General features: G+C 60.8%; 45 protein-coding genes and 1 pseudogene (1 of these 46 running past the window's edge). 23 read left to right on the top strand and 23 right to left on the bottom strand.

What is annotated here, in order from left to right:
* The 3 genes in view from KHO31_RS02930 to imuA are tightly spaced (at most 6 nt apart) and all read right to left on the bottom strand, a layout consistent with a single transcriptional unit that may run on beyond the window.
* On the bottom strand, positions 1-17 hold the 5' end (the start) of the coding sequence (locus KHO31_RS02930) for an error-prone DNA polymerase (protein ID WP_211622682.1). 3133 nt of this gene lie to the left of the window's left edge; the window shows 17 of its 3150 coding nt (coding positions 1-17); it begins with the start codon at positions 15-17; its stop codon lies off the left edge, out of view.
* Positions 18-23: 6 nt separating this feature from the next.
* A complete protein-coding gene (locus tag KHO31_RS02925) occupies positions 24-1493 on the bottom strand; it encodes a Y-family DNA polymerase (RefSeq protein WP_211622680.1) in 1470 nt (489 codons plus the stop codon).
* Positions 1423-2130: a translesion DNA synthesis-associated protein ImuA gene (imuA, locus tag KHO31_RS02920; protein WP_211622678.1), complete on the bottom strand. Its 708-nt coding sequence runs from the start codon at positions 2128-2130 to the stop codon at positions 1423-1425. The genes KHO31_RS02925 and imuA overlap by 71 nt, the downstream gene beginning before the upstream one ends.
* Positions 2131-2218: 88 nt before the next feature.
* Here imuA and KHO31_RS02915 point away from each other — a divergent pair, with 88 nt between their 5' ends.
* From KHO31_RS02915 to KHO31_RS02905, 3 genes are all read left to right on the top strand, one after another.
* Complete coding sequence (locus KHO31_RS02915; protein ID WP_211622676.1) at positions 2219-2533, top strand: hypothetical protein; 315 nt, start codon at positions 2219-2221, stop codon at positions 2531-2533.
* A 346-nt stretch (positions 2534-2879) separates the two neighbouring features.
* Positions 2880-3098, top strand: a complete 219-nt coding sequence (locus KHO31_RS02910; RefSeq protein ID WP_211622674.1) for a hypothetical protein — start codon at positions 2880-2882, stop codon at positions 3096-3098.
* A gap of 123 nt (positions 3099-3221) precedes the next feature.
* Entirely contained in the window at positions 3222-5936 is a 2715-nt protein-coding gene (locus tag KHO31_RS02905; RefSeq protein WP_211622672.1) for a P-loop NTPase fold protein, read from the top strand.
* Positions 5937-6414: 478 nt separating this feature from the next.
* Here the strand turns inward: KHO31_RS02905 and KHO31_RS02900 are convergent, their stop codons facing one another.
* Positions 6415-7860 carry a hypothetical protein gene (locus KHO31_RS02900; RefSeq protein WP_211622670.1) on the bottom strand — a complete coding sequence of 482 codons (1446 nt, stop codon included), beginning with the start codon at positions 7858-7860 and terminating at the stop codon, positions 6415-6417.
* 399 nt (positions 7861-8259) lie between these two features.
* Positions 8260-8346 (bottom strand): annotated as a pseudogene (locus tag KHO31_RS39095) (MFS transporter); the annotation flags it as partial.
* 922 nt (positions 8347-9268) lie between these two features.
* Between KHO31_RS39095 and KHO31_RS02895 the strand changes: the two are divergent.
* Positions 9269-10429: a hypothetical protein gene (locus KHO31_RS02895; RefSeq protein WP_211622668.1), complete on the top strand. Its 1161-nt coding sequence runs from the start codon at positions 9269-9271 to the stop codon at positions 10427-10429.
* Between the two features lie 715 nt (positions 10430-11144).
* Here KHO31_RS02895 and KHO31_RS02890 read toward each other — a convergent pair.
* The 3 genes from KHO31_RS02890 to KHO31_RS39090 all read right to left on the bottom strand — a co-directional run bounded on the left by KHO31_RS02890 (position 11145) and on the right by KHO31_RS39090 (position 13024).
* Entirely contained in the window at positions 11145-11594 is a 450-nt protein-coding gene (locus tag KHO31_RS02890) for a hypothetical protein (protein ID WP_211622667.1), read from the bottom strand.
* A 168-nt stretch (positions 11595-11762) separates the two neighbouring features.
* Positions 11763-12638: an HAD domain-containing protein gene (locus tag KHO31_RS02885; RefSeq protein ID WP_236071055.1), complete on the bottom strand. Its 876-nt coding sequence runs from the start codon at positions 12636-12638 to the stop codon at positions 11763-11765.
* Positions 12639-12883: 245 nt separating this feature from the next.
* A complete protein-coding gene (locus KHO31_RS39090) occupies positions 12884-13024 on the bottom strand; it encodes a hypothetical protein (RefSeq protein WP_236071053.1) in 141 nt (46 codons plus the stop codon).
* Between the two features lie 906 nt (positions 13025-13930).
* Here KHO31_RS39090 and KHO31_RS02875 point away from each other — a divergent pair.
* Positions 13931-14230 (top strand): helix-turn-helix domain-containing protein, encoded by a 300-nt coding sequence (locus KHO31_RS02875; protein WP_236071051.1) that lies wholly within the window; start codon positions 13931-13933, stop codon positions 14228-14230.
* A gap of 807 nt (positions 14231-15037) precedes the next feature.
* Here the strand turns inward: KHO31_RS02875 and KHO31_RS02870 are convergent.
* The 3 genes from KHO31_RS02870 to KHO31_RS02860 form a co-directional block, all read right to left on the bottom strand.
* Positions 15038-16795 (bottom strand): retron Ec67 family RNA-directed DNA polymerase/endonuclease, encoded by a 1758-nt coding sequence (locus KHO31_RS02870; RefSeq protein ID WP_111934882.1) that lies wholly within the window; start codon positions 16793-16795, stop codon positions 15038-15040.
* 642 nt (positions 16796-17437) lie between these two features.
* The gene (locus KHO31_RS02865; RefSeq protein WP_211622665.1) at positions 17438-17821 is read right to left on the bottom strand and encodes a DUF427 domain-containing protein; all 384 of its coding nucleotides are present in this window, start codon (positions 17819-17821) and stop codon (positions 17438-17440) included.
* Positions 17822-18153: 332 nt separating this feature from the next.
* Positions 18154-19734, bottom strand: a complete 1581-nt coding sequence (locus KHO31_RS02860; RefSeq protein ID WP_201084597.1) for an acid phosphatase — start codon at positions 19732-19734, stop codon at positions 18154-18156.
* Between the two features lie 215 nt (positions 19735-19949).
* On the opposite strand from KHO31_RS02860, the gene KHO31_RS02855 reads away from it, so the two are divergent.
* Positions 19950-21443, top strand: coding sequence for a cytochrome-c peroxidase (locus KHO31_RS02855; RefSeq protein WP_211622663.1), 1494 nt, complete (start codon positions 19950-19952; stop codon positions 21441-21443).
* Between the two features lie 56 nt (positions 21444-21499).
* Here KHO31_RS02855 and KHO31_RS02850 read toward each other — a convergent pair whose 3' ends face one another.
* A complete protein-coding gene (locus tag KHO31_RS02850) occupies positions 21500-21739 on the bottom strand; it encodes a hypothetical protein (RefSeq protein WP_201069983.1) in 240 nt (79 codons plus the stop codon).
* 280 nt (positions 21740-22019) lie between these two features.
* On the opposite strand from KHO31_RS02850, the gene KHO31_RS02845 reads away from it, so the two are divergent.
* Together KHO31_RS02845 and KHO31_RS02840 are read left to right on the top strand one after the other, a co-directional pair.
* Entirely contained in the window at positions 22020-22409 is a 390-nt protein-coding gene (locus KHO31_RS02845) for an RT0821/Lpp0805 family surface protein (protein WP_201069980.1), read from the top strand.
* 82 nt (positions 22410-22491) lie between these two features.
* Positions 22492-22941: an NUDIX hydrolase gene (locus tag KHO31_RS02840; RefSeq protein ID WP_201069977.1), complete on the top strand. Its 450-nt coding sequence runs from the start codon at positions 22492-22494 to the stop codon at positions 22939-22941.
* A gap of 45 nt (positions 22942-22986) precedes the next feature.
* Here KHO31_RS02840 and KHO31_RS02835 read toward each other — a convergent pair whose 3' ends face one another.
* Together KHO31_RS02835 and KHO31_RS02830 are read right to left on the bottom strand one after the other, a co-directional pair.
* A complete protein-coding gene (locus tag KHO31_RS02835) occupies positions 22987-23994 on the bottom strand; it encodes a transporter substrate-binding domain-containing protein (RefSeq protein ID WP_407945916.1) in 1008 nt (335 codons plus the stop codon).
* Positions 23995-24136: 142 nt separating this feature from the next.
* A complete protein-coding gene (locus KHO31_RS02830) occupies positions 24137-25846 on the bottom strand; it encodes a glutamine--tRNA ligase/YqeY domain fusion protein (RefSeq protein ID WP_201069973.1) in 1710 nt (569 codons plus the stop codon).
* A 491-nt stretch (positions 25847-26337) separates the two neighbouring features.
* Between KHO31_RS02830 and ggt the strand changes: the two genes are divergently transcribed.
* Together ggt and KHO31_RS02820 are read left to right on the top strand one after the other, a co-directional pair.
* Positions 26338-28092, top strand: a complete 1755-nt coding sequence (ggt, locus tag KHO31_RS02825; RefSeq protein WP_211622661.1) for a gamma-glutamyltransferase — start codon at positions 26338-26340, stop codon at positions 28090-28092.
* A 143-nt stretch (positions 28093-28235) separates the two neighbouring features.
* A complete protein-coding gene (locus KHO31_RS02820; RefSeq protein ID WP_211622659.1) occupies positions 28236-28790 on the top strand; it encodes an RBBP9/YdeN family alpha/beta hydrolase in 555 nt (184 codons plus the stop codon).
* Between the two features lie 50 nt (positions 28791-28840).
* Here KHO31_RS02820 and KHO31_RS02815 read toward each other — a convergent pair whose 3' ends face one another.
* Complete coding sequence (locus tag KHO31_RS02815) at positions 28841-30061, bottom strand: CaiB/BaiF CoA transferase family protein (RefSeq protein WP_211622657.1); 1221 nt, start codon at positions 30059-30061, stop codon at positions 28841-28843.
* A 418-nt stretch (positions 30062-30479) separates the two neighbouring features.
* Here KHO31_RS02815 and alaS point away from each other — a divergent pair, with 418 nt between their 5' ends.
* Entirely contained in the window at positions 30480-33104 is a 2625-nt protein-coding gene (alaS, locus tag KHO31_RS02810; protein WP_201069961.1) for an alanine--tRNA ligase, read from the top strand.
* A 124-nt stretch (positions 33105-33228) separates the two neighbouring features.
* Here the strand turns inward: alaS and KHO31_RS02805 are convergent, their stop codons facing one another.
* Complete coding sequence (locus KHO31_RS02805) at positions 33229-34137, bottom strand: LysR family transcriptional regulator (protein ID WP_201069958.1); 909 nt, start codon at positions 34135-34137, stop codon at positions 33229-33231.
* 118 nt (positions 34138-34255) lie between these two features.
* Between KHO31_RS02805 and KHO31_RS02800 the strand changes: the two genes are divergently transcribed.
* The 9 genes from KHO31_RS02800 to KHO31_RS02760 all read left to right on the top strand — a co-directional run bounded on the left by KHO31_RS02800 (position 34256) and on the right by KHO31_RS02760 (position 44611).
* Positions 34256-35641 carry a YbfB/YjiJ family MFS transporter gene (locus KHO31_RS02800; protein ID WP_201069955.1) on the top strand — a complete coding sequence of 462 codons (1386 nt, stop codon included), beginning with the start codon at positions 34256-34258 and terminating at the stop codon, positions 35639-35641.
* A gap of 81 nt (positions 35642-35722) precedes the next feature.
* Complete coding sequence (locus KHO31_RS02795) at positions 35723-36754, top strand: threonine aldolase family protein (protein ID WP_201069953.1); 1032 nt, start codon at positions 35723-35725, stop codon at positions 36752-36754.
* A 166-nt stretch (positions 36755-36920) separates the two neighbouring features.
* Positions 36921-37451, top strand: coding sequence for an NUDIX domain-containing protein (locus KHO31_RS02790; RefSeq protein ID WP_201069951.1), 531 nt, complete (start codon positions 36921-36923; stop codon positions 37449-37451).
* Between the two features lie 90 nt (positions 37452-37541).
* The gene (locus tag KHO31_RS02785) at positions 37542-37991 is read left to right on the top strand and encodes an acyl-CoA thioesterase (RefSeq protein ID WP_201069949.1); all 450 of its coding nucleotides are present in this window, start codon (positions 37542-37544) and stop codon (positions 37989-37991) included.
* A gap of 4 nt (positions 37992-37995) precedes the next feature.
* A complete protein-coding gene (locus tag KHO31_RS02780; RefSeq protein WP_201069947.1) occupies positions 37996-38934 on the top strand; it encodes a branched-chain amino acid ABC transporter permease in 939 nt (312 codons plus the stop codon).
* Positions 38927-40213: a branched-chain amino acid ABC transporter permease gene (locus KHO31_RS02775; RefSeq protein ID WP_201069945.1), complete on the top strand. Its 1287-nt coding sequence runs from the start codon at positions 38927-38929 to the stop codon at positions 40211-40213. Before KHO31_RS02780 ends, KHO31_RS02775 begins: the two co-directional genes overlap by 8 nt.
* Positions 40210-40962 (top strand): ABC transporter ATP-binding protein, encoded by a 753-nt coding sequence (locus KHO31_RS02770; RefSeq protein WP_201069943.1) that lies wholly within the window; start codon positions 40210-40212, stop codon positions 40960-40962. The genes KHO31_RS02775 and KHO31_RS02770 overlap by 4 nt, the downstream gene beginning before the upstream one ends.
* On the top strand, positions 40959-41672 hold the full coding sequence (locus KHO31_RS02765; RefSeq protein WP_201069940.1) for an ABC transporter ATP-binding protein: 714 nt from the start codon (positions 40959-40961) through the stop codon (positions 41670-41672). Before KHO31_RS02770 ends, KHO31_RS02765 begins: the two co-directional genes overlap by 4 nt.
* Positions 41673-42337: 665 nt before the next feature.
* Entirely contained in the window at positions 42338-44611 is a 2274-nt protein-coding gene (locus KHO31_RS02760; RefSeq protein ID WP_211622834.1) for a hypothetical protein, read from the top strand.
* 687 nt (positions 44612-45298) lie between these two features.
* Here KHO31_RS02760 and iolB read toward each other — a convergent pair.
* From iolB to KHO31_RS02725, 7 genes are all read right to left on the bottom strand, one after another.
* Positions 45299-46099, bottom strand: a complete 801-nt coding sequence (gene iolB, locus KHO31_RS02755; protein WP_211622655.1) for a 5-deoxy-glucuronate isomerase — start codon at positions 46097-46099, stop codon at positions 45299-45301.
* The gene (iolE, locus tag KHO31_RS02750; RefSeq protein ID WP_211622653.1) at positions 46096-47022 is read right to left on the bottom strand and encodes a myo-inosose-2 dehydratase; all 927 of its coding nucleotides are present in this window, start codon (positions 47020-47022) and stop codon (positions 46096-46098) included. Before iolE ends, iolB begins: the two co-directional genes overlap by 4 nt.
* A 24-nt stretch (positions 47023-47046) precedes the next feature.
* Positions 47047-49020 carry a 3D-(3,5/4)-trihydroxycyclohexane-1,2-dione acylhydrolase (decyclizing) gene (gene iolD / locus KHO31_RS02745; protein WP_201069931.1) on the bottom strand — a complete coding sequence of 658 codons (1974 nt, stop codon included), beginning with the start codon at positions 49018-49020 and terminating at the stop codon, positions 47047-47049.
* Entirely contained in the window at positions 49017-51083 is a 2067-nt protein-coding gene (locus tag KHO31_RS02740) for a bifunctional 5-dehydro-2-deoxygluconokinase/5-dehydro-2-deoxyphosphogluconate aldolase (protein ID WP_211622651.1), read from the bottom strand. Before KHO31_RS02740 ends, iolD begins: the two co-directional genes overlap by 4 nt.
* 65 nt (positions 51084-51148) lie before the next feature.
* Positions 51149-51973: an ATP-binding cassette domain-containing protein gene (locus tag KHO31_RS02735; protein WP_201069925.1), complete on the bottom strand. Its 825-nt coding sequence runs from the start codon at positions 51971-51973 to the stop codon at positions 51149-51151.
* A 13-nt stretch (positions 51974-51986) separates the two neighbouring features.
* Entirely contained in the window at positions 51987-53168 is a 1182-nt protein-coding gene (locus tag KHO31_RS02730) for an ABC transporter permease (RefSeq protein WP_201069922.1), read from the bottom strand.
* A gap of 190 nt (positions 53169-53358) precedes the next feature.
* Positions 53359-54405 (bottom strand): sugar ABC transporter substrate-binding protein, encoded by a 1047-nt coding sequence (locus KHO31_RS02725; protein ID WP_211622650.1) that lies wholly within the window; start codon positions 54403-54405, stop codon positions 53359-53361.
* A 277-nt stretch (positions 54406-54682) separates the two neighbouring features.
* On the opposite strand from KHO31_RS02725, the gene KHO31_RS02720 reads away from it, so the two are divergent.
* From KHO31_RS02720 to KHO31_RS02710, 3 genes are read left to right on the top strand one after another with little or no spacing between them, the layout of a single operon-like run.
* Positions 54683-55564 carry a MurR/RpiR family transcriptional regulator gene (locus KHO31_RS02720; RefSeq protein ID WP_201069916.1) on the top strand — a complete coding sequence of 294 codons (882 nt, stop codon included), beginning with the start codon at positions 54683-54685 and terminating at the stop codon, positions 55562-55564.
* A complete protein-coding gene (iolG, locus tag KHO31_RS02715; protein WP_201069914.1) occupies positions 55557-56573 on the top strand; it encodes an inositol 2-dehydrogenase in 1017 nt (338 codons plus the stop codon). The genes KHO31_RS02720 and iolG overlap by 8 nt, the downstream gene beginning before the upstream one ends.
* Positions 56573-57613 carry a Gfo/Idh/MocA family oxidoreductase gene (locus KHO31_RS02710; RefSeq protein ID WP_211622648.1) on the top strand — a complete coding sequence of 347 codons (1041 nt, stop codon included), beginning with the start codon at positions 56573-56575 and terminating at the stop codon, positions 57611-57613. Before iolG ends, KHO31_RS02710 begins: the two co-directional genes overlap by 1 nt.
* The last annotated feature ends 58 nt before the right edge of the window (positions 57614-57671 follow it).

The following is a 57671-nucleotide window of genomic DNA, read 5'->3' as shown; positions in this document are numbered from 1 at the left end:
GTGAACGAGGAGTCCATGGCGTGTCATCCGAACAGGCCGTGGAGAAACCACCGCTGGTCTTCTTCCGCGTCACGACTGCTGACGCGCTCACGGTAAATCCAGAAACAGCTCTGGTCTTCACCTTGCGCGACGAAGTAGTCGCGTGTCACCAGTTCGCCATCAAACCACCCGGCCTCGATGCGTTCACCCGGCGATACCATGCGCAGCGGCGACCCGTAGAACAGCCGATGTTTTCGCATCAGCAGGCGCACGGGTTTTTCCAGCAGCCAGGTTGGTCGCGGAAGGCCCTCAGGCAGTGCGGTGCCTTTAGACCGACTCGCAATGGGAACCCATCGATTTGCAATCTCAGGCCGGTAGTCCGCGGTCGGCGCGGGCCGAAGTACGTTTTCTTCGCCGAGCCTTGCCACCAGTAATTCGACCAGACGTGCGTGCTCCTCGGCCGAGCCACCGGGCTCCGGAAACAGGGTGTCCGAAGCAGGCGCCGCTGGTTGCACGTTCGATGCATCGAGTCGTAGCGCGATGACAGGCGCAGTCAGTTCAATCCGGCCAAGGCGTTCCTTGATGAGCCGGACAAGATGGTCCTCGCGCCACGTCGGCTCTCCCAGCGCAATTTCAATGGGAGTCGGCTCAATTGCCTGTCTGCCTCGCTCGTGCTCCAGCAGAAGCGTCGCGCCTGTGAGCGCCAGTTGCTTTGCGCACAACCAGCCACATAGCTGCACGATGAGGCGATGCGCGCCGAAGACCACCGCTTCTGCGTGCTCGATGCGGTCCGGCATTTCAATGCGGGCAGAAAACGTTGGAGGCAGTTCCAGCCAGTCAAACAATTCGGGCGCCGTGCCGAATGCCCGGTCCAGCGAATCAAGCAGGTGCTCGCCGCAACGGCGCTGCAGTCCGGCACGCGGTAATCGCCGCACGTCTGCAATCGTCTCGCAACCAAGTCCTGTGAACCAGTCTGCAAACGGTCGTACTTCCGGCACTGACAGCAGCGGCAGTGCGGACAGTTGCCGTTCGAGCGAGTCGACCTTGAGTACGCGCCGGTTCCGGTGCTTCGCGAGCAGCCATGCGCCTTGCCCTGTGGGCGCGGCACTTATCCGCGCGGTCAGTCCAATGGTTTCGAGTATTGCTTTCGCCTGCCGGCATACAGCGAGCAGTCCACCAAACAGACGCAAGCTTGCGCCGATGTCGACCACGACAACAGCCTCTTCGAGCACAGCGACATCGGGCGAGAACTGCATGAGCGCCACTGCCACTTCGCGTTGCGCGGCATGTTCACGGCCGGGGTCGCGCTCGTACATCTCTACCTCCGGCGCGAGCGTCAACACACCGCCGCGCTTCATGCCAACCCGCACGCCCGAAGACCTGGCTACCCCGTCAGCGATGAGCACCTTGTCCCTGTCCAGGACCACGCTGCCGTGTGCGGGCTCAGGCAGCCACTTTGGTCGGAAGACCTCGAGTTGCAACCGGGGCAAGTGGACGGCGAGAAATACGCGCATGGTGCGAAAACAGGACAGGTGTTGGTTGAAGTGGAATGGACAGAGGCGCTGCGCGTGCTGGACCTCGTCGCTTCGTAATGTCGACGGTCAGACCGTCGCGTTCTGACTGGAGCGCCAGTCGTAAAACTGCTGGAGAGGCATCCTGTGCTGACGCCAGTGGGCGGACCATGAAGAACAACGTTTCCGAAGACTGTGCTGCGAGATGCAGCCGACGCAGCGACGAGGTCTGAACGTATTGCGTCCAGAACAGAAGCGCGCCGCAACTGCCGGCGCGCAGAATCTGCTCTGCTGCCCACAATGCGTCCGCCGTCTTCGAGGCCCGAATCTGCATCAGTTGCTCTGGCGACAACCCGATGTACTCGAGGCCAAGCCCGTTGGGAATGTGCGGCGGCTGCACCATCGCGACCGGCCGCTTGCCCAGTTCGCTGAGCGCCGGACGAAGCAGCCGCATTTCACCCACGCCGGCCTGCTGGACCAGCAAGTCGACAAGCGCGCCGACGGGCCAGCCACCGCCTGGCAGTTCTGCGGACAACGCCGGATACCCCGTGTCCACCGTGCGGCCCCGGCCCCGCGCAAGCTGCGACGCCCGCCACAAGGACGGGTGTATTGCTTCCGGAATGGGGGACGGGACAGTCATTGGATTGCGAAAATGCCTGTATGGATATACAGTATCCTACACGGATTTCCGTAGCGGCGAACAGACACTTTTTTTGGGGTGAAACTTCATGGATATGCGCGTTCGCAAGCCGGTCAGTCATCCGATGCCCGAGATTGCGGCGTTTGTCGCCGACATAAAATCTGCCTTTGGCGAGCAGGAAATCGACGAGGCCATTCGCCGCGGCAAGGCGGGAGAGCCGACGTTCTTTGCGTGCGAAAATGGCCGCTCGGTGGGTACCGCTAGTCCGGCGGAAGCCGATGTCTGGCGCGTTGACGGCGCCGTGCGCGACCGCCACTACTGTGACGGTTGCGACGGGTCGTGCGTCGGAGGGGATGTATCCTGCAGTGACAGACTGAATCGCATCGCCAAGGAGAAACGATAGTGAAACTGGTTGGATGCGGGTTGCTTTTACTCGCGTGTACTTCGTCCGCGTTTGCAGGCGAGCGTTACATAGAAATCTGGAATCCGCCCGAAGCTCGCGATGGATTGCATCAGGGTGCAGGCGCGCCGAAGTCGCTTACGCAGAAGCGGCGTGTGCCTCATTTCGTAAAAACACGGGCGCATCGCTCGCCGGCCACCGCTACGAACCTGGCTGTGAAGCAGGGTGCTCCCGGTACCGGTACGCGACGCGTTACTCCTGACGTGTCGGAAATTCCCCGTCTGATAACTCCCGAGGGGAACGTGCTGCGCGTTGATGCTCACGACTCGAATGTTGAGGTCGTGCGCTGATGGAATCGGGAAGCTACAAGGGATACCGCATCTTCGGTCACGCCATACTTCAGCAAGAAGACATCCTTTCGCCTGAGCGATACGCAGGAAGCGGGACCATCGCCCACGACGCGAAGATGATTGAAGCCTCCGGGGTACTCGCTGTTTTTGACACCGAGGAAGAGGCACAGTTCGCGGGACTGGACTGGGCGCGTGCTTGGGTCGACAACCACGGATAACCCTTTGCAGTCGTCAGACCGGCCTCAGAGTCCACTTCAACCTGGTCGCGTCGGTACTAAGAGCAACGGTTTGCTGCATAACGCACCAGGCTCAAATAATATTTGTATCATTTCATAAAATAAATGCCCCCCAGAACCTATCCAAAGCTGCTGCCGGATGTACCGCATCTTGACGACCGTCTTGGTGGCGCACATAAACAACTAGCGGAATCGATTTCCAGACTCATCCTCACTTCGGACGGCGGAAAGAGCATCAAACTCGACGGAATTTGGGGAAGTGGTAAATCTACGGTCGTGGGGATGCTCACGAAATTGCTTGAGCAAAGCGAGACCGAGGCACACGCGACTGGACTAGCAGAGGAACGCTCGACCATAGTATTTCAATACGATGCCTGGGTGCATGTCGGCGACCCACTGCGACGCGCCTTTATGACGTCATTGCTTATGAAGTTATCGGGCGCGAACTGGATTGAATTCACCAACGATATAGCAAGCGGTGGAAGTTGGGAACGTGAACTAGCCAAACTGAGCAAGCGGCTGAAGGTGTCGAGCAAGACAGTCCGCCCTAACTTCGACGATGTTTCGAAACTCACTATCGGAGGGCTAATCGCGCTTGGTATCGTTGCACCAACCGCGTTCGGCGCTTTGAGTGATGCGCAGCGGGATTGGGATGTGGGGGCCAAGTTTTCATTTGCTGCCGCCGCATGGCTCTTCTTGACTGGTCTACTGTATTTCTCATCCGGCCGGATACTCAACCTTCTTGTGAGGCGGGCCGCCAATGCTGAAACGACAGAAGCCATAGAGGAGGCGGAACCAACCTCGATTGAATTCCAAGCGGCTTTCGGCACGCTGCTGGGTGACGTCCTTAAGAAAGAAACGCGCCGTTTGGTGATTGTGGTCGACAATCTGGACCGCATCGACGAAAAGGAAGCGTCAGACATATGGACACTGCTACGGTCCTTTCTGGATAACCCAAGCTTCGCCGCAGAGCCGTGGTTCAAAAGACTATGGGTGGTTGTGCCACTGGCGAGTTCCCGAACTTCAGAGCGCGACGAAAACCGTCGACCTGTCCCGGACTCACGCCTTTCAAACTTCGACAAGATTTTCCAGGTGAGCTTCAGTGTCCCGCCGTCACTTCTTCACTCATGGAAAAACTACTTGGCAGGACTTTTGGAGGAGGTGTTCGGGAAAGACGATACCGGGGACCATGACGAGATTCTCAGGTTGTACGAGGAGCTTCCGCCTCCTGGACTCATGACGCCTCGAGCGATGGTCATTTTCGTAAACAGGCTCGTCGCGGCCAAAGTTGAGTGGGATGATGCAGTTCCACTATCCTGCCTTGCAGCCTACGAACTGTGTGCGTCAAAACTCGACGTCAATACATGCCAACCACCAGACGTTGTAGCCCGTATTTTGCCATTGGAGAGGCTCAACGATGTGTTCGCAATGCTGCACTATCGGGCGTCGAGCCTGGATGACGCTTCCTACCTCACCATCAGTCCAGAGATTGAAAAGGTACTGGATGCTGGCGATGGAAAACAATTGCGGGAATTGCTGAAGCGTACGCCAAGTGGGCGATATGTTCTGGACAAGTACATCCGGAGCGACCTGAAAAAGCTTGGGTCGCAGCAGGAGAGATTGTTTCAATTTCTGTGCGCCCTAGCTCCGCTCTGTAACGAAGAAAAGGCAGACAGCTCCAAATCGCTTTTTATCCCGGCGAGCTTGCGACGGCATCTCGTTGAGGCCGCCTGTCAGACGCTTTCGGAGATGTCATCGTTACATCTGAGGAACGACAATCTCGTCTCAGGAATTGATGCGTTCCTCGCCATTGTCGCGAATGATGCGAGGTCAGCAAGTGTGCTTGTAAAGTTGCTGGCGGGGATGAAAGCGTCGGGCGAGCAAGATGGCAATGGGTATGGTTCCCTCTGGGAGAAGTGGAAAGACAATCTCATCTCGTTGCTCGCAAGAAAGAATATACGCGAATACATCGAACAGACTGGATTCAAGTTCACGCTTCCAGTCTCGCCAGCGCAGTGGGCCGAGGTGGTCCAATGCTTCCAGAAGAACGACCAAACGTGGGCGTTGCAGGCATGCTCATCTGAGCAAGGTGACGAAACACTTATTGAGTGGGTAAGCGGTGGTCTGGACCACCACTTTTTCTCGGCCTCCGCTCTGGCTCTGCTTAAGCAACTTGTTCATGACAAAGGTGAACCGGTCGTTAAAGCGGTCATATCTTCGGTGGCGCAGAGAGTTGCACTTATACTGAACGAAAATCCGACCGTTCAGCCTCCAAATATTGACGTCGCCGCGTCCGCAATTTCCGTGTTGATTCGCGAATTTCCTGACCACTCGCTACCAACGCTCAGAACCCTCACGAGAAACGCAAGCCTTTTTACCTATATCGCCGCTGCGCAGAGCCAGAATCAACTCGCTTGCAAATTCGTCTTTTGCATGGCGACTTATCTTGGTCTGGAAAAGGAGTCAATGGTGCCTGGCAAGTTTAGCAATACCGCTATATCGGGTCAGCAGGCCTATGTTCAAACGATGCAGGGTAACGCAGTTCGAGCGCCATCCGATGTGTTGGTGTACTGTGACGTGCTGTCTGGTCTGCGGCGCTTTGACGTGCTGTCTGATTTAGTCGACAACGCGGCCTATGCTGCATTGGGAAGACAACTCGTTATAGGACTCGCATCGGACAAACGCTTCATCGAAATGTTGACCTCTGGTGTGTTGGACGCAAATGAATTTGCCGCTAGATTCATCGCGGCGCCAGACTTGCCGAAGGCGTTTCTCGAAGCCCTGCCGTCTACTTTACGACCTGTGCCAGATGACTCATGAGCAAAGCAGTTCGCGCTCGCGAAGGACTGCAAAACCCTCGGGCCTGATATCTCATCGCCTCACATTATCTGTGAGGCGGAGACGGCCGCTTCGGTGGCTTCAATTCAAATGTCGGAATTCAAAGGACGTGCTGACAAGGCCGAGGACTCGCGCTTCATCGTGGCCTGCCGTCTAGTCCGGTCGTTACCCGTCGGGAGTGCTCACAGAGGTCGGCGCGCTCGAGCGCGCGGCACCGGCCGCAGTTCATCTTCAGCCAGATGCGAGTCGTTTCGCCGGCGTGCATTGAAAACAAAAATTCTCCGGTTCCGGAGTTAGCAGCATGCCCGCGCCAACGACATAGAGCAGTGCGTACGGAGTTTCATTGTAGGCAGATGAAGCGTCATCATCTCGTTCCTGAAGGTACGAGCACGCAAGCGCCGTCATGACCATCAACCTCAGGGTACTCTTCTAGTTTTGCGAATCTTGGTGCAAACAGGCTTTAGTAGTCCCACTGACCAGTTGCCAAGGCGCCCATATCACCAGACAAAGAAATCTCTGGCGGCCTAGTGGCCAGCCAGTACTCGTGAAAGAGGTCGTTAGCATTGCGCGTGGCCACGGTGTCGTCGACAAGCCTCTCCAAACTCTCAACAGTCAATACCAGAACACCCTTCTCTGCGGCCTGGGATAGGTCGGTGACCGCCTCTCGTGGCAACGATGTGACCATTATGGGAAGGCACTTCCGGTCCGAGTGGCCAGCATCCTGCAATCTCTCTGCCAAATCCGACGTTCGCGAAAGTAGCTTCGACATCTTTCCGTCTTTGTCGATGCTACCTGTCGTGCATTCGATAACAAGGAAGTCGCCGGAGGGGGTTGTAGCGAGAACGTCGGGGCCGTCCTCAGTGAGCGGGCCGACCATCGGATTCACTGCGAAGCCCAGCATGTAAAAGAGATTAGCAACTCCCCATTCGAACTGCTTGGCGTTCTGCTTTAGTTGCTTCGGGTCGAAGAGATATTTCTTTACTCCCGAAAGCCCATCATCGAACGTTTCATGCGCAACGCGTCGCGTGTTGGCTACTACTGCGGGGTCGACAATCCAGTCCTGATGCAACGACTTCCCCTCATAAGAAGCGAAGCATTGAACAATGGCGCCGGTCGGAACTGCAACCGAAACTTCCCCCACAAGGCCGGTTTCGAATGCATGCCACGTCAACTCCTGGCCTGCCATTGATTTTCGCGTAACTATCTTCCCGTCAGCGGCCAGGACTCGATAACCCAGCTTTGCTGAATCTCTGTCGATTCCATGAGCTGCAAGTAGAGCGAGCGTCACCCTCCCGCCGATTATCGTCCGGCTTGAGTCAACCGCGACAAGTGGAAGGGCTGAGACGTCGAGCGAACACATATCCCATCGGAGCGAGCGCAGCCCTAGTTCGGCCGCGAGCTCGACAACCGAATCGTACGGAGTATCCGCTGCGCGAAGGTCATTCAAGAACTCCGCTTGCTGGTTGGTAAAGCGAAACCCGTCGAACGAGACGCGTAGAGTTAGTGGGTGCGCCTGCTTCGCACTTGGTTCCGGTGGAAATCGCTCAACATAGGCGGACAGCGTCATGTCCGACCTTTCGGGCACTGCGCCATACTTGAGGTTGCCCAACGGAGTGGCGATGCCGAAATGAAATAATCTATCGAGTAACTGCCGAGCGTCGACATCTAGGTCCGCAAGACGCATAGAGCACGCACAGATTGATGGTGTCTTGACTTCGATTAAAGGCGGTGCACCGATTCCGGTTGAAAGCACAACGTGGCCCTGCATCAACGCGAGCCCAGAATTATCGGGTTCTCGAACCGCCAAAAAGCTAAAGGTGGCTTGGTTGTACACGGCGCTTCCGGAACCAATCAGGTCAAAAAATTCCTGAATCTTCTTGTTTTCGTGTAAAGGAATGGTTTTCATGTCCGGCGGCCCAAAGGATTGGTCATGCGTGTCGATGAATGAGAAAAGTAATCGAATTATGGAGGCGATGGATGAACATTGCGGACCGGCCACAGTCCCGAGGTTTATCACCGCTAGCTCGCCTCGACAACGTGTACTTTGCCACGATAAAGATTCTGCCGAACTCTGACAGAGACGTCGAGTCATCCGAGCAAGCCGTGGAAGAAATGTCGGCCCGTTGCCAAAGCGCGGCTACCCACGCGTACGCGGTAAATCCGGAAACAATCCGGGTCGTTTCCTTGCACGGCGAAATTGTTGCGAGTCAACGGTTCGCCATCAAACCACCAAACCTGTTGGTACGCGCAGCTCGACCCATCCCCAGGTGTACGCCTGCCGCTCGAGCGGCGTTGTTGTCGGTTAGGCGGCAAACCCGGAAACAAGCAGCCCGACGGACAGCGCCGCGTTGGTGGCTGTCCTGCTCCAGCCCATCGTCTGCCCCATCGGCACACTGGCAGTGAGCAGCGTCGCGAAAGCAGTGAAGCCTTGAACTCAAGGTAACGCGACCCATGCTGTGTCGGCACGAGGCGAGAACGCGCGCCTGGCGGTTTCGCCAAAGCATCGCCTCGAGAAAGCGGTCTCAGAGCATCAGTTCGCCGGCAAGTGCAGTGCCATCCCGCGCACGGGGTCGTCGAGTTGTCCACACAATCTGTTTGCAAGGCTGTGGACAACTCACCAGCAAGCCGGGTAAATCACTGAAACGACTGGATTTGTATGGCATGCACTTGCGGCGGGCGTTTGATGGGACGCCAATCGCCGCGGCAAGCTATTGAGCAAGCACACCACGGTCGAGCACACGACAGAGACTGATTCGCGCGGAGTTCGAGCAGCCTAGCATCGAGGTGTGGATGTAACTGCCACGCGGCTGGGGACCTTCGCAAGAGAGAAGGCCCCTAGTTGCACGCACGGGAACTGTTTGCATCGGCTGTCAGTCTGCGTAGGTGCACAGAACAGCCGCCCGGTCAATGTCGGCGCGACTGTCGACTGCAACATGGGAGATTTATGTACAAAGGCATACCGGCCACTTTGTTGGTCACAACCACGGTTTTTGCTCTGCCGACTGAAGCCAATGCGCGTCCGCGCATGGAATGTCAGCGTGTCTGGCTACATGGACATCTTGTTCGCAGGTGCAGACTGCTACCGCCGCTCAGGCACCATCATCATCGGCCGCCTCCACATCGTCGGCCGCCCCCGCCGCATCGCTACTGATGCTCTGTTCACTTCATCTGTACGCCGCGCTCTTGCAGTTGTTCGCCACTGAAGACTCTCTAAGCCAAAACAGGTTGGCGCGAAGCGTGCACAAGCAATGTTGCTTTGCCGGGCGGTGCCTTCCGCGCTTCGGCTTTTTTCGTTCGAATACGGAGTGGCCTGTATGCCCCGCGTTCATCAGGACTTTGACCGCCAGAAACTCTACGAGGAAGTCTGGGCGGAACCCGTCACCAAGGTGTCGAAAAGGTACGGCATCTCGGATGTCGGGCTGCGGAAGATATGCGTAGGCCTGGACATTCCGGTTCCACCTGTGGGGCACTGGGCAAAACTCGCTGCCGGCAAGACCGTGGAAAAGCCCGCGTTGCCGGCTTCAAAGGGGGCGACGAGTTACCGCCGCACGGTCTACAGAGATGAGCGCGACGACGACCTTGCCCGGCGGGCGCAAGCCCGCATCGACGAAGACGAAGCCGATGCGCCCCAGGTGCCGGCCGTTGAGCTGCGCAAATCGATTGAAGAGTGCCTTCCGCTCGTCAGAAGGATTGAGAAGAAGCTGAGCGGGAAGCCACGCGATTCACGTGACTGGCCATACTGCGATGGGGCCGGGCTCATGCGTATCGCGGTGTCACCGCAGAATGTCCAGCGCGTTCTTCTGCTGCTGAATCTCCTGTTCGAAACACTGTCTGCAGCGGGATACCGGCTGTCTCAGGGCGACAAAGAGAGTCAGCCCGCACACGTCACCATCCTGGATGCCAAACTGACCTTCCGTGTGAGAGAGCGTGCCCGACAGGAAACCGTTCCGCTCACGCAGGAGCAGCAGGCCGAAAACAAGCGGCTGCGATACGGCCACCACCGTCCGGGCTGTTTTTTCCATCCGACCAATGAACTAGAGCTCGCAGCGTTCACAGTCGACAGTAAGTACGCGACCGCCACCCTCACTGATACCCGGAGTGCGTCATTGGAGACGAAGATTCAAGCGTTCGTCGTCAAGCTTCGACATCTGACTATCCGGAATTCGGTCCGGGCGGAAATGGCTCGTGAGCAGCAGGCGCTCTTCGCCGCTCAGGCGGTCGAACGGGCGAAACGGGCGGAGATTCGCCGGCGTGCGGTGGAGCAGTTGAAGCGTGTTGAGAGCTGGGCAGTAAAACTTGAGCGTGCGAACCGGCTGCGCGTCCTCGCGAACGAGTTCGATACGAAGAAGCTGAAGTCTTCGGATGACATCGTGGACGCGGCCTGGATTCGTCGGGCTGCCGATTGGTTGGACCCGACTATCGAATGTCGCTGGGATGATGTCGACAATGCTCCGCCTCTTTACGGCGAGGAATAACCCGGGCCAGCTTGCGTTCGCCAGCCGGCGAGCCCCGCAAACGTGAAGAGGCGGGGCGCGCTCGTCCAACTTGCTTGCGGAGCGTCCGGCCACGCCGAACCAAGGGGTTGAAGTGCAATCCACGTTTCCGCGAGCCTGCCGTCCTCCGTTCGATACCACTGTATGCCGGCGCGGCTCCGGGCCTCGCCCGATTGCGGGTCCATCCACTTGAATGCAAAACGGAACCATGCGCGGTCTCCGACGAATGAGTGGTCGTATATTCGCCTTGACTGCGTGGTATCAAAATCGATGAAACCACGTGATACCGCAAGGGACAGATAGCAACAGGGGCCGTTGTCCGACGCCTGCCGACAATAACCAGCTTCTTTCAGGCCGCGAGGTACGGACTACATTTCATTCTGGAGATGAGCGACAGACCCGTTCGACATAGACATATTCCCCGTTCTAAAGGGTGGGCAGGGACGCCAGCCTTGCCACGCCGAAATTCATCAAGCTTGGACGCGAGCATCGATAGGCTCCCGCTCGCAGCGAGCCGGGCATTGCAGCAGAGGACACTGTCATGGATGGAGGCCCCAGGTGCGAAAAAACGCAACTTCTCGGACGATGCCTGAAGCAGCGTCTCTTCAGTGCGACCCAGCACTGCTTTGAACATACGTTCGATGGGTCGCGATGGCAGCGCGAGAAATCTAGCAAGCCTTGGACGTCATTGACGCCACTATCTGCCGCCATCCAAAAAATCGCGCCAATCCCAAGCGTAAGCACAGTCCATGGGCTCCGGGTCCTCGTCAATAAACGGGCGTGTCGAAAACTCGATGCGCTTTTTGAACAGGCTTCGCGCAGGCTCCGGTATCTCCCGGAAGCGCACATAAGTGGTGTTATCGGAGGTGTGAACGGGAACATCAAGCTGTTGTGGGCGTGGAGGTAGTTCCTCCTTCCCAGTCAGCGCGACTGCAACTGCGCGAGCTATCAGGTCCCATATGGTCGAAGCGCAGCGTGGGTAGTCGTGCAGTGTCGCAGCGCCTATTTTTCCCTGCACGTCTTCGTGCAGTTCGACCTTGTAGTCCGCGAGCGCGCCATTCTTAACTCGGCCAATCTTTGCTGTTGCCAAGACTCGGCTACCGCTCTCGCGGCCGCCCGGCCACAATTCGACTGTTACTCTCAGCATGTGTAGCGCCTCCGTCACGTGTGTAGGTTGAAGCTCGAAACTCGAACAATGGACGTCCGAAGTCGAGCATTAGCAGCTGAAGAAGTTCGCACGTCTCGATAACTGCCTTCGTGCGTTCATATGCGATGGTCACGGGACATGTTCGGTATGTGTTAGCGGCGTATGGATTCATCCATGTGGTGCGGAATGCACTTCGGTAAGCCACAGCGCGATGCGCTGCAACGCATTGCTGTCGCCGATGCCACGAGACGAGTCGAGCAGAAGGATGTGGTCCACGAGTTCGCCGGGCTCACGACCGAACTGTGCCGCGCCGAATACTGCGTCGTCGATGGCGAGCCAGTGCCTAAGTCGCTTTCCATAGACGTAGCTGCTGACGACATAAGTACGCTCGGTGCCGTCCAGCACATAGCTGAACCGGGGTTTGATATCCCGGGTGGTCCCGACGACGCGTCGGCGCAGTTCCGGTGGCAGGTACTCGATGACGCGCTCCACTGGCAAGCGTCGCACCCATGACGTCGTGAGCACGATTTCTACATCGGGATAGGGCTCCAGAAGCTCGGCGAGCAGGGGGGCGAATTCCAGTAGCGGTCGACCGGTGTCGAGCGTTATTTCATCGTCCTCGCCGATATACGCATGGCCCACGTGCAGCGTGCCGTCAAAGTCGACGAAAAGCGTCGGAGTGGTGCAGTCAAGAACGAGGGCAGCCGGTACAGGTCGTTCTCTGGAAGGATAGCGCCGCTCCATTACTTCATACCAGTTGACGGTATGCCCGACCGCCGCGAGAGCGTCGCTGGCATCATCGCGCTGCATGATAAGCATCTCCTGGCCGAACCCAGCGAGAACCTTGAACAGGGCTTCGGTAGCAGCCGACTTCCCATCTTCGATGCGGCTCAATTCGGCGACGTCGATATCGACGATTTCAGCAGCATCGAGGAGGCTCAGTTCGCAATGCAGCCTACAACTCCGAATTAGGCGGCCAAGCGTCGGTAGGTCTGACGCCAGTGGGCTGAGTGAAGAGGGCGGCGGGGATGATGCTAGGTTCATGGTAGCGGATGGTGAGGTGGGAAAGGTGCAGCAATTCCACAAACGGTTACCAATTCAGTAACGCGCGGAGGCAAACGATAAGCCAACGCGATTCATCTTCTGAGACCCATCCCTTGCATGCGATTGCGGCGCGCACGCGCGAGGGTGACGTCTTGACTTTGTTCCGGATGAGCCGACGCATCCTTCAGTGCCTTTGGCACAAGTTGGTGCGCGAGGTCCTCGAAGATGCTCCAACGCTCCTCGCGTTAAATGGCCGTTTGCCCAGCGACGTACTTGCCTTCGGACATAACGGCACAGACTTTGGGCTGCGCGCCAGCGACGATGCCGGGGGGTTCGTCACGCGGAAAATCATCGGGGACGTTAGCCGGCTGTGTGGTGGTTTGCATTGCTGGTCCAAATGACACGGGTGTCGAGCGTCAGCCCTAGCTCGACGAACCGGGTGATATCGCACAATCGGATTCGACGGCGGGGTCGACACACTTGTCGCAATAGACGCGATGCCAATAAACATCTCGGAGCGTGCCTGGGTTGCCGCAGCTCTCACATACGCACCGAGCAGTCGCCACAGCGATTTCGACGCTCGCCGAAATGCGCGTCCAGACATCGGGCGGACACATGTACCCATTCAAGACGACGAGTTTGAGTTCGCCTGCGACCTGCGAGATGTCAGTGCAAACGGGAAGCGTCGGGTAGGGGACGCGGCCGGACAGAAGTGCTCTATCCATGTCCGCGATTTTCTCGGGAGACTGGAGTTGCTCGCGCCACAATGCGCGTAGCTCAAATTCAACGTCACGCGCCAGCACTTCAATGATTGGATACCAACCAACGCCGCACTGAATTCCGAAGTGCGAGATGTTCGCCGGGTACGACTCTGGATGATGCATCGCGCGAAAGAAGAGGGGGAAACGCGAAAACAGCTCTCTCTGTTCGCCGTTCATCATCCACAAGCGGGGCCGGGGGTGAAGTTCAGTGTCCACCGGTTCAACCAGTTTGACCTGTCGGCGCACCGCTGGCGAGTTCTCGACCGACCGTGTGCGACGCTGTGCTCGAGGAGCAGTCACTAAGAATCCTCCGTCATCCACCTGCGGCGGGACGAGCAAGTCCCTCGCGGTGAGCGATTGTGAAAGTGAAGTTAGCTGCCGACGCGTGACATTGACATTCGCCGTTAGCGCGGCATACGAACGGGCGGAGTGTAGCGGGAAAAATATGTAGTGTCGAGACTGCCAGTTTATAAACTGACAGTTTCAAAACTGTAGATTGTGCCGCTACAATAGTGGATGCTCCTGCCCCATATGGCAAAGAGCATTGACGCGCGGCAGGCGGAAACCCGTCGGCGAATCGCGAATAACCTTAGATTGTTCCGCGGTAAACAAGGCATGTCCCAAGAGCAACTTGCGGACCGTGCTGGATTGCACCGCACGCAAATCAGCGCAATCGAGCGTGGAAAGTCGAACGTCATGGTCGACACGCTTGTGGCATTGGCTGTTGTGCTAGAGGTCGAAGAAATCGAGTTGTTTGCTGAGCGCGATGAAGTGCCAATGCGGCTCAAGGGTGGGCGGAAGAAGAAAGCGGTTGAGCCCGCGGGCGAGTAGGCGCGGGTGGTGCGGGTGGTCTTTGCGAACGCGACACTGTCGACGACATGCAGTTGCGGGTCGGAGTGCATTCCGCATATACAGACGCACATTCAACGTCTCGCTATCGGCATAAAGCTGTCTTTGAGCGGTCCTCCGTCAAACCCCTGTGATTCACCCAGTATGCACAACTCTGCTGCCCACACCACAAGGGTGTGGACAGCTGCCCTTTGGGCAGTGCCAGAGTTGCACACACTCGAACGTCGGACGCGCCGGCTGTGCCGACTTGCCCATTTGCAACGAAAAAATTGCAAACCCGACGTCGTTGGTCTTCAACTGACACAGAGCGATGTCCGTCCGTAAAATGCCGGCTGCTTACTTTTATTGTGAGGACGATGAGCTTGCGGAGTTGGTACTCTCGCGGCCACGCTTGTCACGCACGGCACGAAAGGAAATCAGAGCGTTGATTTCGTCGGTTCAGTAGGCTGCAGAACTTTTGCAGATAGGCGCCGGAAACGGGCTAGACGGAAGCTCGTGGCAGCCAACGGCTCTCGGCGGAACAATGTGCCTATCAAGTGAGCATCTGGCGAAACGTATCGGGTTATCACGCGGCGCTCGAAGTAATAATGAAGCGAAGGGAGCGCGCCTGCAAGTTATCAGCGGCTCGAACGTCTCGTGGCGGCATAATTCGATGACGGCAACGTGTTTGTTCCGACGGAGCGAGTCTCATCTCATTATGTCGCCACAGAAAAGCATCGGTCCGCTGGAAAATGATGGAACGGTGCGGTCGAACCCATCGTGACTGGCGGTCTTCGGGCGAGTGCTGGCTTATGGTTTAGCGGCGTGTGCCGTTAGCACTGCGACCAGACGTTCCAGGATAGGATGGAATCCGCTAAAGTCGATTGTCTTCTGCCCCTTCTTTACGATATATTCAGCAAAATAATGCTTGCCGTACTCCGTTGCCGAGTCAAAACCATCCTTTCCACTGAAGACTTTCGTGCCGAGCTTCGTCTTCAGAAGAGTGGGGTCGAAGAAGTCTTCGATAGTCGTTGATTTTCCACTCAGCCGTGGAATGGCGACGACATAGAAATTGTCGGCTATGTGATAGAACGGCTCACTACCGTCGACCGGAGATTTTCTTTTTGTTGCAGTTTTGACGCTGGAAAATATTTTCGCCGTGCCTTCATCGTTATCAATAAGCAAAATTACGGGATTTCTCTTTTCTTTGCTTTTAAATCCTTTAAATTCACTACCATAGTTTCCAATGAACGTCTGGAAGTCACCGGTGCCGCCCCCCAGGTGTAAGATTCGGTCGGCCACCTTTGTGTAGTTGAAGAAGTTGAGCAACAGTTTATTTTCCGAAGCGGTTTTTGAAACAAGCTGTGGATACGTGTCAGCGAGCTGACGCAACGCACACTTGATATAAACGTTGTCCGTCTTTCCCTCGCATATAACGAACGGAAGCTCGGGATTAAAAAACTGCGTGTACTGCAGATAGCGGCGGTATGTGCGGGACGCGCCGTCCATGTCTTTCAATTCTACTCGCGGGATTCGTTGCTCCCGTTTATCCTTTTTTTCCATCGCAAGTTTCTTCTGTGGAAAAACTCGCACACTGTCAATGAAGCTTAGCATGCCGCGAAGTTGCACTTTGTTACCGGCTACTTCTTCGACCACCCATGCACCAGCGTCGTTCCGATATGATTTTCGGAGCGTAAATTGTCCTGTTTTGACAAACGAATTAACCATTGCCCGAACGTCCCTTACGTATTCGCTCGGAACATTCAATTTTTTGTTGACGACGACCCCCGTCACATCTTGCCGAAACCTATGAAATTGCATTCTCGTTTTACTATGGTTAAGTTCAAAACGAGAGTCCTTTATGATTTTCAGCAAGGACTTGCCAGCAATCCATTCATTGGAATCGCTAACTCGCGTGGCAATCGACTCTGGAAACTCTTTTCTGTTTGTCGAAAATGTCAGGTCATCGGCGTATCGCGAATAGTAACAATCATGGCGTGCGGCTAGCTGAGCCATCCGTACGTCAAGAATATGCGCAATGAGATTCGATATGGCGGGTGAGCATGGACTACCCTGCGGCAGAACTTTGTTATGACATGCAATCTGCGCCAATATTCGCGCGACAACCGGGTCCAGCTTGAAGTGTCGGTTCTTTGCAAAAAAACCTGAAACACGCCCGAAATGGACTGTGCCAAAGAAATTATGCAGGTCGACATTAAATACATATCTCTTCCCACGATGCACGGTTGCGTTCGTCAGGATTGAGTGATTTTTACGGAAACCATGGGAAAATCTATTTTTCCCGCCACGCTCAACTTCGATTTCTTCGGCGCAGGCTCCCAGCAACGTGGAAACACGTGCCTGGAGCAGTTTCAGTGATTTGACCGGCGCGCTGATAATGCGAGTGCCACCGCTCCGCTTGGGAATTGGAAAGTCCACATACTTGTATGCATCGCCTATACCATACACAACATAGGCGAGACCTTTTGGCTCATATCCCAACAACCTAGCAAGGCCGTGAAGCGACGTCTGAGCGCGCAGTTGCGCGATATGAGTGGGATTTTTCATTCGGTATAAGAAGATGGGTGTCTGCGGACACTCTTTGGCAACGTATCATCAGCGAGATAGCCGCTACGATATGCGAGGGCAGCGCCTTCGCGCATTACTTCCATTTATCGCGAATCGCGATAACAAATCTGTCCGCAGACAGCGCGAAACATATCATGTTCAGGGCTCTCGCGAAAGACCAGCACTGCTGATAGGCCTAAGCACGATGCAGAGTTAGCCACCGTAACCGTTGAACCGTCCGAGATATTCGGCCTAGCTGAATCAAGGCTATCCGTCACCGAATCTGGAGAACGTTCATCCTTCGCTGCGGAAGGTTAAGTACTCGATTCTCGAGTGACGCGCCTTCGTTAAAACGCTCCGACCCCTGTTGATAACTCTAAGGCCGGCTCCCCCCGCACCCCCCTGAGGCAACGAGAAATATACGCTTGACAACCTAAATGCAAACCAACGGTACACATGCACCGAGGTGCATATTTAAGTTTGAGAGATAAGTAGTTGAAAGCACAGTATTCTTGTCGCGCTGAACGGATGGGGAGGGGCCGGGAAAAACCATAAGGGTTCGAGTCCCTCCTGCCGTACCAACTCTTCAATTGCCTGGCGTCGTGCTTCGAAGCCTCACCGCTGCGATGCGCGGCTGGCCGTTTACGCTGCCGGTTCCACGTCGATGGAATCGACCCGGTTCGGATAGAACGCCAGATGCTGAGCGATCTCTTTCACGGGCGCGTAGGGCGACTCGTAGGTCCAGACCGCGTTCACGGCCCGCTCGCCGCCAATCGGAATGCTGTAGTACGCGCAATCTCCCTTGTACGGGCAATAGGTTGAGTGATCGGTGCGTTCCAGCAGCGTCATCTCGACATCATTGCGCGGAATGTAATACACGGGCGGATACGACGCCTCACGCAGCGCCAGCGCGTTGCGTGTATCTGCGATCACGCGGCCGGCTACCGTGACCACCACGCGGGCTTTTTCCGGCTCGACCGTGATCGGATGATCAGGGCCGGGGACCTTGATGGTTTTTTCAGTCATGCTGTCGAACTCCTGGATGAGTAGGCAAGCCTGCAACACGCCGCTAAGGGCTTCGAGCCGTCATCGGCGAGAATGATGTTCGCGTCCTGCGTCGAAGCATACGCCGGTCATGAAAACGCGTTGGGTCACTGTCTGGGTCTTTCGCGAGTTTCTTGCGTCGTCGGCTAGTGCGCGCGACGAAAACAAAAAAGGGCAGCCGAAGCTGCCCCGTCAAAGTCCTGCCATTCGGCGGACTGTTGCTTACCGACATTCTCTGCCTGCAGGTCGCGGACTGCTCAACGTTGCTCGCTCAATTGCTGAACGCTCGTCGCGGTCCGCTCATCGCGGATCGTCTACTGCTTGATGTTCAGCGCAGCCGTCAAATCGCCCATCGGTTTGCTGCCGTTGCTGACCAGAGCAGCATCACGCGTGGCGATGCCCGGCAGCGTCGGCAGCGAGAAGCGATGCGTGATGAAGCGCAGGATCGACGTCGTGTCGTACTGCGTGTGATCGACGAAACCCTTCTTCGCGTACGGCGAGATGATCAGCGCCGGAATCCGCGTACCCGGACCCCAACGGTCGGCCTTCGGGGGCGCCACGTGATCCCAGAAGCCGCCGTTTTCGTCGTACGTGACGACTACCAGCATGTTGTTCCACTGCGGGCTTTTCTGCAGATGCGAGATCACGTCGGCAATGTGCTGATCGCCCGAGGCGACGTCGGTGTAACCCGGGTGCTCGTTCAGGTTGCCCTGCGGCTTGTAGAACGACACTTGCGGCAGCGTACCGGCATCGATCGCCTTGATGAACTCGGAGCCCGCCATACCGCCGTCGAGCAAATGCTGCGAGCGGTTCGCCGAGCCCGGTGCGAGATCGGCGAAGTAGTTGAACGGCTGATGATGCGGCTGGAAGTTCGGCGCCGTCAGGTTCGCGCCGTAGATCACGTTCGACGTGCCGTTTTGCGCTGCCGACACTGCCGCGCCCCACGCGCCGCCGTACCATGCCCACGACACCTTCGCGTTGTTCAGCAGATCACCGATGTGCTGTTGCGTCTGTGCCGGCAGCGTGGTGGCCGCGCTCGGATCGGCGAGGGTGGCGTCGCCGCCCGAAGCCGCCTTGTTGCCGCTCGGCTGATACGGCGGCTGCATCGTGTTGATCGCGTAGAAGTCAGGCGTCAGGTTGCCCGAGAGCACGTATTTCGGTGGACCGCTCAGTGCCGAAGCCGGCGAGTTGGTTGTCACCTTCAGCGTGACGCCATCGTTTTCCACCGCCGAGATCGAGCCGGCTGCCGGGCTCTTGTCCGCATTCGGATAGGTCGGCGTGCACGCGCAAACCAGCCACTGGTGATTCAGGAACGAGCCGCCGAATGAACCCATGAAGAAGTTGTCGGCCAGGGTGTATTGCTGGGCGATCTTCCACAGCGGCAGCTTGTCCGCATTGAGTGTGTAGTGACCCATGACGAGGCCGCCGGAATCCGCCCACGCGGCGAACTTGTCGTTCTTGCCGCCATTGATCTGCATCTGGTTTTCATAGAAGCGGTGATACAGGTCGCGCGTGGTGGCCGTAATCGGCGTGTTGAAACCCTTCGGGTCGTCGATGGCGAACGGGCTGTTCGGCAGGTTGGCCGTCATTGCTTGCGTCACTACCGGCGTTACGCCGGTTTGCGTCAGACCGTTCCACACTTGCGGCAGCGTCGCGAGCGGCGCGCCGTTGCGGTCGACCTGCGTGGCGCTCGCGGCCGTCACGTTCTGCAGACCGTTGGCGCCCGGGAAGTTGCCATACAGATTGTCGAAGCTGCGATTCTCCGCGTAGATCACCACGACCGTCTTGATCGAGGTGATGTCCGGTTGCTGGGTGATATTGTCGCCGCCGCACGCATACAGGCTCAACGCTGCTGCGATCGCGATAGGCGTCGCGCAGATCAGTTTTTTGTTCATTTAGTGTGTGTTCTCTCTCTCGCGTTGGGGATGGGCCGCGTGCATTGCTTACACGGATGGCCGCGAGCGAAAGTTTGAACAAGGTATTTGACAGAAAGATGTAATTAATTACGAATTGCTTGTGATTCGATATTTTCGTCGGCTGTATGTCATTTAAACGACATGCCGATGAAATACGCTCGCGGACTTCGATATCACAAACTCACATCATTCATATGCGGCCTGGTCTCGCGGGGATTCGGAAAGCGGCGGTTCAGCCTCGGGCGCGGCGGCGCGCGGGGCCGGCAGGAATCGGCGCAGTGTTGGTGGTGGCGCTCGCGGCAATGACCATGACCCTGGCAGCCTGCGATGCAGGCTCCCCGACAGCGGAGCCTGCGGCAGAAGCGGGCGCCAAAGCGGATCGGGGCGCCAAGGCGCAAGTGAATAGCAGCGCGGATGTGAACGCCAAGGCCAATGCGGGCGCCGAGGCGCAGGCGAATGCGTCGCCTGCGTCCGGACCTATGACGGCCTCTGCGATGAAAGTGGCCGCACATGAAACCGGCCAGACCCGCGCGCAAGTCTACGAATCCGTGCGGCAGATGTCGGCGCTGGGCAAGCAACTGTTCTTTGATGCGTCGCTGTCCGGCTCGGGCAAGCTGGCTTGCGCGTCATGCCACAGTCCCGACCACGGCTTTTCGCCGGCGAATTCGCTGTCGGTACAACTGGGCGGCAACGACATGCACCGCACCGGCATGCGCGCGGCGCCGACGCTCAAGTACCTGCAATCGGTGCCGGCGTTCGCCGAGCACTATCACGAGTCGGACGACGAAGGCGATGAAAGCGTGGATGCGGGGCCGACCGGTGGCTTGACATGGGACGGCCGGGTCGACCGCGGCTCGGATCAGGCGCGCATTCCGCTGCTGTCGTCGTTCGAAATGGGCAGCACGCCTGCGAAGGTCACAGCGGCGGTGACGGCGGCGCCGTATGCCGACGCTTTCCGCGCGGCATTCGGCGAACATATTTTCGACAGCGACGACGCCACCTTCAAAGCCGTACTGCAAGCGCTGGAAACTTTCGAGCAGACGCCCGAGCTTTTCTATCCCTACACCAGCAAGTACGACGCGTATCTGGCCGGCAAAGCGCAATTGACCAAGGCCGAGCTACACGGTCTGCAAGTCTTCAACGACGAAAAGAAGGGCAATTGCGCGAGCTGCCACATCAGCCAGCGCACCATGGACGGCGCGCCGCCGCAGTTCAGCGACTTCGCTCTGATTGCGATCGGCGTGCCGCGCAACCGCGCGCTGGCGGTGAATCGCGATCCGCATTTCTACGACCTCGGCGCATGCGGGCCGGAGCGTACCGATCTGAAGGGCCGCGCCGAGTTTTGCGGCATCTTCCGTACGCCGACGCTGCGCAACGTCGCGTTGAAGAAGAGTTTCTTCCACAACGGCATTTATCATTCGCTTGATCAGGTGGTGCGCTTTTATGTGCAACGCGACACGAATCCGGAAAAGTTCTATCCGGTCTCGAAGGGCAAAGTGCAGAAGTTCGACGATTTGCCGCAGCGTTACTGGGCCAATCTGAATACCGAGCCGCCGTTCGATCGCAAGCCGGGTGACAAGCCGGCGCTCGATGAGGCTGAAATCAAGGATCTGGTGGCGTTCTTGAATACGCTCACGGATGGATACAAAGCGGGAAATAAGCCGGGAAATGGTGCGGCCGCGAATTGATCGCCGGGCGATGACTGCGATGCCGGTTGAGACGGCCTGTATCGCCGCGGCTGTGGTCAGCTACCTGTGCCGGTAAGGATGTAGTAGCAAGCGGCCAGCAGCAGTGCGAACGACATCAGGAGGCATGCAATGCCGACGCGTGTCAGCAGATTTGGCCAGCGTGCACGGGGGAGGCTGTCCATTTGCACGATGCGTCGCGCAAGGCCAGGATCGCGGCTGATCGCGAACGGCATGAGCGCGATGCAAAAGATCGCGAGCGCGATGGAGACGGTTTCGAGAGCAAACGAGATGTCCATAAGGAATCGTTGGAAGCTTGATCAGCGCAGCAGCGCAACAGGCCTATCTTAAGAAGACGTTTCATAAGAAGATATGAGACTCGTCCTAAAAATCTAGGCAGCCGTCATGCAGGGTCATTCCCGATAGGCGGGATCGGACACTGCGGGCTGCTGTGGGTCGCTGCGAGGTCGCATCCAGGCGGCCACCTCGAGGGCGACATGCTATGCTTTTGGGGTCCAGATCACGAGCCGCCGTGAGCGCGCTCGAGACCGCCGAATTACTCTTCGAGGAGAACCCTTCATGTCGATGCGAACCCGTGCCCTGTTTCACCTGACCGTCGGTGGCCTCCTGCTTGGCGGCGCCATCGGCGCGCAAGCGGCGAACCTCGGTTTTCTGAACGACACGCCGATCACGTATATGAAGCAACGCGATATCGATTCGATCAAAAGCGCCGTTTTGACGGCCTTGAACGACAAGCAGGACGGCGAAAGCGCGAACTGGGTCAACGAAGGCACCGGCAACAGCGTCAAGATCGACGCGACGATCACCATCGCCAACACCGCGAAGGACGGCGAGCGCACCTGCCGCGACGTCGGTGTCGTGCTGAATGCGAAAGGACAGTCGATGAGCCTGCGTCCGCAGTTCTGCAAACAGGGCAGCGGCAACTGGCAATTGCAGAAAAAGCACTGAGCGTGCGGGCAGGTATGACGAGGTGCGCAGGCCTGGTGCCGGCGCAGCCTGAAATCGTGCGTGCTTGCGGTGCGTTGCAGCGATGAGCGCGCGGGTCGTCTCGTGTGGTGTCGTACTGCTCGACCCCGACGGTCGGGTGCTGCTCGCGCACGCCACTGAAACGTCTCATTGGGACGTTCCGAAAGGGCACGGCGAAGAGGGCGAAGCGCCTCACGTCACGGCGTTGCGCGAGATGGTCGAGGAGACCGGCATCGTGATCGAGCCCGGGCGTCTGAAGGATCTCGGACTGTTCGTCTACCGGCGCGACAAGGATCTGCATCTGTTTGCGGCGCGCGCGACGGCCAATGAACTCGATCTGAGTTCGTGCACCTGCACCTCGCTGTTTCCGCGCCGCTCTGACGGCACGCTGATTCCCGAAATGGACGCATACCGCTGGGTCGCGCCGGACGAAGTCGAGCAGTACGCGAGCCGCAGTCTCACACGGCTCTTTCAGACCACGCTCTCGCTCGCGGATCTGCATCGAACACTATAGCGCTGGCGACACCGGCAACCGGACCCGCACGGCTGCCCGACACGTTCAGTCGAGCGCGCGGTCGTTCGGATGAGCGAACAGCGTGCGGTTCTGCTCCGACAGCGGAAAATTCAGATTGATGCCGTGCGGCGGAATCGGCTGCGTGAACCACTGGTTATACAGACGTTCCGCGTCTCCGGCAGTCTGGCCGCGCGCGATCACCCCGTTCACGAGCGTGCGGAACGGCTCGTCGCCCTTGCGAAACATGCAGGCGTAGACTTCGTAGCCGAGCGGCGTACCGGTCACCACGAAGTCTTCAGGGTGCGGGTCGGTCGCCTTGAAACCGTACACGATCGGCTCGTCCATCACGAAGGCCACCGCCCGGTCATCCTTGAGTGCGGCAAATGCATCCGGGTGATCGCGCACGCTCGTGATGCGCATGTTGAGATGCTTCTCGGTGTTCATGCGGCGCAGCAGGCGCTCGTCGGAGGTGCCCGCCGTCGTCACGACCGTCTTGCCGGCCAGGTCCGGAAAATCCGTGATGCCGCTGCTCTTGCGAGCGATCATGCGTACCGCGTACTGGAAGAAGCTGTTCGAAAAGGCGGCCACGTTTTCGCGTTCCACCGTATGCGTGGTCGAGCCGCATTCCAGATCGATCTGGTTGTTCAGCAACATCGGCGTACGGTTCGACGAGGTCACGGTGATCTCGTGGACCTTCAGTTGCGGCAGTCCAAGCGTTTTCTTGATTTCGTCGACGATCTGCAGCGCGATGGTCTGCGAGTAGCCGACCGTGCTCTTGCCGTCGAAGTACGAGAAGGGAATCGACGCTTCACGCACGCCGAGCACGACTACGCCGTCGTCGTGGATTTTCTTCAGTGTGCCGGTGAGTTCTTCCGCATGAGCGGGGCAGGCGAGCGACGCCGCGCCGAATGCGACCAACGCTATGAGTGTGCAACGCATGCTTTGTGCGACGCGTGCGGCGCGAATCATGCGCGTAGCAGGAACGGTAGGCGCATATCGCGCACCTGCTGCTGTGCCCCATGCACTCGCCCCGCGGCGGGCTGCAACTTTCATCGGGCCTCCCGGACTGACGCGTGCACGTATGCCGCGCTGTCATTGTCGATGGAACATGATGCAACGAAACGGCGTGCGTCCCACTCGCGAGATGCACGCCGTATTCAACTTCAGATGCGCTTCGCGCTGTAGCGTCTCCAGCTTACGCCGGCTTGCCCCAGCTGTCGCGCAAGCCGACGATGCGATTGAACACGGGCTTGCCCGGTTTCGAATCGACGCGGTCGGCGACGAAATAGCCATGGCGCTCGAACTGATAGCGCTGTTCCGGCAACGCGTCGCGCGCACCCGGTTCCAGATAGGCATTGACCACGCGCTTGGAATCCGGATTCAGCGCTTCAAGGAAGTCGCGGCCACCGGCGTCCGGTTGCGGTTCCTTGAACAGACGGTCGTAGATGCGTACTTCGGCCGGGCACGCGGCTGCCGCGCTGACCCAGTGAATGTTGCCCTTGACCTTATAGGTGTTCGCGCCTTCGGTGCCCGATTTGCTGTCCGGAAAGTAGTTGCAGTGGACTGCGACGATGTTGCCGTTTTCGTCTTTGTCCGCGCCGATGCATTCGATCACATAACCGTAGCGCAGGCGCACCTTGTTGCCCGGGAACAGACGAAAATAGCCCTTCGGCGGCGTTTCGTTGTAGTCATCGCGTTCGATCCACAGTTCGCGCGAGATCGGGAACTCCCGAACACCCATTTCCGGATGATGCGGATGGACCGGCGCATTGCACGGCTCGGTCACGCCTTCGGGAAAGTTGTCGATGATCAGCTTGACCGGATCGAGCACGGCAGCAGTGCGCGGCGCCTTCTCGTCCAGGTCGTCGCGCAGTGCGCCTTCGAACACGCTCATGTCGATCCATGAATCGACCTTGGTGACGCCAATGCGCTCGCAGAACAACTGGATTGCTTCCGGCGTGAAGCCGCGGCGGCGCACGCCGACGATGGTGGGCATACGCGGATCGTCCCAACCCTCGACATGGCCTTCGGTCACCAGTTGCAGCAGCTTGCGCTTGCTGGTGATGGCGTAGGTCAGGTTCAGGCGTGAAAACTCGATCTGTTGCGGCAGCGGACGCGTGAAAATCCCGGCTTCGGCCAGCTCATTCAGAATCCAGTCGTACAGCGGACGGTGGTCTTCGAACTCGAGCGTGCACAGCGAATGCGTGATGTTTTCCAACGCGTCCGAGATGCAGTGTGTGTAGTCGTACATCGGGTACACGCACCATGTGTCGCCGGTGCGGTAATGGTGCGCAAAGCGGATCCGGTAGATCACCGGGTCGCGCATGTTGAAGTTCGGCGACGACATGTCGATCTTCGCGCGCAGCACGTGCTCGCCTTCCTTGAACTCGCCGGCTTTCATGCGGCGGAACAGGTCGAGGTTTTCCTGCACGGAGCGGTCGCGGAAGCGCGACGGCGTGCCGACTTCGGAGGCCGAGCCGCGGTTCGCGCGCATTTCTTCGGCCGACTGGCTGTCCACATATGCTTTGCCGCGTTCGATCAGCAGTTCGGCGAATTCGTACAGCTTGTCGTAGTAATCGCTCGCGAAGTAGAGCTGTTCGTTGCCGTCTTTTTCCCATTCGAAACCGAGCCAGCGTACGGAGTCGATGATCGAGTCGACGTACTCGACGCTTTCCTTTTCCGGATTCGTATCGTCGAAGCGCAGATGGCACACGCCGCCGTAGCTGCGCGCCACACCGAAGTTCAGGCAGATGCTCTTGGCGTGACCGATGTGCAGGTAGCCGTTCGGCTCGGGCGGAAAGCGCGTTTCGACGCGCTGACCCCACTTGCCGTTACGGTTGTCTTCGTCAATGATGTTGCGGATGAAATTGGATGCCGCTGGCGCGTCGTTGCGTTCGGTATTCATGCGAGAAGGTGAAAGTCTGTCGGGGGCGCGCAATACGCCCACTTATCCGTCAATTCTACCTGACGAGTTCACTCGCGGCAGGCGAGTGCGGCGCGCAGCCAACGTTTGAGCGCTTTCGACCGATTTTTGGGGTCAGGCAGGATCCTGCAAGCTGCGTTTAAGGTGCTGTAACAGGAGGTAAAACGTTTTGTGGGCGCTTGCGCCGGCGACTTAGGATGCGGACGACGCGTTCCCCACCCGCCGCGCATGGTCAGCCTGTTCGCCTATTGATTTTTTCCGGCGCCATGCTGCGTCCGTGTAGCGCAAGCGAGGCAGCCATGCTGCCCGACCCGTGCCTCGCCCAGCCTGTTTCGGATTGCACTGCCTGCGCCTTGTCGTGCAGCCCGCCCCCAGCGCGGCCGCTTGCGCAGGCCGTCTCACCCATTGGGCCATCTTGCAGGGACGCTTTCCGTTCATGCAACATGGCGCTGTTAGTTCCCGGAGTTTCTCGGATGTCCGTCCCGTCGCATGACGCGCCTTGCGCGCCTTTCGCCTCTTTGTCTTTCGCCCGGATCGTGACGGCCACGGTTGTGTTCGCCGCGCTGGCCGGCAGCTTCGTCACGCCGGCTCCTGCGCTCGCGAAAACGCCCCCGCCAAAGGCCGTGCTGGATGCGTCGGCGGTGGCCGTGCCGGATCGCTACAGCGCGGACGCCGCGCAGCAGATCTTCGCCGCCGGCGGCAACGCCGTGGACGCCGCTGTCGCTATCGCCTTCACGCTGGCCGTGACCTGTCCGGATGCGGGGAATATCGGCGGCGGCGGGTTCATGACGGTGTTCATGGACGGCAAACCGTACTTTCTCGACTACCGCGAGCGCGCGCCGCAACAGGCGACCCGCGATATGTACCTCGACGATAAAGGCAACCTCGTACCCGGTATGAGCCTCGTCGGCCATCGCGCGGTGGCGGTGCCGGGCACCGTCGAGGGCATGTGGGAAGCGCAGCAGCGCTTCGGCAAGCTGAAATGGAAGCAGGTGCTGGCGCCCGCAATCCGTTACGCCACAGACGGCTTCAAGGTCGAGCCGTGGTTGCAGCAGCGCCACGACGCGGCCGCGAAGAATTTCGCCGGCAAGACCAACTTCGACGCCTACTTCTCGAACCTGAAGGCGGGCGTGATGGTCCGCCAGCCTGAACTCGCGCAAACCCTCTCGCGCATCGCCAGCGACGGCGGTCCTGAGTTCTACGAAGGCCGAACCGCTGATCTGATTGCCCAGCAGATGTACGGCCACGGGCTGGTCACGAAGCAGGACCTGATTCAATACAAGGCTGTTTGGCGCCAGCCGCTCGCCGCCGATTGGAACGGCTATAAGGTAGTGACCGCGCCGCCGCCGAGTTCGGGTGGCATCGGGCTGATCCAGATGCTGAAGATGAAAGCTGATCTGAAGCAGGCGTTCGATGGCCTCGAGCTGAATTCCGCGCCATATATCCATCTGATCGCGCAGATCGAAGACCGCGTGTTCGCCGATCGCCAGCAATACATCGGTGACCCCGATTCGTACAAGGTGCCGGTCGATAAACTGACCGATGACGCCTACCTCGCGCAGCGCGCCGATGAAGTGAAGCCCGACGAAGTGCCGGGTGCCACGCCCGTCAAAGGCGGCCTCGGCGACGCGCTGCCGGAAAAAGCGCAAACCACGCATTTCTCGGTGGTCGACAAATGGGGCAACGCCGTGTCGAATACCTACACGCTGAACGGGTCCTTCGGCTCCGGTGTGGTGGTGGACGGCGGTGGCTTCGTGCTCAACGATGCAATGGACGACTTCGTCACCAAGCCGAGCGTCGCCAGCCCGTCGGGTGCAACGGCGGACGACCTGAACACGGTGGCGCCGGGACGCCGGCCGCTTTCGTCAATGACGCCGACCATCCTGTTGAAGGACAACAAGGTGTCGCTCGTGATCGGCACGCCCGGCGGCTCGCGAATCCTTACGTCGATTTTCCAGGTCATGACCAACCTGTACGACTTCAATATGTCGCCTACCGACGCTTTGACCGCGATGCGATTCCATCATCAGTTGCTGCCGCCGAAGACGATTTATTTTGAGCCGTATCATCCGATCACGGGCGAGCTGGCTGACCAGTTGAAGGCTAAGGGCTACACGCTGGAAGGGCAGTCGTTCAACGGCGACGTGCAGATGATTCGCGTCGAAGGCGCAACGCCCGAACCGTCGGCCGATCCGCGCGGCGTGGGCGTGGGCCGCGTGATGCCTTGAAGCACGGCTGTTTCGGCCCGGTGAAGCGAACAATTGCGGAAGCGGGTTGGGCAAATGTATTGCAGAAGCGCACCCCAAAAAGCGCACCCAAAAAAACGCATTCGAAGGACGCACTTGAAAAACGAACTGCAGCGGGGAACGCAATGAGCGCACACAAACTAAACGTACTCGTGCTGCCGGGGTACCAGAATTCCGGCCCGGGGCACTGGCAGACGCGCTGGGAAACCCTCGACCCCGCCTTCCTGCGCGTGCAGATGCCGGACTGGGACTATGCGGCGCGTGACGCATGGTGCCGCACGCTCGACGCCGCGGTGACCGCAGCCGACTCGCCAGTGGTGTTCGCCGCGCACAGCCTTGGCTGCCTGACGACCGCCTTCTGGGCGTCGCAGTACGCGAACGCAGCCCAGCTTGCGAAGGTGGCGGGCGCGCTGCTGGTGGCGGTGCCCGATCCGTCCGAGGCACATTTTCCGCAGGATGCCAGCGGATTCGCGCCGGTGCCGCTTACGCGCTTGCCGTTTGCGAGCATCGTGGTGGCGAGCAGCGACGATCCATACGGCGGCGTGCCGTTCTCCCAGAAATGCGCGAGCGCGTGGGGCAGTCGCTGGATCGATATCGGACCGCGTGGCCACATCAATGCCGACAGCGGGCTCGGCGATTGGGACGAAGGGCGGCGCTGGCTGGCTTCGTTGGGCGAGTGAGCTGGCAGCGTCGCCGGCGTCACTGAAAACCGCCTTCGCCTCAGCCGGCCTCAAATCACCGACTGCTCCCGCAGCTTGGCAATCCGTGCTTCGTCATAACCGAGCACTTCGCGCAGGATGCTGTCCGTATGCTCGCCGAGCATTGGCGGATGGGCCAGCGCTTCAGGCGGCGTGCCGGTCATATTGATCGGATTGCGCACCAGTTTGACCGTGCCGCCCGATGGATGCGGCAGATCGACCTGCATGCCGCGCGCCACCACCTGCTCGTTCTCGAACACTTCGCCCAGATCGTTGATCGGCCCGCACGGTACACCGGCTGCTTCCAGCGCGGTAATCCATTGCTGCTTGCCCTGCAGGCGCACCATGTCGGCAAGGATCGGCACGAGAATGTCGCGGTGGCGCACGCGAGCCGGGTTGGTCGCGAATCGCTCGTCGCTGGCCAGTTCGGGGCAGCCGCCAGTTTCGACGAACTTGCGGAACTGGCCGTCGTTGCCGACCGCGACGATGATCCAGCCGTCGCTCGTCTGGAAGGTCTGGTAGGGCACGATGTTCGGATGCGCATTGCCCCAGCGCACCGGTGGCTGGCCGCTCGCCAGGTAGTTCGAATTCATGTTGGCCAGCATGGCCACCTGCACGTCGAGCAGCGCCATGTCGATGTACTGGCCTTCGCCCGTCCGGTCGCGATGCGTGAGCGCGGTGAGCACGGCGATGGTCGAATACATGCCGGTCATCAGGTCGGCGATCGCGACGCCGGCCTTTTGCGGGCCGCCGCCCGGCTGGCCGTCGCGCTCGCCGGTAATGCTCATGAAGCCGCCGATGCCTTGCACGATGAAGTCGTAACCGGCGCGCTGCGCGTATGGGCCGGTTTGCCCGAAGCCGGTCACCGAGCAGTAGATCAGATCGGGCTTCACTTCTTTGAGCGACGCGTAATCGAGACCGTACTTCTTCAACTGTCCGACTTTGTAGTTCTCCAGCACCACGTCGCTTTGCGCGGCCAGTTCGCGGATGATCTGCTGGCCTTCGGGTGACGCGATATCGACGGTGACCGAACGCTTGTTGCGGTTCGCGGCGAGGTAATAGGCGGCTTCGCGCGTGTCGGCGCCTTCCGGTGTTTTCAGGTACGGCGGCCCCCAGTGGCGGGTGTCGTCGCCGACTTCGGGTCGTTCGATCTTGATGACGTCGGCGCCGAAATCGGCTAGCGTCTGCGCGCACCAGGGTCCGGCGAGCACGCGTGTGAGATCCAGCACGCGGATATGACTGAGAGCGCCCATATTCTTCAATGTCTCCTTTGTCGACCGGAGTTAGCGCTTTAGCGCTTACTCCGGTCCCATGCAAAGCGGTCGACCGGAGTTAGCGCTTTAGCGCTTACTCCGGTCCCATGCAAGATTTGTGGTCGATAACGCGGCGCGCATGTCGCCGCGGATGGGGGCAATCTTAAGCGATTCCTGCGCCCCGGCGCAGTCAGCCGAACGTCATAGGACGCGCGGCGCGCCTTGCCGTGCCGCTCGCTACCCGGCCAAAGCCGGCCAAAGCCGGCCAAACCTGGCCGAATGGCTAGCGGGGCAGGGGCGCTGCCGCGCACGGGCGCCGATCCCGTATAATCAGTCGTTTAAGAAACAAACAGTTGGCGCATCCCCATGATGCCGCCGGTAACAGCCAGGGAACTGGCAAACCCGTCCCCCGCACGCTATGAAAGCCGCCGAAATCCGCGAGAAATTCCTCAAGTTCTTCGAATCGAAGGGCCATTCGATCGTTCGCTCGTCGAGCCTTGTGCCCGGCAACGACCCGACACTGCTCTTTACCAATTCGGGAATGGTGCAGTTCAAAGATGTGTTCCTCGGCGCGGAATCGCGTCCGTATTCGCGCGCCACGACCGCGCAGCGCAGCGTGCGCGCCGGCGGCAAGCATAACGATCTGGAAAACGTCGGCTACACCGCGCGTCACCACACGTTCTTCGAAATGCTGGGCAACTTCTCGTTCGGCGACTACTTCAAGCGCGATGCGATCCACTACGCGTGGGAGTTGCTGACGGGCGTGTACCAGTTGCCAAAAGACAAGCTGTGGGTCACCGTCTATCACGAAGACGACGAAGCGCACGACATCTGGGCGAAGGAAGTGGGCGTGCCGGTCGAGCGGATCATTCGCATCGGCGACAACAAGGGCGCGCGCTACGCGTCGGACAACTTCTGGCAAATGGCCGACGTCGGCCCGTGCGGCCCGTGCTCGGAAATCTTCTACGACCACGGCCCGGACGTCTGGGGCGGCCCTCCGGGGTCCCCTGAGGAAGACGGCGACCGCTACATCGAGATCTGGAATCTCGTGTTCATGCAGTTCAGCCGCGACGCGCAAGGCAACATGACGCCGCTGCCCAAGCAGTGCGTCGACACCGGCATGGGTCTGGAGCGTATCGCCGCCGTGCTGCAGCACGTGCACAGCAACTACGAGATCGACCTGTTCCAGGCGCTCATCAAGGCCGCCGGCCGCGAAACCGGCGTCGCCGATCTGACCAACAACTCGCTGAAGGTGATCGCCGATCACATCCGCGCGTGCTCGTTCCTGATCGTCGACGGCGTGATTCCGGGCAATGAAGGCCGTGGCTACGTGCTGCGCCGGATCGTGCGCCGCGCGATCCGCCATGGCTACAAGCTGGGCAAGAAGGGTTCGTTCTTCCACCGCATGGTGCCCGACCTCGTCGCGCAAATGGGCGAGGCCTATCCGGAGTTGAAAGACGCGGAGCAACGCGTGACCGACGTGCTGCGTCAGGAAGAAGAGCGCTTCTTCGAGACCATCGAGCATGGCATGTCGATTCTCGAAAGCGCGCTGGCCGATCTGGAAGCGAAGGGCGGCAAGACGCTCGACGGCGAACTCGCGTTCAAGCTGCACGACACCTACGGCTTCCCGCTCGATCTGACGGCGGACGTGTGCCGCGAGCGCGAAGTGACGGTCGACGAGTCCGCCTTCGACGAAGCGATGGCGCGTCAGCGCGAACAGGCTCGCGCGGCGGGCAAGTTCAAGATGGCACAGGGCCTCGAATACTCGGGCGCGAAGACCACGTTCCACGGTTATGAAGAAATCATCTTCGACGACGCGAAGGTGATCGCGCTGTATGTCGACGGTGCGTCGGTCAAGGAAGTCAGCAACGGCCAGCAGGCGGTTGTCGTGCTCGACCACACGCCGTTCTACGCGGAGTCGGGCGGTCAGGTCGGCGACCAGGGCGTGCTGGCTAACGCAAGCGTGCGCTTTGCGGTGACCGACACGCTGAAAGTGCAGGCGGACGTCGTCGGCCATCACGGCACGCTCGAGCAGGGCACGCTGAAAGTCGGCGACGTCGTGAAGGCGGAAATCGACGCGGTGCGTCGCGCCCGCACCGAGCGCAACCACTCGGCGACCCACCTGATGCACAAGGCACTGCGCGAAGTACTCGGCTCGCACGTGCAGCAGAAGGGCTCGCTGGTCGACGCGGACAAAACGCGCTTCGACTTCGCACACAACGCCCCGATGACCGACGAGCAGATCCGTCAAGTCGAAGCGATCGTCAACGCGGAAGTGCTGTCGAACGCGCCGGGCATCGTGCGCGTGATGCCGTTCGACGAAGCGGTGAAGGGCGGCGCGATGGCGCTGTTCGGCGAAAAGTATGGCGACGAAGTGCGCGTGCTCGACCTCGGTTTCTCGCGCGAGTTGTGCGGCGGTACGCACGTGCACCGCACGGGCGACATCGGTCTTTTCAAGATCGTGATGGAAGGCGGAGTGGCCGCCGGCATTCGTCGCGTGGAAGCGATCACGGGTGATAACGCCGTGCGCTTCGTGCAGGATCTCGACGCGCGGATCAATGCGGCTGCCGCTGTGTTGAAGGCGCAGCCGTCGGAACTGACGCAGCGCATCGTGCAGGTGCAGGACCAGGTGAAGTCGCTGGAGAAGGAACTGAGCGCATTGAAGTCGAAGATGGCTTCGAGCCAGGGCGATGAGCTTGCTGGTCAGGCAATCGAAGTGGCCGGCGTGCATGTGCTGGCTGCAACGCTCGAGGGCGCGGACGTGAAAACGCTGCGCGAGACGGTCGACAAGCTGAAGGACAAGCTGAAGAGCGCGGCGATCGTGCTGGCCTCGGTCGAAGGCGGCAAGGTGAGTCTGATTGCCGGTGTGACGGCGGACGCCAGCAAGAAGGTCAAGGCCGGTGAACTGGTCAACTTCGTTGCGCAGCAAGTCGGCGGCAAGGGCGGCGGGCGGCCGGACATGGCGCAAGCTGGTGGTACCGAACCGGCGAATCTGGCAGCGGCGCTTGCAGGCGTGAAGGGTTGGGTCGAAGCCCAGCTTTGATTCGGGATTGATTGGGCCACTCGGGGCGCTGACGGTTTTTGCGTCCTGTGTGGCCCGAGTTGCTTTTGGCCTTGCCCGTATCTTGCCGTGCATCAACCTGGCCGGGTGGCGGCGAGGCAAAGCATCAAGCAACGCCTACCGGCGCAACGGCAGGTAACACCGCATCCTCTCCCGACACGAGCGTTTGCCGCAGCGCATTGAGCGCGGACGAAAAATGCCCTCGACGCCAGACGAGAAGCGTCTCGATCCTGCCAATATCGGGAAGCTCATGAACCGCGATATTGCTCGTATCGGTTTGCAGATCGAGCACTGATCGCGGTGCCACGGCCACCCCTGCGCCGGCGGCGACACACGCTACGATTGCGTGATACGAACCGAGCTCTAAAACGCGAGCCGGCCTCACGCCATGCTCCAGATACCATTTCTCGATGTACGCCCGGTAAGCACACCCGCGCTCGAACGCGATCAGTGTCGACAAAGCAATATCCCGCACTTCGCGAATCGGCCGATGGCCTCGCGGCGACAGCATGACCAGCTCTTCGCGGAAAACCGGCACCGTCTCGAACAATTCGCCGAGCGCAGCGGGATCCAGCGGCGTCGCCACCAACGCCGCATCCACTTCGAATTCGCGAACCCGCTCGATCAGCTTGCCGGTCGTGCCGGTTTCGAGTTCCAGTGCGACATCCGGCCATTGCTGGTGATAACGCGCGAGCAAGCCAGGCAGACGCGTCGCCGCAACGCTTTCCATCGTGCCCAAACGCAGGCGTCCACTCGGGCGATCCTCGCGCACGGCGTGACGTGCCTCGTCGGCGAGCGCGAGCAGACGCTCCGCGTAGGGCAGCAGCGTCTCGCCCGCTGGGGTCAGAACGAGGCGCCGGCCATCGCGGATGAACAGGTCGGTGCCCAGTTGCTCCTCGAGCTGCTTGATGCGCGTTGTGACGTTCGATTGCACGCGATTGAGCTTGGCAGCGGCGCGCGTCACGCCGTTTTCCCGCACGACAGCGCGAAATATGGTCAAGGCGGCCAGATCCATGATTCTCTCCTGGCGATGGTTGGTATCCGAATTATTCATTTTTCGTGATCGAAAGGTCAAGCTAATATGGATTGAAGAAACCGGTGACTGCCGGCCCGATTCCATCTACCGTTTGCTTATGAACGATCTCGCTTCCAACGTGCACGACACCCCTGCCGGACATCATGCCGCCCGCCGCGCGGCGCTTGCCTGCATGGTCACCTTGGCCGTGGTGCTCGGTATCGGCCGGTTTGCGTTCACGCCGCTCTTGCCGCTGATGCTGCACGGCAGCGCCTTCGGTCAGCCGCAGATCGATATCCAGCACGGCGGCTGGCTCGCGTCGTTCAACTACGCGGGCTATTTCGTTGGTGCGCTCACCTGCGCGGCGTTGCGGGTCGAACCGGCGCGCATGGTGCGTGTGGGGCTTGTCGCGACGGTCTTGCTGACGCTGGCGATGGGCGTAACAAACCAATTCTGGGTGTGGGCCGTCGTGCGCTTTGTCGCCGGCGCGGTCAGCGCCTGGACCTTTGTGTTCGCCTCGCAGTGGGGCTTGCGGCGGCTCGCCGAACTCGGCGCGCACGGATGGGGCGGCGTGATCTACACGGGCCCGGGCGTGGGCATCGTCGGGACGGGCTTGCTGGTCAGCGCTGCAGGCGGCTACGGAGCGACGGCGGGTTGGATAGGCTTCGGGCTCATCTCGGCGGTGCTTTCGATGGTGGTTTGGCCCGTGTTCCGGGCCGTGACCCATACCGCATCAAGAGGCACGGCGCGCCCCGCGGTTGGGATAACGGCCACCGCTCGTCCTAGTCAGCGCTCGGCTGGCCAGCCCTCCGCAGTGCAACCCACCGGCCAGTCCTCTGCGAATCAGCCGGCCGCTAGCCCTCGTTCCGCCGCGAGCCAACGCCCCGGCGCCAGCCAACTCTCCCCCACACACCACCTCCCGCACCGCGCCGATGCCTTCTGGCTGATCCTGCTCTACGGCGTGCCCGGCTTCGGCTACATCATTACCGCGACCTTCCTGCCGGTGATCGCGCGCCATGCGCTGCCGGGCTCGTCCTGGCCCGACCTGTTCTGGCCGATGTTCGGCGCGGCCTTGATCGTCGGTGCGTTGCTCGCGGCGCGCCTGCCGGTACATTGGGACAACCGCACGCTGCTCGCCGGTTGCTATGTGCTGCAAGCGGCCGGTATTGCGCTCGGCATCGTCTGGCCGACGGCGGGTGGCTTTTCGCTCGGCAGCATCCTGATCGGTTTGCCATTTACGGCAATCACCCTGTTCGCGATGCGCGAAGCGCGGCGTCTGCGTGGCGACGAAGCGGCCGGTCTGATGGGCTATGCGACCGCCGCGTACGGTGTCGGCCAGATCGTCGGCCCGTTGGTGGCTGCGCCAATCGCCGGACACACCGGGTCTTTTTCGCCGGCGTTGTGGCTGGCGGCGGGCGCGTTGCTGGTGGGCGCGGTCGGCCTGACCATCGTCGCACGCATGCCGCGAGGCCGCGGCCGCATGCCCGATTGCGGCTGCAACTAGCAAACAAATAACTCACCGGCGCACTAAAATGACCGCTTTCCCGTCATCTCAGCGCGCCTGTCGCCGGGCGCGCCGCCAACCATGCAACACTTCGCGTCCGACAATTACGCCGGCATCTGTCCCGAAGCGCTCGACGCGCTGACCGCCGCCAACAATAGCGGCCACGAACCCGCTTACGGCGACGACTCCTGGACCAATCAAGTCTGCGACCGCCTGCGGGATCTGTTCCAGACCGATTGCGAAGTGTTTTTCGTGTTCAACGGCACGGCTGCCAATTCGCTGGCGCTGGCGTCACTGTGCCAGTCGTATCACTCGGTGATCTGCCACGAACTCGCGCACATCGAAACCGATGAATGCGGCGGCCCCGAATTCTTTTCGGGCGGCTCGAAACTGCTGACCGCACCGGGCGTCGGCGGCAAGCTCACGCCGGATGCGATCGAAGCGGTCGTCACGCGCCGCGCCGATATTCACTACCCGAAGCCCAAGGTCGTCACGCTGACCCAATCGACGGAAGTGGGCACCGTCTACACCGTCGAGGAAGTGCGCGCGATCGCGGCGATTGCCAAACGGCGTCATCTGAAAGTGCATATGGATGGCGCGCGGTTTGCGAATGCAGTCGCGGCGCTCGATGTGCATCCGTCCGAGATCACGTGGCGCGCGGGCGTCGACGTCTTGTGTTTTGGCGGGACCAAGAACGGTTTGCCGGTCGGTGAAGCCGTGGTGTTCTTCGACCGCTCGCTCGCCGACGATTTCGCTTACCGTCTGAAGCAGGCCGGCCAACTCGCCTCGAAAATGCGCTTCATCTCCGCGCCGTGGCTCGGTCTGCTGGATAACGACGTCTGGCTGCGCAATGGGCGTCATGCGAATGCGATGGCGGAGTTGCTGCAAACACGGTTGCAGGAAATTCCCGGCGTCAGCATCATGTTTCCGAGAGAATCGAACGCGGTCTTTGCGCAATTGCCCGCGCAGGCCGCCAAGGCAATGCGCGCGCGCGGCTGGAAGTTCTACGAATTCATCGGCGCGGGCGGTTGCCGGCTGATGTGCGCATGGGACACGCAGCCGGAAACCGTCGAGCGTTTCGCTGCGGAAGTGCGCGAATTGTGCATGGCTTGAAACTGCATCGACTTCGCGTCCGGAGCAGGCTGGGACCGTGAACTTGAACCGGAAGCTGGAACCAGGCGTATAAACAGGACCGCGCACCAGGTGCTGAACCCGCCGCAGCACGACATTCAACGCTGAACAAAGCTAGACACAAAACATAAGAGACGACCCACTCGCCATGACCGAATACCAATTTTGCCCGCGCTGCGCTACGCCTTTGATCGAGCGCGCCGATGCCGAACACGAAGGCGGCCGGATCCGCCAGACCTGTCCCGATACGGAATGCGGCTACGTCCACTGGAACAATCCGCTGCCGGTAGTGGCCGCGATCGTCGAGTACGAGGACAAGATCCTGCTCGCGCGCAACGCCGCGTGGCCGGAAGGCATGTTCGCGCTGATCACCGGCTTTCTGGAAAACGGCGAGACGCCGGAAGAGGGCATTGCTCGCGAAGTGCTGGAAGAAACCTCGTTGCACGCGGAGACGGTCGAGTTGATCGGCGTGTACGAATTCATCCGCAAAAACGAACTGATCATCGCGTATCACGTGAAGGCGCACGGGACGGTCGCGCTGTCGCCGGAATTGCTCGAATACCGGCTGGTCGAGCCGGCCAAACTGCGTCCATGGCGCGCGGGCACCGGCCAGGCGCTCGGGGAGTGGATGCGGCGGCGCGGCTTGCCGTTCGAGTTTGTCGAAAAGCCGGGGCAGTAAGCCTGGCCAATGCGTTGGCCAATGACCTTGCGCTCCGCGAGGAGCGCGGCATGGCTCGTATCTTCTATCTGACCACTACGCCACGTCACGATGAACAAACCTGCACCCGCCACCCGCAACGCCTACCCGCATTTTCTGCAGATCACCACGCGCTGGATGGATAACGACGTCTACGGTCACGTCAATAACGTCGTCTACTACAGCTACTTCGACACGGTGGTGAACGAGTATCTGATCCGCGCCGGCGTGCTCGACTTTGAGCGCGGCGCGACGATCGGACTCGTGGTCGAGACACATTGCAATTACTTCGCGCCGCTGGTGTTTCCCGAACGGATCGAAGCGGGCTTGCGGGTGGTGCGGCTCGGCACCTCGAGCGTGCGCTACGAAGTGGGCCTCTTCAAGGAGGGCGAAGATCAACCGGCCGCCCAAGGCCATTTCGTGCACGTGTATGTGGATCGCGTCACGCGTCGTCCGGTGAGCTTGCCCGCGGACTTGCGCGCGGCGCTCGAACCGCTGACCGTCGCGGTGCAGGCGGACTAGGCGCGTGCAGTCGTTCGTCATCAATCTGCTTAACGGTGTCAGTTACGGCCTGCTGCTGTTTATGCTGTCGGCAGGCTTGACGCTGATTTTCAGCATGCTCGGCGTGCTGAATTTCGCCCACGCGAGCTTCTATATGCTCGGCGCGTACGTCGGCTTTTCGGTGGCGGCGCATGCGGGCTTCTGGAGTGCGCTGGTGATCGCGCCGCTGATCGTCGGCTTGATCGGCGCGGCGCTGGAGCGCTGGCTGCTACGCCGCGTGCGGGTGCATGGTCATCTTCCAGAGTTGCTGCTGACTTTCGGCGCAGCGTATCTGCTCGGCGAACTGGTCAAACTCGGCTGGGGTTTGAGTCCGCTGAGTGCCACCGTTCCGGCCGCGCTCGACGGGCCGTTGTTCACTGTCTACGGCGCGGCCTTCGCACGCTACCGGGTGTTCATGATGGCCGTGTCGCTGGCGATGCTGGCGGTGCTGTACGCGGTGCTGCGCGTGTCGAAGGCGGGGTTGATCGTGCGCGCCGCGCTCACGCATCCGAGCGCTGTCGAGGCGCTCGGCCACAACGTGCCGCGCGTGTTTACCGGCGTATTCGCGGCCGGCACGGCGCTCGCCGCGTTGGCCGGCGTGATCGGCGCGCCGCTCTTCGTGATCGAGCCGGCAATGGCGGAATCGCTCGGCTCGATTGTGTTCGTGGTGGTCGTGATCGGCGGATTGGGCTCGTTGAGCGGCGCGCTGGCGGCATCGCTGATCGTCGGTTGCGTACAGACCTTTGCGGTGGCGAGCGACGTATCGTTGGGCGATCTCACAGCGATATTCGGCGGTGAGTTGCCGGTCGAGTGGGACGCGCTGACGCTTGCGCAACTCGCACCGCTGATTCCGTATCTGCTGCTTGTCGCGATGCTGGCGCTGCGTCCGCGTGGACTATTCGGGCGGCGTGACGACCATGCGTGAACCACTCGAATTCGCTGTGCCTGCGGCCATGTCTCGTTCAATGTCGCGAATGTTCGCGCCGTGGCTCGCACTCGTCCTGTTCCTTGCCGTGCCGCCTTTTATCTGGCCGCAAAGCTGGCTGCTAGCCTATCTCGCGCAGACTGCGACGATGATCGTGTTCGCGCTCTCGTACAACCTGCTGCTCGGCGAAACCGGCCTGCTGTCCTTCGGCCATGCCGCTTATTCCGGCCTCGGCGCGCTCATCGCGGCGCAAGTGTTCAACCGCATTGGCGTGCCGTTGGTGTTGCTGCCGTTGATCGGCGGCATCGGCGGCGCGCTGTGCGGGGTGCTGTTCGGTTTCGTGTCGACGCGGCGCGCCGGGACGGCTTTCGCGATGATCACGCTCGGCATCGGTGAACTCGTCGCGGCGGCCGCGTGGACGCTGCCCGACTGGTTCGGCGGCGAGGCCGGCGTGCCGATCGATCGTGCGAGCGGCCCGATGCTCGCAAGCTGGAGCTTCGGCCCGGCACGAGAAGCGTATGCGCTGATCGCGCTGTGGTGCGTCCTGGCGAGCGTGGCGATGTTCGCGTTGTCGCGCACACCGTTCATGCGGCTCGCCAACGCCGTGCGCGACAACCCGGCGCGCGCCGCGGCGATCGGCTGCTATCCGCGCCGCATCCGCTATGGGGTGGTGGTGATGTCGGCGTTTTTCGCGGGTATTGCAGGCACGCTGGGGCTGATCAATGTCGAATTGGTGTCGACGGAAAGCGTCGGCATGATGCGCTCGGGCGCTGTGCTGATCGCGACGGTGATAGGCGGCCCGGCGGCATTTTTCGGACCGGTCGCGGGCGCGATCGCCCTGACTTTTTTCAGCATCGCGGTAGCGAGCGTGACGCGTGCCTGGCTGCTCTATCTGGGGCTGTTCTTCATCGTGGTCGTGGTGGCGTCGCCGGATGGACTGGCGGGCTTCGTACAGCGGCACACGGCACGCATCGCTGCCTACGGCTGGCGCGTGTGCAGCAAGGTTTATCTATGGGGCGCGGCCTCAGCGCTGCTGTGGACGCTGGCCGTCGTGCTCGCGGTGCAGTGGGCTTACGCCGTGCAATTCGGCGTGGACGATGGCGCGGCTTTCAACGTCATCGGCGTGCCGCTGGAGACGGGCTCGCCGCATCTTTGGCTCGGCGTTGCGGTGTTCATGCTGGCCGCGCCGGCAGCAGTCACAGCGCGCTACGCGGTTCGCGCGCAAGCACGTCTTGCCGTTCGCGCCAGCGTCGCGCGGGTCACCGGAGACGCGCGATGATTCCAGCCCTCGCGCTCTACGGCATCCAAAAGCGCTTCGGCGCGACGCAGATTCTGCGCGGCGTCGATCTTGCGATCGAACCTGGCGAGCGCCATGCATTGATTGGGCCGAACGGCGCCGGCAAGTCGACGCTCTTCAATTTGATCGCCGGCGGCGCGCGGCCGAACGCCGGGCGCATCGATCTGTTCGGTGCGGAGATCACGCGTCTGGCACCCGCCGCGATCACGCGCCGAGGTCTCGCGCGCAGCTTCCAGACCACCAGCGTGTTCGCCCGTCTCAGCGTATTCGACAACCTGCGCTGTGCGGCCATGCTGGCCGAGCGCGACCGCACGCGCTGGTGGCAGCGGTTCAGCGGTTCCAGCACCGTCGACGCGCGCGCCGGGCAGGTGCTCGAAGCGGTGGGCTTAAGCGCGCGCCGGCGTACCCAGGCCGGCACACTGAGCTATGCCGAGCAGCGCGCGCTTGATCTTGGCCTAGCGCTCGCAGGCGGTGCGCACACCTTGCTGCTCGATGAGCCCACCGCCGGCATGAACCGCGCCGAAGCGGCGCGCGCCATCGAACTGATTCGCACGGCCACTGCGGGCCGCACGTTACTGATGGTCGAGCACGACATGGACGCAGTGTTCGCGATCGCCGACCGCATTTCGGTGCTGGTGCAAGGCCGCATCATCGCGACCGGCACACCGGCGGCGATTCGCGCGGATGCGGCGGTGCGCGCCGCTTATCTTGGCGACGGCTTCCGCGCATGACCGCCTTGCTCGACATTCGACAACTGAACGCCTGGTATGGCGCAAGTCAGACGCTGCACGGCGTCACGTTGCAGATCGAAGCAGGCGAAGTTGTCGCGCTGGTTGGACGCAACGGCTCCGGACGCTCGACGCTGGCGCGCGCGATCATGGGGCTTGTGCGCAGCGAGGGCGAATTGCGTTTTGCCGGCCATGCGATCGGCGGACTACGCACCTTCGAGATCGCCCGCTTGGGACTCGGTTACGTGCCTGAGCATCGCGACGTCTTTCCGGCACTGAGTGTCCACGAGAACCTGCAACTCGGTGTGGCGCCCCGCGCTCGCGGCCGCACACCGCGCTTTGCCTTCGATGACGCCTACGAACTATTCCCTGTCCTGCGCGAAAGAAAGCGCACACGCGCCGGGGCGTTATCGGGCGGCGAACAGCAGATGCTGACGCTCGCCCGGGCATTGCTCGGCGATCCCGATCTGCTGGTCATCGACGAACCCGGCGAAGGGCTGGCCAGCCAGGTGATGGGGCAGGTCGCACGATGTCTGCGGATGCTGCGTGATCGTGGTGTGGCGATGCTGTTGATCGAACAGCGGCTCGTGATTGCGCAAGACATCGCCAGCCGGGTGGCGGTGATGGGGCATGGCGAGATTGTCTTCAATGACGCGCTCGCGTCGTTTGTGAAGCGGCCGGACGTGATGCAGGAATGGCTCGGGGTGGGGTAGCCGGGACGTGCCCTGGCAGGGCGGGTGCAGCCGTTAGTTCATCGGCGTCGCCACGCGTACCACCAGAATCAACTGGCAGGCATCTCTCCGCGGTTTTATTGCAGCGCCGCATTCGAATTCGCGGTCATTTTGTTGTCCTGACGTGCACGTTAGGCACTTCGCGATGCATGCGCCCCTCTCTCTGCGCTCAAATCGCTTCCGGCATGCCGTTTGAATCCCGTTTGCGCGCAGACCGCTTACGCCCGACGTGCGGGGCTTTCCAATGACTTGTTGTAGCGATTCAAACGCTTGATCGTTTGGTGGGCGTCCTCCAGAAATCTTGTCGGCAGCGCGCCAACAAATCAAGACAATCAAGGTAAAGGCGCGCAACGGCGGCACGGTGTTTAAAGCCGGCGTATGCGCGACAGACCATGCCGTGCCGGACGCGCAAAAGACGCACCGCGGCTTCAGGAGGAGACGTCATGAAACAGACAGGCCCATTGGGCGAAAATTCGGTCGACGGCGTGCAGAGGGAGCCCTCGCAGCGACCGCTTCAAGGGATCCAGCCATTTCAACGCGCGCAGCCGCGTCAAAGAGCGCTGCCGCTTGAAAGGACGTTGCCGCTGGGTGAAACGTGGCGCGCGCGCGCCGGGGTGGGCGTCGCGCTGGCGACGGCCGTGCTGCTAATGTCCGCATGCGCCGACGCGAGTTCCACGACGGTCGACGCGGCATCCGCACCGTCGACACATACGAGCGCCGCGGCGAATGCCGTGAGCAACAACGACAGCCCGTTGACCGCAAAATCACAGCCAGATGCAGGACTCGCCGCCAACGCCACAAGTGCCGCAAGTGCCACAAGTGCTACAAGTGCTACGAACGGCGCCACGACCGCAAGCACCGATCAACCCGCCTCTGCATCACGCCCCGCGCTCGAGCTCGCAAAAGCCAAACAGCTTGCTGCCGAACAGCGCGTCGCTGAACGTGTGCCATCTGCGAGTGGCATGACCGAGAAGCGCAGCCGTCCGCTGACGCTGCGCGATTCCGGCATTGACGGTTCATTGATGTTTGCGCGCGACGTCGACTTCCGCGTGACCGGTGACATTGGCTTCATGATTCACGACATGGCGGCCACCCTGACCCCGGCGCGCGCTGGTCAGCCGATCGTGTTCGACGATCCGACCAGCGTGACGATCAACGTCCACCGGGGCGACGTCACACTCGACAGCGCCAAACTCACTGCGATTTTCAATCGTTACCTGTTCCAGTACCAGGGCTCGCCGCTGCGCAATATGCGTGTGGTGCCGCAAGACGGCGGCACCTTGCGCATCACGGGCGAGATGCATCGCGACACGTGGGTGCCGATCGTGCTGACGGGGTCGCTGTCGATGCGCAATGCCGACGATCTCGTGTTCCATGCCGACCACGTCGAAGTGGCCGGCGTCGGCGCTGACAAGCTGATGCAGGCCGCTCACGTGAAGATGGCCGACCTGTTGAAAGTGGACACGCCGATTGCGCGTCTCAACGGCGACGACGTCGTGATGCAGGTGGCCAAACTCACGCCGCCGCCTGCGTTGCGCATGACGATCACGCAGATCGACACCAGCTCTGCGGGGGTGCGCTTCACGCTCGACGACCACACGGTGCAGAAGATCGACTGGCCCGCGACGATGCCGCCACGCGGCATGCTGGTGCAGGGTGGTGACGTGAAGTTCATGCGCTCGATGCCGATGAACATCGACATGGCGCTGACGCCGCTCGATGCGAACGCGCCGTTCGTGCTTGACCTGTACCACTACCGTGACCAGATGGCGGCCGGCTACTTCACCTTCGACGAGGCGGGCGCACTGGACGTACACCTGCCTTCATATACGACGCTAGCCAGCGCCGCGAAAGATACGCCGACGCAGATGGGCAGCGCGAGCGCGCGCTTTAACGACAGCTTCATTCGTGCGCAACAGGCGTCGCTCGCCCAGGCGCGCCTCGTGTGGCAACACGTGCCGCAGACCTTGCGGACTGCATCGGTTGCACGCGCGATCCCGGTCGGGACACGAGCGGCGTTTTCCGGTCAGAGCATGACGACGCCACTGTCCGGGATTAGCGATGAGCGGCACTCGTCGGGATCTGTGCCGTTGATTCACGTTGAGAATGTGGACTTCTATGTATCGGGCCGAATCGGCTTTCATGTACGTTCGCTGGATGCGCAGATGGTGCCGAAGAAGCCGGGCCAACCGGTCGATCTCGACGACCCGGACCAGTACGACATTCGCATTATTGGCGGCGAGGTGGTTGAACCTTGGCCTGCGATGGCGGCGTTGTTCAACGATTACCTGCTCGACTATGAGCCGCGTTCACTGAACGATTTGCAGTTGAAGCCGGTGGACGGCAAGTTGGAAGTGACGGGCGGAATCAAGTTGTGGAATCACTTTCCAGGCGCGTGGTTGCCGACAACGATGAGCGGCACGATCATGGCCAAGGATGAGCGGCATCTCGTCTATGAGCCTACCTCGGTGAAGGTACTGGGGGTGCCGCAGGCGGGGCTGTTGCGGGCGCTGGATATTCCGTTGGCGTCGTTGACGCCTTTTACGCGCAAGGGTGTTGCGTTGAAGGGTAACGAACTGGTGTTCGATCAATACACCGTATTTCCGCCGCCGGTTTTGCAGGGGCGGTTGGCTAGTGCCACTGTGACGGATGAAGGGTTGGTGTTGAAGTTCAAGGGGGATAGTTCTGTTGCGGTTGCAAGGCCGCCTGCCGGGGCGGAGAAGAGCTTTGTGTGGATCGAGTCCGGTGATGTGAAGATGTTTAATTCGTTGGTCACGAATGCCAGGACTTTTATTCGGGATAGTTCTAATCCTGGGGTAATGAAGTTTGATCTTTATGGGTATCGGAGGGATGTTTCCAAAGGGACTGTGAGGATGGGGGAGGATGGGGGATTGGAGGTTGATCTGGCCGCTAGGAAATAGCGGGGGGTTTGCCTGCGAGGCGCTTGTTCGTCTGTGCTTTTGTGGTGTTGGCCTTTCCTTGCATTCTTTTTGGTCTATTAGCGTTGCCCCTGTGCGGGGCGGCACCTACTTCTCTTTGCTGCTGCAAAGAGAAGTAGGCAAGAGAAAGCAGCTCACACCGCCAATTCTTAAGCGGGTCCCCCGCACAGTCGCGGTAGTAGTGCATCTGGAATCCGTGCCCTCGCGCATTCAGCGCGAGTGACAAGGCATTCATACTTCCAGCGGCGCTGCGCGCGCCGACAGGCACTTCATAAAACCGACCACTATGGTTTCGCACTCGTGCTTCATTCGGCGCCTCGCCAAGGCGAAGTCGATGGCTCCCACTGCATCTAACCGAAGCCTCGGGTTTCCCATGCTGACCCGTCCGCGACGCACGCAGTGCGGAGCGGGACCAGATGAGCGCTTTGTCACTAACGCCGAATGTGCGAGGGCACGGATTCCAGATGCACCACTACCCCCTCCAAGCCACGGGACCCACTTAAGAGTTAGCGGTTTGAGCTGCTTTCTCTTGCCTACTTCTCTTTGCAGCAGCAAAGAGAAGTAGGTGCCGCCCCGCACAGGGGCAACGCTAATAGACCACTAAGAAATCAAGGAAAGGCCAACGCCGCAGGCACCCAGACAGTAAGCGCCGCGCAGGCAAAAAAACAATCAATTATCCTTATTAATAATCCACTCATGCGCAGGATCATTGCGAAAATGCCAAACCCGCTGCCCCCCAGCCATAACATTCAAATAATAAGACTCGTACCCGTAGGGAACAACAACCGGATGATACCCACGCGGCACCATCACAACATCGTGATCCTCAACAGCCATTGACTCATCGATATCGCGCATATCCGTATACACGCGCTGAAAAGCGAACCCCTGCGGCGGATCGAGCCGATGATAATAAGTCTCTTCGAGCGAACTCTCATGAGGCACATTATCGGTATCGTGCTTATGCGGCGGATAGCTGGACGCATGCCCACCAGGCGTCCGAACCTCAACCACAAGCAAAGACTCCGCAAGCTCAGTCTGCGGAAGAATATCGCATACGTATCGCGTATTCAGTCCCTTCCCACGTGTGGAGCGCTTCATTGAAGAAGGTTCGATCAACCTCGCCGGATACACCCCCTTGGCGGGCGCACTCGCCACGCCAACCTCAGCATCGCGACAAGCGCGAACCGTCGCCCGCACGCCAGGCGGCAAGTACACCGCATACGGCGCGGAATCCTCGAACACGCTATCGCGCGACCCCAGCGAACTCCACGTGGCGTCAGCAGTTTCGATATCCACCGCACCCGTGAGGACCACAATGCAAACCTCGCGAGACGGTTCAAACACATGAACGACTTCACTCGCGCCCAGCCGGTAAGCAGCAAATCCCACATACCGCCAGCACGCGGACTCAGGCGTCACCCGCGCGATTGTCTGGCCCTCGCGCTGCGCCTTTACCAATAAACTCATGCCGCCTCCTGCTTAGTCTCGCCACCGGCGTCGAGCGGTGCATCGACCAGCGCTCGCAAGGTCCGGAATCCTTTCTGCGCGTACTCATACGATGGCGCCACCACGGGGTCCTGTTCCGCTTCAACCACCAGCCAGCCGCGATATCCATGCCGCTTCAATCGATCGATGATCGCCGGGAAGTTCACCGCGCCATCGCCCGGTACCGTAAACGCACCGTTGATCACGGCGTCGAGAAAACTCCAGTTGCGATTGCGCGCCAGCTTCATCACCGCGGGTCGAACGTCCTTGCAGTGCACGTGACATACGCGGCCAATGTGCTTGTCGAGTACCGCGAGCGGATCGCCACCGGCAAACGTGATGTGCCCGGCGTCGAACAGCAAACCGACGGCGTCGCTCGTGCGCGACATCAGCTGATCGACGTCAGCCGGTGTCTCGACGTACGCGCCCATGTGATGGTGGTAAGCAAGCCGCACGCCGCGGCTCAGCGTGTAGCGTGCGAATTCGTCGACGCGTGCCGCATAGGCTGCCCACTGCGCGTCGCTGAAAAAACGCGGGCGCTGATACAGCGGTTGCGGTGCGCCCTGGATCGAATCGGCGACTTCGCCGTAGACCATCGCGGTCGCACCGTTCTGGGCGAGCAGTTCGAGATGCGGGCCGACAGAGGCGATTTCCTCTTCCACACTGCGTCGCGCGAGTCGTCCGGAATACCAGCCGGATACCAAGGCCAGATCGTATTGGGCGAGCAGTGTCTTCAGCGCCTGCGGTTCGCGCGGAAACTTGTTGCCGAGCTCGAAGCCCTGATAGCCGATCTGGCGTCCTTCGGTCAGCGCGACGTCGAGCGGCGTCTCGCCACCGAGCGAAGGCAGGTCATCGTTCATCCACGACAAGGGGTTGATGCCGATGCGTACGTCGAAAGCAGTCATGCGGGCGTCCTCATTCGTTGTCGCTCATTCGTTGTCGATGTGGCCGGGGCGGTCGCTGGGATCGGCAGGCGCGGTGCGTGCGGCGAGTTGCGCGTCGTATTGCGAACGTGCAGCACGCACGGTGTCGCGCGCCGATACTTCCGGCACGGCGACTTCCCACCACCAGCCGCCGTCGGCCGTGGTGCGGGCCGGATCGGTGTCGATACTGATCACGTAGGTGCGATCGGCGGCGCGCGCGCGTTGCAGCGCGCTCTCGAGTTCAGCGATGTTCGCGACGTGCTCCGCCTGCGCGCCGAGCGCCCGTGCATGGGCGGCGAAGTCGATCTTCGGTGCGCCGAGCGGGCCTTGCATGCAGTCGTCGAGCAGGTTATTGAATGGCGCACCACCGCAGGCCTGTTGCAAGCGGTTGATACAGCCGTAGCCGCGATTGTCGAGCACCACGACGATCAGCTTGGCGCCGATCATCACCGAAGTCGCGATCTCGCTGTTCATCATCAGATAACTGCCGTCGCCGAGCATCACGATGACTTCGCGCGCGGGCCGCGCAAGCTTCGCGCCGAGGCCGCCGGCAATCTCATAGCCCATGCACGAGTAGCCGTATTCGACGTGATACGCGCCTGGTTTTCCGGCGCGCCATAGCTTATGCAATTCGGCGGGCAAGGTTCCCGCCGCGCAAACGACGATGTCGTCCATTGCGGAGCGTGCGCTCGAACGCTGTACCGCGCCTATCACGTCACCTTCATACGGCAGCACGGTGTCGCGCTGCGGGGCGTGTGTGAGCGTGCTAACGGTATCGCGCCAGCTCGCCGCGAGTTTGTGCGCGCGCGCGGTCCAGGTGCGATCCGCGTGCCAGCCTTGCAAGGGCTCGGCGAGTGCATCCAGTGCAAGACGTGCGTCGGCTTCGACCACCAGCGCGCGATGCTTGAGTCCGTCGAATGGATTCGCGTTGATGCCGATCACGTCGGCCTGCGTGAACAGTGTGTTCGAACCGGTGGTGAAGTCCTGCAAGCGCGTGCCGATCGCGAGGACACAGTCCGCATCGTGGGCAAGCGCATTGGCGGCGGGCGAGCCGGTCACGCCCAACGCGCCGGCGTTCAGTGGATCGTTCCACGCGAGCGAACCTTTACCGGCCTGCGTTTCCGCCACCGGAATGCCGTGTGCGGTGGCAAAGCGGTGCAGCGCATCGGTCGCGCGGCCATAGAGCACGCCGCCGCCCGCGACAATCAGCGGACGCCTGGCGCGGCGCAGATGGGCAACCGCCGCATCGATATCTTCGGCGCGCGGTGCGGGGGAGTGAAACGTGACGACGCGCGGCGCAAAGAAGTCGGCCGGAAAATCCCAGGCCTGCGCTTGCACGTCCTGCGGCAACGCGAGCGTAACAGGACCGCACAACGCAGCGTCGGTGAGCACACGCAAGGCACGCGGCAATGCACTGAGCAACTGCGCTGGATGCACGATGCGGTCGAAGTAGCGCGACACCGGCTTGAACGCATCGTTGGCGGAGACGCCGCCATCATGGAAATCTTCAACTTGCTGCAACACCGGATCGGGCGCGCGCGAGACGAATACGTCGCCGGGTAACAGCAGCACGGGCAGACGATTCACATGCGCGAGCGCGGCCGCCGTGATCAGATTGGTCGCGCCAGGCCCGATCGATGTCGTGACGGCCATCATACGGCGACGGAAATGCGCCTTCGCATAGGCGATCGCGCTGTGGGCCATCGCCTGTTCGTTGTGAGCACGCAGCGTGGGCAACGCTTCGCGGTGCTGATACAAGGCTTCGCCCATGCCAGCCACATTGCCGTGCCCGAAGATCGCAAACACGCCGCCAAATAGCGGCTCGGTGCCGGTGCCGTCTTCGGTCGTGACGCGAAGCGCTGCGAGGTAGCGAACCAAAGCCTGAGCGGTCGTCAGGCGGACGGTGCCGCCGGATGGCGCATGTGCCTGGGTGGCATCGTTGGCGGACGCAGCATCATGATGCAATACGCGCTGGTTCATGCCGCTTGCTCCTGATGTGCGTGGCTCGCCCTGAGGGGTTGCGCATTAGTCGCTCCGCGCGTGGCGCGCCACGACGCAATCAGCGTTTCGAACGTGCGGCGCACCCGCGCGATCAGTTCGCCGTCGTCAATTTCTCCGGCGAGCCACGCATGGCTCGGCTCGTGAAAAATCGTGCGGCCCACGGTAAAGCCCCGGCACGTCGCCGATTGCGCCGCCGCGCGAAAGCCCTCGTTCAATTGCTCGACACCCGCCGACAAACCGAGCAACACCACGCCCCGGCAGTAGGGATCGCGTTCGGCGATCAGCGCATCGACGGCTTGCCATTGCGCGGCGTCCATCGGTTCGAGCTTCCACCATTCCGGATAGATGCCGATGTTGTACAGCCGCTTCAACGCGCGATAGACGACGTCCGGCGCTTGCGGCAAATGCGCGTGCTTCGGCGGGATCACTTCGAGTAGCAATTCGTGGCCGCTTGCTTGTGTTGCGTCGTAGAGCGCACGCAGTTGGGCTTCCTGTTCGAGGCGCTGTTCGACCGGTTCGTCGGGATGAAATTGCACGAGGCACTTGGCGATGTGTTCCTGCGGCCACGCGATCAGCGTGGTGCCGATCGAGCGGCCGTGGTCGAACACGAGCGGCACGGACCCAGGTAGTTCAACCGGCCGGCCGATCCACCAGCCGCGGCCGGTAGCGGCGTTCAATGCGTCCTGACCGTAGCGGTCGTCGCTCAATATGCCGATGCGGCCTTGCAACCCCAGGGCGCTTTCCGTCTGTGCGACGGCTTCGACGAACAAGCCCTTCAGTTGCGCGATGCGCGCTTCGTCGGCACCGGTTTGCTGCGCGAGTTCGAAGAACTGGTTGCGGTGGTCGAACGCGAAGCCGAGCACTTCGTCCCATTGTTTGCGGGCAGGGGAGACGCGATGCAGCCGCGCGAGCGTCGCATCGCGGTCGGGGCGGCGCATGCGTTGCGGATCAGTTTTGGCTTCGCGCAGGAAGTAGTCGAGTTCGGCGGGCGTCGGCATCGCGGGCGCACAGCCGTGACGCGAGACGACCAGTGCGCCACTCGCATTCGCCGCACGCGCGCACGCTTCGAGCGGTTGATCACGCAACCATCCGGAGAGAAAACCCGAGGCGAATGCGTCGCCCGCGCCGAGCACGTTGAGCACCTCGACTTCCACGCCGCCATGAACCGGAACATGGCCAAGCGTTGCGGGTACTTTGCCGTCGATGATCTGGCAGCCCATCGGCCCCCGCTTCAGGACCAGCGTGGCCGACGTCACGGCACGCACCATCGCGAGTGCGTCGACGAGTTCGGTCTTGCCGCCGGCGATGCGAAATTCCTCCTCGGTACCGATCACCAGATCGAACAAAGGCAGGATGCGCTGCAGGTGCGCGGTCACGCCCTCGCTGGCGACGAAGCGGGTCTCGCCATCCGCTTTGCCCGTGAGACCCCACAATACAGGGCGATAATCGATATCGAGCACGGTGCGCACGTTATTGCGTCGCGCGTAATCCAGTGCGCGCCGGCTCGTGCGGTTTACCTGCTCGGTTGAAAAGTGCGTGCCCGTAATCAACAGCGCTTTCGACGACGCAATGTACGTCTCATCGAAATCGGCTTCGTCCACCGCCATATCCGCACAGTTCTCACGATAGAAGATCAGCGGAAACGTATCGCGGTCTTTCAGACCAAGCAGAACGAGCGCGGTCAGGCGCTCCTGATCGATGCGTACGTGACTGACGTCGCACCCTTCCTTCGTCAAAGTCTCAGTGAGAAAACGGCCCATGTGATCGTTGCCGACGCGCGCCAGCATCGCTGACGCCAGCCCGAGCCGCGCGCAACCGAACGCGATATTCGCCGACGAACCGCCGAGATACTTTGCAAAGCTCGACACGTCTTCGAGCCGCGCGCCGACCTGCTGCGCGTACAGGTCGACTGCTAGACGGCCAAGACAGACGATGTCGCGGCTGCGGTCCGGCGCGAACCGGCTGGCCGCCGCCGCTGAAGCGGACGTGAGCCCGTTACCGTTGACGATCCCGGTGCCGCTGGATGTGCTGGAATGATCCATGAATATTCCTGAATAGCTGAGCGCGGGCGCGGGCGCAGCGAGCGCCGGAAACCCTTGCGAATGAATCAGATCGTCGCGCCGTCGAGTTCGCCGATCATTTTTTGCATCTCGGCGCCGCCGGCCATCATGTCGAGCACTTCGTCCTTGCTGATGGTGTCCTTCGTGAACGTGCCGAGCGATTTGCCGCGATTGAGCAGCGTGAACGAATCGCCGATCGGATACGCGTGATGCACGTTGTGCGTGATGAAGATCACCGAGATGCCTTTCGCGCGTGCCGTGTGAATCAGCTTCAGCACGTTGAAGCTCTGTTTGACGCCGAGCGCGGCGGTAGGCTCGTCGAGAATCAGCACACGCGCGCCGAAGTGAATCGCCCGCGCGATCGCCAGACATTGCTTCTCGCCGCCGGACATGGTGCCGATCGGCTGATGCGGGTCGCGCACGTTGATGCCCATCTCGGCGAGCTTGTCGCGCGCGGTGGTCGCGCAGGTTTCGAGGTCCATCACGTTCAGAAAGCCGAACAGTTTCTTTTGCGGCTCGCGGCCCATGAAGAAGTTGCGTGCCACCGAGAGCAAGGGCACCAGCGCCAGATCCTGATAGACGGTGGCGATGCCGAGATCGAGCGCGTCTTTCGGCGACTCGAACAGCACGGGTTTGCCGTCGACCAGATATTGTCCGGAAGAGGGTTTATGCACACCGGCCAGCGTTTTGATCAGCGTCGATTTGCCCGCGCCGTTATCGCCGAGCAGGCAATGCACTTCACCGCGCTTCAGGCGCAAGGTCACCCCGCTTAGCGCGATGACCTGGCCGAAGTACTTGCTGACGTCTTCGAGTGCGAGGATCACGTCGTCCTGCGGTCCAGCGGGCGTGTTCATGGTATTCGTATCGGACATGGTCGTCTCCTCGTTACGACTGCGCGACGCGGCGGCGTACGTAGTGATTGAACAACACCGCGATCAGCAGCATCACGCCGAGGAACACGCGGAACCAGTCGGAGTCGACATTCGTGTAGGTGATGCCGATCTGCACGACGCCGAAGATCAGCGCGCCGAAGCAGGCGCCGATCACCGAGCCGTAGCCGCCAGTTAGCAGCGTGCCGCCGATCACCGCCGCGATGATGGCTTCGAATTCGGCCTGCAGCCCGCGGTCGGCCGCGGCCGATCCGATGTCGCACACTTGCAGCACGGCGAACAGGCACGCGCAGAACGCGGTCAGCACGAACAGCGAGATCTTCACGCGCCGCACCGGCACGCCAACGTTCTTGGCCGCGTTGGCATCGCCGCCGACCGCGAAAATCCAGTTGCCGAAGCGGGTCTTGGCGAGGGTGAACGCGCAGACTGCGGCAAGCGCGAACCACCAGAGCAGGACCTTCGGAATACCCGGTACGAGTGGGTTGCCGTTATCGAGCAGCTTCACGACACCGATGTGGCCGAGCCAGGTGAACAGGCCCTTGAATGCGACACCCTGGAACAAGGTATGGGCGAGCCAGTCGTGCGAGGCGACGTCGCCCACGCCGGAGATGATCGTGCGGTCGGCGAACATGACCGACAGGGCCAGCGTAAGCCCACGCAGGATGAACAGAAACGCCAGCGTCACGATGAATGACGGCAGCCGCGTGCGCATCACCAGATAGCCGTTGAGCGCGCCGAGCAGCATCGATCCGGCAAACGCAAACACGATCGACAATGCGATCGGCCAATGGAAGTACATGGTGGGCAGTGCGACCATCATGCCCGAGAAGCCGATCATCGAACCGATCGACAGGTCGAATTCGCCGGCGATCATCAACAGGCACGCACCGACCGCGATCAGGCCAAGATACGCGGCCACTTGCGACCAGTTCATCACGCCGTCGAGGTTGAACATGCCGGAGTTGCCGGCCGCAATCCCAAACACAAGGAACACCATCACGGTGCCGGCGAGAGCCGCAAATTCGGGGCGGTTCAGCAGATGACGGAACCACGATTCCTGGCGCACACGTTCATCGGCCGCCGCGGGTGCGCCGGGGGACGTCGACGTTGACGCCGTCCCAGTACCGGAAGGGGGCTGCTTGCGGGGATGAGGGTGGAAGGGGTTGGCTACGCCCATTGAAGCTCTCCTTGATGCGCCGGGGGATGGCAGTCGCTCACTGACTGCCATCCGACCGCATGGCGCGTGATGCACGTAAAACGTGACAAACGCAGGCGTGGGGCGGCCGGGCCAGTTGCCGCCGGCCGCATCCACTTTCTTCATACCTGCCGGAACGGTTCTCCCGTGTCCGCATTCCCAGCGAAATGCGTTAGCGGTACTGCCCGGCGTACTTCACGACCTTGTCGATATTCGCCTTGGTGATGAAGCCTGGGCCGGAACCGATATTGCGCGGCCCATAGGCGGGTGCCAGGCCGTAGGTGGCGAGGCGTTGCTGGAACTTCGGATTGGCCTGCAGGATCTGGCGGATCTTCGCCGGATCTGTGGTGTGTTCCTTCTTCACGATGGCGAGCACAGCGACCGGGATATAGCCCTGCAGGTAGGGTTGCTGGTCGATCGCGAACTGGATCGTGCCGTCCTGAATGCCCTTCGCGATGTCATTGTCGAAATCGAATGTCGCGAACCAGATCTTGCCGGCGAGGCCCATCTGCTGCAGCGCCTTGATCGTCGGCGCGGCCGACAGCGGACCAAGGGTCAGCACCGCCTGGGTGTTCGGGTGATTGCGCAGATACGCGCTCACTTTCGATTGCACGCCGGTCGGGTCCTGGCCGGCGTCGAGCGTGGAGGACTTGAAGTCGACGCCGATCGCGTCGGCAAAGCCTCGGCAGCGTTCAAACGAAGCCGGGTTGGTCGCGTAATGGTTGACGCACAGGAATGACTTGATGCCCGCTGCCTTCGCCTTTTCGCCCGCCGCTTTGCCCGCAGCATATTCAGGCTGACCGACGTGCATGATCGCGCCAAGCTGCGCGCTTTGCTCCTCAGTGCCGGAATTGATCGTGACGAGCGGGATGTGTTTCTCAGTGACCTTGGCCATCGAGCTCTTGAGTACGTCGAAGTCGGCGATCGAGACGATCACGCCGTCGTAATTGCGCGCAGCAGCCTGTTCGATGAGGCGCGCCATATCGGCGATGTCGCCGTTCGGCGGATTGCGGTAATCGGTCTCGACGTTGAAATCCTCGTCGGCCTGTTTGATGGCGTTCTTGATGGTGTTCCACCACGAATCCGAATCCGGCGCGTGGCTGATCAACACGAAGTGAGCGTCAGCCGCGCGGGCGGCCGACGCCGCACCGAATCCCGTCGCCAACGTCAATGCCGTTACCAGAATCCTGAGCGTAGCCTTGCCCTTGCAAAGTCTCATTGTCTCCACCTTTCTCGGTCTGTCGTTATTGAAGGGAGCGTCTGGCGGGCGGCCTTCCGGTTGCGTGCGTTGCGGCATGCGTCAGCCGATGCACCATCGCTCACGACCAAGATTAGGCCATCTTCCGACGTGTTGCAATGAAAATTTCATGGCAAATAAAAATGGAAAATACATTCCATTTGATAGGGCGCCTGCCTATAATCGGCAGCGTCAGGACACCGTGCGAGAGACGCTGAACAGCGCTTGCGCACTGCAATAAAGCAACGAAGAGAGAGCCATGGCGGAAGAGAGCACCGAAGACTTGCCGAGCGTCGAAGAATTGATGCAGCGCATCGCGGAAAACTACGAGGCCTTGCCGCGTCAATTGAAGAGCGTGGCGACCTATATCGAGCAGCATCGTTCGAGCGTGATGGTGGATCGCACCAGCGATATCGCCGCGAGTTGCGGCGTGCATCCATCCGCCGTGGTGCGCTTTGCGCAGCGCTTTGGCTTCTCTGGCTTCTCCGATCTGCAGGCGGTGTTTCGTCAGGCGTATACGGGGCAGGGCACGTCCTCGCCGAGTTATCAGCAGAGGATTCGCAAGCTGATCGACGAGAAGCCCGGCGCGTTATCCGGCGGCGCCGTAGCGCGCGAATTTATCGCGGCGTCACGTGGCGGACTCGAAGAACTTGAAGCCGGCCTCGACGATGCGCAGTTCGATGCCGCCGTGAAGATGTTGCAGCAGGCCGACAACATCTACGTGATCGGCGTGCGGCGTTCGTTTCCGGTGGCGAGCTATATCGTCTACGCGTTGCAGCACACGCCGAAGCGTGTGCATCTGGTGTCCGGTTTCGGCGGTATGTATCGCGAACAGATTCGCAGCGTGAAGAAGGGCGACGTGGTGATCGCGATCAGTTTCGCGCCCTATGGCAAGGAAACACAGTACTGCCTGCGCGTTGCGCATCATCACCAGGCGAAGACGCTAGTTATTACGGATAGCCAACTTTCTCCGTTGGCGCGTTATGCCACCACTCAACTGTATGTGAAAGAGGGCAGCGCGTTTGCGTTCCGCTCGCTGACCAGCACGATCTGTTTGTGCCAGGCGTTGTTCATCGCGCTCGCGTACAAGCTCGAACTGAACGTTGAAGAATCCAAAGACACTGGAGGATACGATGACTGAGGCGGTAAAGACGATCGACGTGGCGGTATTCGGCGCGGGACGTATCGGCAAGATTCATGCGGCGAATCTGGCACGTCAACCGGGCGTGCGGCTCAAGTATGTGGTCGATGTGAATCGCGAGGCGGCTGCGGCGCTCGCTGCCTCGCAAGGCGCGCAGGTTGCGGATATCGACGGTGCGATGGGCGATGCGTCGATCGGTGCGACGGTGATCTGTTCGAGCACGGACACGCACGCGGATCTGATCATGAAATCCGCTGCGCAGAAGAAGCATGTGTTCTGCGAGAAGCCGGTGGACCTGACTTTGGAACGCGCGCGTGCCTGTGCCGAGGCGGTGGAGCGTGCGGGCGTGGTTTGCATGATTGGCTTTCAGCGCCGCTTCGACCCGACATTCTCCGCGTTGAAAGCGCGCATCGATGCGGGCGAGATCGGTACGCCGGAAATGCTGGTGGTGACGAGCCGCGATCCGGGCGCACCGCCCGTCGAGTACATCAGGCACTCGGGCGGCATCTTCAAGGACATGCTGATTCACGACTTCGACATCTTCCGCTGGATTCTCGACGACGAAGCCGACACGCTGCACGCCACCGGCAGTTGTCTTTCAGATCCGGCGATTGCCGAAGCGGGCGATATCGATTCGACCGCGGTGACGATTCGCACGAAGCGTGGCCGTCTGTGCCAGATCAACACCGCGCGGCGCGCGGCTTATGGCTACGATCAGCGTTTCGAAGTGCTCGGCAGCACCGGCATGCTGCAGGCGGGGAATGTGCGGCCCACTGAGGTCACCGCGTATTCGAAAACCGAAGTGTCGAACGACGTGCCGGAAGCGTTTTTCCTCGAACGTTATCGCGCGGCGTACGCATTGGAAATTGCGCATTTCTTCGACGCGGTCACTCGTGGCAAGCCGGTGCGTACGACCGTTGCGGACGGCCTGAAAGCGCTCGAACTTGCGGACGCTGCAACACGCTCGTGGCGTGAGGGGCGCGCGGTGAAACTCGGCGAGGCATCGTGATGAACGCGGCGACTAGGCGGCTTCGATTGGGCGTGGTCGGATTGGGGCGTTTGGGCAAGCGGCACGCGGAAAATCTTGCGTATCGTGTGCCAGGTGCGTCGCTCGTGGCTGCTTGCAGTCCGTTGGAGGAAGAGCGGGCATGGGCGCGCGAGGCGTTGTCCGAACCGCGTCTCTATGACGACTATGCGGATCTGCTCGCCGATCGCGAGGTGGATGCGGTGTGGCTTGTCACACCGTCGTCGTTGCACGCGCAGCAGATTGTCGATGCGCTGCACGCCGGCAAACATGTGTTCTGCGAGAAGCCGCTGTCGCTGGATCTTGCCGAGTGCGAGCGCGTGCTGGCCGAAGCTGCGCGGTATCCGCATCTGCAGGCGACTATCGGCTTTATGCGGCGTTTCGATCCGAGCTACAAGGATGCGTTCGACAGGATCCAGTCCGGCGCGATCGGGAGGCCTTTCCTGGTGCGCTCGCAAACCACTGACAAGAACGACAACGATGGCTTCTTCGTGCGTTTTGCGGCGACATCCGGTGGGATCTTTCTGGACTGTACCGTGCACGATATCGATGTCGCGCGCTGGCTGCTTGGCAAGCCCCGAGCCAAGCGCGTGTTTGCGGCGGGTGCGGTCGCATTGCACGAGGGTCTGCGGGAATTCGGCGACGTCGATAACGGCGTGGCGATCTGCGAATTCGAGGACGGCAAGCTTGCGATGTTTTATGCGTCGCGGACTCAGGCGCATGGCAACGACACGCATAGCGAAGTGATCGGCACGGCGGGTGCGCTGGCGATTGGCCACAATCCGCGAGCGAATCGCGTTGAGATCTACGACGCGACCGGTATCCGCAACGAATGCACGCCGAGTTTCTTCGATCGGTTTGAAGACGCGTTTCTGCACGAGGCGCGCGCCTTCGTTGCGGCGGTGCAGGGCGGGGCGTCGTCGAACGTGCAATCGGGCGCCACGCTCGCCGATGCGCTCGAAGCGACGCGGATCGGCATGGCGTTGCGGCAGTCTCTGCAGAGCGGAGAGGCGGTCGCGTTGTAGCGCCTAAACGCCGCCGGATTGCGATAATCGACATGACAGCGTCACGTCCGGCGGCTAA

Source organism: Paraburkholderia domus, assembly GCF_905220705.1.
Classification (GTDB): domain Bacteria; phylum Pseudomonadota; class Gammaproteobacteria; order Burkholderiales; family Burkholderiaceae; genus Paraburkholderia; species Paraburkholderia domus.
This window is presented reverse-complemented; position numbering and strand designations above follow the sequence as displayed.

Excerpts from the sequence above, each read along its gene's own strand:
- KHO31_RS02925 (WP_211622680.1), bottom strand. The coding sequence starts at position 1,493 with ATGCGCGTATTTCTCGCCGTCCACTTGCCCCGGTTGCAACTCGAGGTC.
- imuA (WP_211622678.1), bottom strand. The coding sequence starts at position 2,130 with ATGACTGTCCCGTCCCCCATTCCGGAAGCAATACACCCGTCCTTGTGG.
- KHO31_RS02915 (WP_211622676.1), top strand. The coding sequence starts at position 2,219 with ATGGATATGCGCGTTCGCAAGCCGGTCAGTCATCCGATGCCCGAGATT.
- KHO31_RS02910 (WP_211622674.1), top strand. The coding sequence starts at position 2,880 with ATGGAATCGGGAAGCTACAAGGGATACCGCATCTTCGGTCACGCCATA.
- KHO31_RS02905 (WP_211622672.1), top strand. The coding sequence starts at position 3,222 with ATGCCCCCCAGAACCTATCCAAAGCTGCTGCCGGATGTACCGCATCTT.
- KHO31_RS02900 (WP_211622670.1), bottom strand. The coding sequence starts at position 7,860 with ATGAAAACCATTCCTTTACACGAAAACAAGAAGATTCAGGAATTTTTT.
- KHO31_RS02895 (WP_211622668.1), top strand. The coding sequence starts at position 9,269 with ATGCCCCGCGTTCATCAGGACTTTGACCGCCAGAAACTCTACGAGGAA.
- KHO31_RS02890 (WP_211622667.1), bottom strand. The coding sequence starts at position 11,594 with ATGCTGAGAGTAACAGTCGAATTGTGGCCGGGCGGCCGCGAGAGCGGT.
- KHO31_RS02885 (WP_236071055.1), bottom strand. The coding sequence starts at position 12,638 with ATGAACCTAGCATCATCCCCGCCGCCCTCTTCACTCAGCCCACTGGCG.
- KHO31_RS39090 (WP_236071053.1), bottom strand. The coding sequence starts at position 13,024 with ATGCAAACCACCACACAGCCGGCTAACGTCCCCGATGATTTTCCGCGT.
- KHO31_RS02875 (WP_236071051.1), top strand. The coding sequence starts at position 13,931 with ATGGCAAAGAGCATTGACGCGCGGCAGGCGGAAACCCGTCGGCGAATC.
- KHO31_RS02870 (WP_111934882.1), bottom strand. The coding sequence starts at position 16,795 with ATGAAAAATCCCACTCATATCGCGCAACTGCGCGCTCAGACGTCGCTT.
- KHO31_RS02865 (WP_211622665.1), bottom strand. The coding sequence starts at position 17,821 with ATGACTGAAAAAACCATCAAGGTCCCCGGCCCTGATCATCCGATCACG.
- KHO31_RS02860 (WP_201084597.1), bottom strand. The coding sequence starts at position 19,734 with ATGAACAAAAAACTGATCTGCGCGACGCCTATCGCGATCGCAGCAGCG.
- KHO31_RS02855 (WP_211622663.1), top strand. The coding sequence starts at position 19,950 with ATGCGGCCTGGTCTCGCGGGGATTCGGAAAGCGGCGGTTCAGCCTCGG.
- KHO31_RS02850 (WP_201069983.1), bottom strand. The coding sequence starts at position 21,739 with ATGGACATCTCGTTTGCTCTCGAAACCGTCTCCATCGCGCTCGCGATC.
- KHO31_RS02845 (WP_201069980.1), top strand. The coding sequence starts at position 22,020 with ATGTCGATGCGAACCCGTGCCCTGTTTCACCTGACCGTCGGTGGCCTC.
- KHO31_RS02840 (WP_201069977.1), top strand. The coding sequence starts at position 22,492 with ATGAGCGCGCGGGTCGTCTCGTGTGGTGTCGTACTGCTCGACCCCGAC.
- KHO31_RS02835 (WP_407945916.1), bottom strand. The coding sequence starts at position 23,994 with ATGAAAGTTGCAGCCCGCCGCGGGGCGAGTGCATGGGGCACAGCAGCA.
- KHO31_RS02830 (WP_201069973.1), bottom strand. The coding sequence starts at position 25,846 with ATGAATACCGAACGCAACGACGCGCCAGCGGCATCCAATTTCATCCGC.
- ggt (WP_211622661.1), top strand. The coding sequence starts at position 26,338 with ATGTCCGTCCCGTCGCATGACGCGCCTTGCGCGCCTTTCGCCTCTTTG.
- KHO31_RS02820 (WP_211622659.1), top strand. The coding sequence starts at position 28,236 with ATGAGCGCACACAAACTAAACGTACTCGTGCTGCCGGGGTACCAGAAT.
- KHO31_RS02815 (WP_211622657.1), bottom strand. The coding sequence starts at position 30,061 with ATGGGCGCTCTCAGTCATATCCGCGTGCTGGATCTCACACGCGTGCTC.
- alaS (WP_201069961.1), top strand. The coding sequence starts at position 30,480 with ATGAAAGCCGCCGAAATCCGCGAGAAATTCCTCAAGTTCTTCGAATCG.
- KHO31_RS02805 (WP_201069958.1), bottom strand. The coding sequence starts at position 34,137 with ATGGATCTGGCCGCCTTGACCATATTTCGCGCTGTCGTGCGGGAAAAC.
- KHO31_RS02800 (WP_201069955.1), top strand. The coding sequence starts at position 34,256 with ATGAACGATCTCGCTTCCAACGTGCACGACACCCCTGCCGGACATCAT.
- KHO31_RS02795 (WP_201069953.1), top strand. The coding sequence starts at position 35,723 with ATGCAACACTTCGCGTCCGACAATTACGCCGGCATCTGTCCCGAAGCG.
- KHO31_RS02790 (WP_201069951.1), top strand. The coding sequence starts at position 36,921 with ATGACCGAATACCAATTTTGCCCGCGCTGCGCTACGCCTTTGATCGAG.
- KHO31_RS02785 (WP_201069949.1), top strand. The coding sequence starts at position 37,542 with ATGAACAAACCTGCACCCGCCACCCGCAACGCCTACCCGCATTTTCTG.
- KHO31_RS02775 (WP_201069945.1), top strand. The coding sequence starts at position 38,927 with ATGCGTGAACCACTCGAATTCGCTGTGCCTGCGGCCATGTCTCGTTCA.
- KHO31_RS02770 (WP_201069943.1), top strand. The coding sequence starts at position 40,210 with ATGATTCCAGCCCTCGCGCTCTACGGCATCCAAAAGCGCTTCGGCGCG.
- KHO31_RS02765 (WP_201069940.1), top strand. The coding sequence starts at position 40,959 with ATGACCGCCTTGCTCGACATTCGACAACTGAACGCCTGGTATGGCGCA.
- KHO31_RS02760 (WP_211622834.1), top strand. The coding sequence starts at position 42,338 with ATGTCCGCATGCGCCGACGCGAGTTCCACGACGGTCGACGCGGCATCC.
- iolB (WP_211622655.1), bottom strand. The coding sequence starts at position 46,099 with ATGAGTTTATTGGTAAAGGCGCAGCGCGAGGGCCAGACAATCGCGCGG.
- iolE (WP_211622653.1), bottom strand. The coding sequence starts at position 47,022 with ATGACTGCTTTCGACGTACGCATCGGCATCAACCCCTTGTCGTGGATG.
- iolD (WP_201069931.1), bottom strand. The coding sequence starts at position 49,020 with ATGAACCAGCGCGTATTGCATCATGATGCTGCGTCCGCCAACGATGCC.
- KHO31_RS02740 (WP_211622651.1), bottom strand. The coding sequence starts at position 51,083 with ATGGATCATTCCAGCACATCCAGCGGCACCGGGATCGTCAACGGTAAC.
- KHO31_RS02735 (WP_201069925.1), bottom strand. The coding sequence starts at position 51,973 with ATGTCCGATACGAATACCATGAACACGCCCGCTGGACCGCAGGACGAC.
- KHO31_RS02730 (WP_201069922.1), bottom strand. The coding sequence starts at position 53,168 with ATGGGCGTAGCCAACCCCTTCCACCCTCATCCCCGCAAGCAGCCCCCT.
- KHO31_RS02725 (WP_211622650.1), bottom strand. The coding sequence starts at position 54,405 with ATGAGACTTTGCAAGGGCAAGGCTACGCTCAGGATTCTGGTAACGGCA.
- KHO31_RS02720 (WP_201069916.1), top strand. The coding sequence starts at position 54,683 with ATGGCGGAAGAGAGCACCGAAGACTTGCCGAGCGTCGAAGAATTGATG.
- iolG (WP_201069914.1), top strand. The coding sequence starts at position 55,557 with ATGACTGAGGCGGTAAAGACGATCGACGTGGCGGTATTCGGCGCGGGA.
- KHO31_RS02710 (WP_211622648.1), top strand. The coding sequence starts at position 56,573 with ATGAACGCGGCGACTAGGCGGCTTCGATTGGGCGTGGTCGGATTGGGG.